Origin of the sequence: Sphingopyxis soli, assembly GCF_018682675.1 — a bacterium.
GTDB lineage: Bacteria > Pseudomonadota > Alphaproteobacteria > Sphingomonadales > Sphingomonadaceae > Sphingopyxis > Sphingopyxis soli.
In genome coordinates, this window is record NZ_JAFMTR010000102.1 from 1 (window position 1) to 56,532 (window position 56,532).

At 67.1% G+C, this 56,532-nt stretch carries 56 protein-coding genes and 1 tRNA gene (1 of these 57 only partly in view); 31 read left to right on the forward strand and 26 right to left on the reverse strand.

Features of this window, described 5'->3' with window-relative positions; all coding sequences use genetic code 11:
- Positions 1–166: 166 nt before the first annotated feature.
- The 3 genes from J1N50_RS15230 to J1N50_RS15240 all read right to left on the reverse strand — a co-directional run bounded on the left by J1N50_RS15230 (position 167) and on the right by J1N50_RS15240 (position 1,603).
- Positions 167–376 (reverse strand): helix-turn-helix domain-containing protein, encoded by a 210-nt coding sequence (locus J1N50_RS15230; protein ID WP_215355223.1) that lies wholly within the window; start codon positions 374–376, stop codon positions 167–169.
- Positions 376–900, reverse strand: coding sequence for a DUF2975 domain-containing protein (locus J1N50_RS15235; RefSeq protein WP_215355224.1), 525 nt, complete (start codon positions 898–900; stop codon positions 376–378). The genes J1N50_RS15230 and J1N50_RS15235 overlap by 1 nt, the downstream gene beginning before the upstream one ends.
- Positions 901–1,051: 151 nt before the next feature.
- On the reverse strand, positions 1,052–1,603 hold the full coding sequence (locus tag J1N50_RS15240; protein WP_215355366.1) for a PadR family transcriptional regulator: 552 nt from the start codon (positions 1,601–1,603) through the stop codon (positions 1,052–1,054).
- A gap of 453 nt (positions 1,604–2,056) precedes the next feature.
- Between J1N50_RS15240 and rplJ the strand changes: the two genes are divergently transcribed.
- Together rplJ and rplL are read left to right on the forward strand one after the other, a co-directional pair.
- Positions 2,057–2,572, forward strand: a complete 516-nt coding sequence (gene rplJ, locus J1N50_RS15245; protein WP_215355226.1) for a 50S ribosomal protein L10 — start codon at positions 2,057–2,059, stop codon at positions 2,570–2,572.
- A gap of 56 nt (positions 2,573–2,628) precedes the next feature.
- On the forward strand, positions 2,629–3,003 hold the full coding sequence (rplL, locus tag J1N50_RS15250) for a 50S ribosomal protein L7/L12 (RefSeq protein WP_215355228.1): 375 nt from the start codon (positions 2,629–2,631) through the stop codon (positions 3,001–3,003).
- A 97-nt stretch (positions 3,004–3,100) separates the two neighbouring features.
- Here rplL and J1N50_RS15255 read toward each other — a convergent pair whose 3' ends face one another.
- Both J1N50_RS15255 and J1N50_RS15260 read right to left on the reverse strand, forming a co-directional pair.
- Entirely contained in the window at positions 3,101–4,153 is a 1,053-nt protein-coding gene (locus J1N50_RS15255; protein WP_215355230.1) for a hypothetical protein, read from the reverse strand.
- Between the two features lie 130 nt (positions 4,154–4,283).
- A complete protein-coding gene (locus J1N50_RS15260; RefSeq protein WP_215355232.1) occupies positions 4,284–5,723 on the reverse strand; it encodes a hypothetical protein in 1,440 nt (479 codons plus the stop codon).
- Positions 5,724–5,929: 206 nt separating this feature from the next.
- Here J1N50_RS15260 and J1N50_RS15265 point away from each other — a divergent pair, with 206 nt between their 5' ends.
- Positions 5,930–6,958 (forward strand): D-alanine--D-alanine ligase family protein, encoded by a 1,029-nt coding sequence (locus J1N50_RS15265; protein ID WP_215355234.1) that lies wholly within the window; start codon positions 5,930–5,932, stop codon positions 6,956–6,958.
- A complete protein-coding gene (locus J1N50_RS15270; RefSeq protein WP_215355236.1) occupies positions 6,955–7,815 on the forward strand; it encodes an NTP transferase domain-containing protein in 861 nt (286 codons plus the stop codon). Before J1N50_RS15265 ends, J1N50_RS15270 begins: the two co-directional genes overlap by 4 nt.
- Here the strand turns inward: J1N50_RS15270 and J1N50_RS15275 are convergent.
- Entirely contained in the window at positions 7,736–9,178 is a 1,443-nt protein-coding gene (locus tag J1N50_RS15275; RefSeq protein ID WP_215355238.1) for an 8'-apo-carotenoid 13,14-cleaving dioxygenase, read from the reverse strand. The genes J1N50_RS15270 and J1N50_RS15275 overlap by 80 nt on opposite strands.
- 85 nt (positions 9,179–9,263) lie before the next feature.
- Between J1N50_RS15275 and J1N50_RS15280 the strand changes: the two genes are divergently transcribed.
- Positions 9,264–9,878, forward strand: coding sequence for a TetR/AcrR family transcriptional regulator (locus J1N50_RS15280; RefSeq protein ID WP_215355240.1), 615 nt, complete (start codon positions 9,264–9,266; stop codon positions 9,876–9,878).
- A gap of 101 nt (positions 9,879–9,979) precedes the next feature.
- On the forward strand, positions 9,980–11,776 hold the full coding sequence (locus J1N50_RS15285; RefSeq protein WP_215355242.1) for a sensor domain-containing diguanylate cyclase: 1,797 nt from the start codon (positions 9,980–9,982) through the stop codon (positions 11,774–11,776).
- 2 nt (positions 11,777–11,778) lie between these two features.
- Here the strand turns inward: J1N50_RS15285 and J1N50_RS15290 are convergent, their stop codons facing one another.
- Positions 11,779–12,699: a LysR substrate-binding domain-containing protein gene (locus tag J1N50_RS15290; protein ID WP_215355244.1), complete on the reverse strand. Its 921-nt coding sequence runs from the start codon at positions 12,697–12,699 to the stop codon at positions 11,779–11,781.
- Positions 12,700–12,801: 102 nt separating this feature from the next.
- Between J1N50_RS15290 and J1N50_RS15295 the strand changes: the two genes are divergently transcribed.
- From J1N50_RS15295 to J1N50_RS15310, 4 genes are all read left to right on the forward strand, one after another.
- Entirely contained in the window at positions 12,802–13,566 is a 765-nt protein-coding gene (locus J1N50_RS15295; protein WP_215355246.1) for a phytanoyl-CoA dioxygenase family protein, read from the forward strand.
- A gap of 11 nt (positions 13,567–13,577) precedes the next feature.
- Positions 13,578–14,207, forward strand: a complete 630-nt coding sequence (locus tag J1N50_RS15300; RefSeq protein ID WP_215355248.1) for an NADPH-dependent FMN reductase — start codon at positions 13,578–13,580, stop codon at positions 14,205–14,207.
- A gap of 286 nt (positions 14,208–14,493) precedes the next feature.
- Positions 14,494–15,633, forward strand: coding sequence for an acyl-CoA dehydrogenase family protein (locus tag J1N50_RS15305; protein WP_246553599.1), 1,140 nt, complete (start codon positions 14,494–14,496; stop codon positions 15,631–15,633).
- Positions 15,633–16,616, forward strand: a complete 984-nt coding sequence (locus J1N50_RS15310) for an acyl-CoA dehydrogenase family protein (RefSeq protein ID WP_215355250.1) — start codon at positions 15,633–15,635, stop codon at positions 16,614–16,616. The genes J1N50_RS15305 and J1N50_RS15310 overlap by 1 nt, the downstream gene beginning before the upstream one ends.
- Before the next feature lie 393 nt (positions 16,617–17,009).
- On the opposite strand, the gene J1N50_RS15315 is transcribed toward J1N50_RS15310, so the two are convergent.
- Positions 17,010–17,096 (reverse strand) — tRNA-Leu (locus J1N50_RS15315).
- Positions 17,097–17,402: 306 nt separating this feature from the next.
- On the opposite strand from J1N50_RS15315, the gene J1N50_RS15320 reads away from it, so the two are divergent.
- The 15 genes from J1N50_RS15320 to J1N50_RS15390 all read left to right on the forward strand — a co-directional run bounded on the left by J1N50_RS15320 (position 17,403) and on the right by J1N50_RS15390 (position 33,969).
- Positions 17,403–19,031, forward strand: coding sequence for a hypothetical protein (locus tag J1N50_RS15320; protein WP_215355252.1), 1,629 nt, complete (start codon positions 17,403–17,405; stop codon positions 19,029–19,031).
- 89 nt (positions 19,032–19,120) lie between these two features.
- Positions 19,121–21,889: a TonB-dependent receptor domain-containing protein gene (locus tag J1N50_RS15325; RefSeq protein WP_215355254.1), complete on the forward strand. Its 2,769-nt coding sequence runs from the start codon at positions 19,121–19,123 to the stop codon at positions 21,887–21,889.
- A 174-nt stretch (positions 21,890–22,063) separates the two neighbouring features.
- Complete coding sequence (locus J1N50_RS15330; RefSeq protein ID WP_215355256.1) at positions 22,064–22,945, forward strand: type II secretion system protein N; 882 nt, start codon at positions 22,064–22,066, stop codon at positions 22,943–22,945.
- Between the two features lie 8 nt (positions 22,946–22,953).
- Positions 22,954–25,167 carry a type II secretion system secretin GspD gene (gspD, locus tag J1N50_RS15335; protein ID WP_215355258.1) on the forward strand — a complete coding sequence of 738 codons (2,214 nt, stop codon included), beginning with the start codon at positions 22,954–22,956 and terminating at the stop codon, positions 25,165–25,167.
- A complete protein-coding gene (gene gspE, locus J1N50_RS15340; RefSeq protein WP_215355260.1) occupies positions 25,164–26,657 on the forward strand; it encodes a type II secretion system ATPase GspE in 1,494 nt (497 codons plus the stop codon). Before gspD ends, gspE begins: the two co-directional genes overlap by 4 nt.
- Positions 26,650–27,867, forward strand: a complete 1,218-nt coding sequence (gene gspF / locus J1N50_RS15345; protein WP_215355263.1) for a type II secretion system inner membrane protein GspF — start codon at positions 26,650–26,652, stop codon at positions 27,865–27,867. Before gspE ends, gspF begins: the two co-directional genes overlap by 8 nt.
- Before the next feature lie 12 nt (positions 27,868–27,879).
- Positions 27,880–28,359 (forward strand): type II secretion system major pseudopilin GspG, encoded by a 480-nt coding sequence (gene gspG / locus J1N50_RS15350; RefSeq protein WP_281414847.1) that lies wholly within the window; start codon positions 27,880–27,882, stop codon positions 28,357–28,359.
- Positions 28,334–28,876: a type II secretion system minor pseudopilin GspH gene (gspH, locus tag J1N50_RS15355; protein WP_246553601.1), complete on the forward strand. Its 543-nt coding sequence runs from the start codon at positions 28,334–28,336 to the stop codon at positions 28,874–28,876. The genes gspG and gspH overlap by 26 nt, the downstream gene beginning before the upstream one ends.
- Positions 28,866–29,243: a type II secretion system minor pseudopilin GspI gene (gspI, locus tag J1N50_RS15360; RefSeq protein WP_343227897.1), complete on the forward strand. Its 378-nt coding sequence runs from the start codon at positions 28,866–28,868 to the stop codon at positions 29,241–29,243. The genes gspH and gspI overlap by 11 nt, the downstream gene beginning before the upstream one ends.
- Positions 29,240–29,854, forward strand: a complete 615-nt coding sequence (gene gspJ, locus J1N50_RS15365; RefSeq protein ID WP_215355265.1) for a type II secretion system minor pseudopilin GspJ — start codon at positions 29,240–29,242, stop codon at positions 29,852–29,854. Before gspI ends, gspJ begins: the two co-directional genes overlap by 4 nt.
- Positions 29,851–30,858 (forward strand): type II secretion system minor pseudopilin GspK, encoded by a 1,008-nt coding sequence (gspK, locus tag J1N50_RS15370; RefSeq protein WP_215355267.1) that lies wholly within the window; start codon positions 29,851–29,853, stop codon positions 30,856–30,858. Before gspJ ends, gspK begins: the two co-directional genes overlap by 4 nt.
- Position 30,859: 1 nt before the next feature.
- The gene (gene gspL, locus J1N50_RS15375; protein ID WP_215355269.1) at positions 30,860–32,005 is read left to right on the forward strand and encodes a type II secretion system protein GspL; all 1,146 of its coding nucleotides are present in this window, start codon (positions 30,860–30,862) and stop codon (positions 32,003–32,005) included.
- Positions 32,006–32,013: 8 nt separating this feature from the next.
- The gene (gspM, locus tag J1N50_RS15380; RefSeq protein ID WP_246553603.1) at positions 32,014–32,484 is read left to right on the forward strand and encodes a type II secretion system protein GspM; all 471 of its coding nucleotides are present in this window, start codon (positions 32,014–32,016) and stop codon (positions 32,482–32,484) included.
- Positions 32,481–33,197: a type II secretion system protein N gene (gene gspN, locus J1N50_RS15385; protein ID WP_215355274.1), complete on the forward strand. Its 717-nt coding sequence runs from the start codon at positions 32,481–32,483 to the stop codon at positions 33,195–33,197. The genes gspM and gspN overlap by 4 nt, the downstream gene beginning before the upstream one ends.
- 1 nt (position 33,198) lies before the next feature.
- Entirely contained in the window at positions 33,199–33,969 is a 771-nt protein-coding gene (locus J1N50_RS15390; protein ID WP_215355276.1) for a prepilin peptidase, read from the forward strand.
- Here the strand turns inward: J1N50_RS15390 and pal are convergent.
- The 14 genes from pal to J1N50_RS15460 all read right to left on the reverse strand — a co-directional run bounded on the left by pal (position 33,956) and on the right by J1N50_RS15460 (position 43,719).
- A complete protein-coding gene (pal, locus tag J1N50_RS15395) occupies positions 33,956–34,474 on the reverse strand; it encodes a peptidoglycan-associated lipoprotein Pal (RefSeq protein WP_215355278.1) in 519 nt (172 codons plus the stop codon). The two genes, J1N50_RS15390 and pal, sit on opposite strands and share 14 nt — an antisense overlap.
- 94 nt (positions 34,475–34,568) lie before the next feature.
- A complete protein-coding gene (tolB, locus tag J1N50_RS15400) occupies positions 34,569–35,942 on the reverse strand; it encodes a Tol-Pal system beta propeller repeat protein TolB (protein ID WP_215355281.1) in 1,374 nt (457 codons plus the stop codon).
- Positions 35,942–36,775 (reverse strand): hypothetical protein, encoded by an 834-nt coding sequence (locus J1N50_RS15405; protein ID WP_215355282.1) that lies wholly within the window; start codon positions 36,773–36,775, stop codon positions 35,942–35,944. The genes tolB and J1N50_RS15405 overlap by 1 nt, the downstream gene beginning before the upstream one ends.
- A gap of 9 nt (positions 36,776–36,784) precedes the next feature.
- The gene (gene tolR, locus J1N50_RS15410) at positions 36,785–37,285 is read right to left on the reverse strand and encodes a protein TolR (RefSeq protein ID WP_215355284.1); all 501 of its coding nucleotides are present in this window, start codon (positions 37,283–37,285) and stop codon (positions 36,785–36,787) included.
- The gene (gene tolQ / locus J1N50_RS15415; RefSeq protein ID WP_215355287.1) at positions 37,285–37,983 is read right to left on the reverse strand and encodes a protein TolQ; all 699 of its coding nucleotides are present in this window, start codon (positions 37,981–37,983) and stop codon (positions 37,285–37,287) included. The genes tolR and tolQ overlap by 1 nt, the downstream gene beginning before the upstream one ends.
- Positions 37,977–38,456 carry a YbgC/FadM family acyl-CoA thioesterase gene (locus J1N50_RS15420; RefSeq protein WP_215355289.1) on the reverse strand — a complete coding sequence of 160 codons (480 nt, stop codon included), beginning with the start codon at positions 38,454–38,456 and terminating at the stop codon, positions 37,977–37,979. Before J1N50_RS15420 ends, tolQ begins: the two co-directional genes overlap by 7 nt.
- 102 nt (positions 38,457–38,558) lie before the next feature.
- Positions 38,559–39,581 (reverse strand): Holliday junction branch migration DNA helicase RuvB, encoded by a 1,023-nt coding sequence (ruvB, locus tag J1N50_RS15425; RefSeq protein WP_215355291.1) that lies wholly within the window; start codon positions 39,579–39,581, stop codon positions 38,559–38,561.
- A gap of 453 nt (positions 39,582–40,034) precedes the next feature.
- Entirely contained in the window at positions 40,035–40,445 is a 411-nt protein-coding gene (locus tag J1N50_RS15430) for a GFA family protein (protein ID WP_215355293.1), read from the reverse strand.
- Positions 40,442–41,041 (reverse strand): Holliday junction branch migration protein RuvA, encoded by a 600-nt coding sequence (ruvA, locus tag J1N50_RS15435; protein ID WP_215355295.1) that lies wholly within the window; start codon positions 41,039–41,041, stop codon positions 40,442–40,444. Before ruvA ends, J1N50_RS15430 begins: the two co-directional genes overlap by 4 nt.
- Positions 41,042–41,167: 126 nt before the next feature.
- A complete protein-coding gene (gene ruvC / locus J1N50_RS15440) occupies positions 41,168–41,641 on the reverse strand; it encodes a crossover junction endodeoxyribonuclease RuvC (protein ID WP_215355297.1) in 474 nt (157 codons plus the stop codon).
- Between the two features lie 208 nt (positions 41,642–41,849).
- On the reverse strand, positions 41,850–42,596 hold the full coding sequence (locus J1N50_RS15445) for a YebC/PmpR family DNA-binding transcriptional regulator (protein WP_058457344.1): 747 nt from the start codon (positions 42,594–42,596) through the stop codon (positions 41,850–41,852).
- Positions 42,597–42,651: 55 nt separating this feature from the next.
- The gene (locus tag J1N50_RS15450; RefSeq protein WP_215355299.1) at positions 42,652–42,969 is read right to left on the reverse strand and encodes a YbjQ family protein; all 318 of its coding nucleotides are present in this window, start codon (positions 42,967–42,969) and stop codon (positions 42,652–42,654) included.
- Positions 42,970–43,092: 123 nt separating this feature from the next.
- Positions 43,093–43,335, reverse strand: coding sequence for a DUF2312 domain-containing protein (locus J1N50_RS15455; protein ID WP_215355302.1), 243 nt, complete (start codon positions 43,333–43,335; stop codon positions 43,093–43,095).
- Between the two features lie 63 nt (positions 43,336–43,398).
- Positions 43,399–43,719 (reverse strand): DUF1244 domain-containing protein, encoded by a 321-nt coding sequence (locus J1N50_RS15460; RefSeq protein ID WP_215355304.1) that lies wholly within the window; start codon positions 43,717–43,719, stop codon positions 43,399–43,401.
- Between the two features lie 108 nt (positions 43,720–43,827).
- On the opposite strand from J1N50_RS15460, the gene pyk reads away from it, so the two are divergent.
- The 6 genes from pyk to J1N50_RS15490 all read left to right on the forward strand — a co-directional run bounded on the left by pyk (position 43,828) and on the right by J1N50_RS15490 (position 52,717).
- Positions 43,828–45,282: a pyruvate kinase gene (gene pyk / locus J1N50_RS15465; RefSeq protein WP_215355306.1), complete on the forward strand. Its 1,455-nt coding sequence runs from the start codon at positions 43,828–43,830 to the stop codon at positions 45,280–45,282.
- A 284-nt stretch (positions 45,283–45,566) separates the two neighbouring features.
- Positions 45,567–46,340, forward strand: coding sequence for an arginyltransferase (locus J1N50_RS15470; protein WP_215355308.1), 774 nt, complete (start codon positions 45,567–45,569; stop codon positions 46,338–46,340).
- Positions 46,341–46,563: 223 nt separating this feature from the next.
- Complete coding sequence (locus J1N50_RS15475; protein WP_215355310.1) at positions 46,564–48,999, forward strand: cyclic nucleotide-binding domain-containing protein; 2,436 nt, start codon at positions 46,564–46,566, stop codon at positions 48,997–48,999.
- The gene (locus J1N50_RS15480) at positions 48,999–49,880 is read left to right on the forward strand and encodes a hypothetical protein (RefSeq protein WP_215355312.1); all 882 of its coding nucleotides are present in this window, start codon (positions 48,999–49,001) and stop codon (positions 49,878–49,880) included. The genes J1N50_RS15475 and J1N50_RS15480 overlap by 1 nt, the downstream gene beginning before the upstream one ends.
- Positions 49,881–49,890: 10 nt before the next feature.
- Positions 49,891–51,828 (forward strand): cytochrome c3 family protein, encoded by a 1,938-nt coding sequence (locus J1N50_RS15485; RefSeq protein ID WP_215355314.1) that lies wholly within the window; start codon positions 49,891–49,893, stop codon positions 51,826–51,828.
- A gap of 40 nt (positions 51,829–51,868) precedes the next feature.
- A complete protein-coding gene (locus J1N50_RS15490; RefSeq protein ID WP_215355316.1) occupies positions 51,869–52,717 on the forward strand; it encodes a phosphodiesterase in 849 nt (282 codons plus the stop codon).
- On the opposite strand, the gene J1N50_RS15495 is transcribed toward J1N50_RS15490, so the two are convergent.
- The 4 genes from J1N50_RS15495 to cysS form a co-directional block, all read right to left on the reverse strand.
- Entirely contained in the window at positions 52,714–53,472 is a 759-nt protein-coding gene (locus tag J1N50_RS15495; protein WP_215355318.1) for a haloacid dehalogenase type II, read from the reverse strand. The two genes, J1N50_RS15490 and J1N50_RS15495, sit on opposite strands and share 4 nt — an antisense overlap.
- 76 nt (positions 53,473–53,548) lie before the next feature.
- The gene (locus tag J1N50_RS15500; RefSeq protein ID WP_215355320.1) at positions 53,549–54,493 is read right to left on the reverse strand and encodes a D-2-hydroxyacid dehydrogenase; all 945 of its coding nucleotides are present in this window, start codon (positions 54,491–54,493) and stop codon (positions 53,549–53,551) included.
- Positions 54,490–54,936 (reverse strand): endonuclease domain-containing protein, encoded by a 447-nt coding sequence (locus J1N50_RS15505; protein ID WP_215355322.1) that lies wholly within the window; start codon positions 54,934–54,936, stop codon positions 54,490–54,492. Before J1N50_RS15505 ends, J1N50_RS15500 begins: the two co-directional genes overlap by 4 nt.
- Positions 54,937–55,073: 137 nt before the next feature.
- Positions 55,074–56,532: the 3' portion of a cysteine--tRNA ligase gene (gene cysS, locus J1N50_RS15510; protein WP_215355324.1), read on the reverse strand. 35 nt of this gene lie beyond the right edge of the window; the window shows 1,459 of its 1,494 coding nt (coding positions 36–1,494); its start codon lies off the right edge, out of view — the gene reads right to left on this strand; its stop codon occupies positions 55,074–55,076.

Here is a 56,532-nt window from a genome sequence, read left to right on the forward strand (position 1 = left end):
ACGTTACGCCATTTGCCCCTCCGTCAGCGCTTCGCGCTGCCACCTCCCCATGGCTACGCCACATGAAGGAATTCCGTGGCCGCAACCGGCCGCAACCCGGCCAAAGGAAAAGCCCCGCCGCCGCCCGGGGAAGCGGCGGCGGGGCCAGTGGGGCGCCCCGCTGTTTTCAGCTGTCGGCTTCGAACGCCAGCAAGTCGCCGGGCTGGCACGCGAGTTCGGTGCAGATCGCCTCTAGGGTCGAAAAGCGTATCGCCTTCGCCTTGCCGGTCTTGAGGATCGACAGGTTGGCAAGCGTAATGCCGATACGGTCGGACAGGTCGGTCAGCGTCATCCGCTTCGCGTGGAGCAGGTCGTCGAGTTTCACCACGATCGCCATCACACGGTCCCTTCCAGCTCGTCGCGCATCGCGGCGCCGCGTTCGAAGACCGCGGCGAGCACGAACGCGAGCAGGATCGCCAATATGCCCTGCAGGTTGATCCCGCCCATATCGGCGAACTGGCTCGTGGGTACCGCGATGCTCCGCGCGATCGATCCCAGCGGGATCGCCAGAATTTGAACGCCGACTAGCGCCCAGCCGATGTGGCGCAGCCGCGCGGCGTTGGCCGGGACGAAGGGGTCGCTCGACGCGGTGGAGATCAGCGCCTGCAGCTTGCGCAGGATAAAGACCGCGATGCCAAGCACGAGGAAGAGAATGCCGAGCAGTGCGAACAGCTGCGGCCGCATCGCGTCGGGTTCGACGAATATCCGGCTGTTCTTCGCCTCGACGACGATGTCGGGCCACATGGCAACCAGCGCCGCGCCCGAGGCGATGACGAACAGGAACGCCGCCGCGACCAGCGCCAGCATCAGCCACAACAGGCCGCGGGTCGCGCCCAGCAGGGTGGAATGATCCGTACTCATATCGTTCTCCGATAGTTTGCTTATCGAAGAACGATATATTCTGGCATTTCCTTATCGTCAATCAATAATATTGAAAAACGATAATTCGTCTTCCGACATCGTCATCGCGGGTTGGATCCGGTGGCGACGCGGCCAGCTGGCGTCGGCGCCATCACAGCCGCTCGATCTTTTGCGCGGCTTCGTCGATCAGCGCGACGACGGCGTGCAGCGTCGCCTCGTCGAGGTCGCGGTCGCCCAGCCGGTTCATCAGCACGGCGCGCAGATTGCCCATCGCGCGGCGGACCGAGGCGCTGTCGGTGCGCTGGCGCTCTTCGCCGACTTCGGTCAGGCGCTCGATCAGCGCCTCGACCGCGTCCTGGTTCGCGTCGAGTTCGGCCTGGCCGGCATCGGTGATCGCGAACAGCTTTTTGGCGCCGCCGCTGTCGGCCGCCTCGATCAGCCCCATGTCGCCCAAGAGGGTGAGGGTGGGGTAGATGACGCCGGGGCTCGGCGCATAGGCGCCGCCGGTCAGTTCCTCGATCCGGCGGATCAGGTCGTATCCGTGGCGCGGCTCGTCGGCGATCAGCTTCAGCAGCACGAGCCGCAGTTCGCCGCTGTCGAACATCCGCCGGCGCCGGCCGCGGCCGTCGTCGTCGCCGCGCCCGTGGCGCCCGCCGAAGCCATATCCGAAACCGCGGCCGCCCCTCCCCATTCCGTGCCGCATCGCCTCGCGCATCATCCGCTGCATGGCGTGGCGCTCGCCGCAGCCATGCCGGCTCGTTCCGTGTCGCATCTTGAACTCCTTCATGTGATTCGATGCATCTAAGATATATCTTGAATCAAACTTTGCAAGGGCGATGTGCGGGAAGATCGTCAACTTCCGCGGCGATCCTTGACTTCCCCCCGATTCCGGCTATGAGCGCCCCCGTGTTGCCGCGGGTTCGCCTGCGGCAATTCCGTCCGAGACAGTTGGTGAAGGGAATTGGCCCTTCTTAATTTCCAACCGAGACGGGGACAGTCTTTTCTCGGTCGCCCGCCTGGCATTCCCAGGCGCCAGCGGCTTGACCGACCCCATCGGACATCGTTGCGTGAAGGACAGGCGGGATTCGTCCCGCACGGCTTTTGCGTGTGTTAGCGGCTCGGTTGCGTGCAGCCGGGCATGAGTGGAGAAACAGGCATGGATCGTGCTGAAAAGGCCGAAGCCGTATCCTCGCTGAACGCTACGCTGTCGAATGCAGCCGCGGTTGTGATTGTTCGCAACCTCGGCCTCACCGTCGCCCAGTCGACGGTGCTTCGCGAGCAGATGCGGAACGCGGGTGCAAGCTTCAAGGTCACGAAGAACCGTCTTGCCAAAATCGCGCTCGATGGCACTTCCTACACCGGCATCAGCGATCTGCTGACCGGGCCCACCGCAATCGCAACCTCGACCGATCCGGTCGCGGCTGCGAAGATCGCGGTGGAATTTGCCAAGACCAACGACAAGCTTGAAATCGTTGGCGGCGGCATGGGGGATGTGGTCCTCGACGTGGATGGCGTGAAGGCGCTTGCATCGCTGCCGTCGCTTGACGAACTGCGCGGCAAGCTTGTCGGCCTGCTCCAGGCTCCGGCCACCAAGGTTGCGCAGATTGCGGCAGCCCCGGCTGGCCAGCTGGCGCGGGTCTTTGGTGCCTATGGCGCCAAGGAAGCGGCATAAACTTTTACCTACCGTAACAATTCACCGGGCTTTCCCGGTTCTGATGGAGAATGAAAATGGCTGATCTCGCAAAGATCGTTGACGACCTCTCGGCGCTGACCGTTCTGGAAGCTGCTGAACTCTCGAAGCTGCTCGAAGAAAAGTGGGGCGTTTCGGCCGCCGCTGCCGTCGCCGTTGCTGGCCCGGCCGCTGGCGCCGCTGCTCCGGCTGCTGAAGAGCAGACCGAATTCGACGTCATCCTGACGGGTGACGGCGGCAACAAGATCAACGTGATCAAGGAAGTCCGTGCGATCACCGGCCTGGGCCTGGGCGAAGCCAAGGCGCTCGTCGAAGGCGCGCCGAAGGCCGTCAAGGAAGGCGTGAACAAGGCCGAAGCCGAAGAGCTGAAGGCCAAGCTGATCGCCGCCGGCGCGACCGTCGAACTGAAGTAATTCGGTTCGGGTCCGGCGGGTTCGCCCGCCGTGCTTGCAATGAAAAAGGGCGGTGCCTCACGGCGCCGCCCTTTTTCATTGTCGGCGAGAGAGCCGCTCAGTTGTGCGTCCAGCCGGGCTTCAGATCCTTGCGGATTGCACCGGGCTGCAGGCGGCGCACCTCCTGCTCGGCGGGGGCCGCAGCGGTCTGACGCTGCGAGATTTCCCACGCGCTGACCGGCTTGCGCACCGGGGCTTGTTCGGTCTGCGGCTGGCTGGTCGCCAGCGCCGCGTCATAGGCGGCCCGTTCCTGGCGATCGAGGAACCGCGCTCGGGCGAGGCGCTTGCGCAGCGTCTTAAAAGGATTGTCCGGCGTCGGCCCGGCCATGGCGAGCGCCTCGTGACGGCCCATGCTGCCGCTCGGCACCGGGGTGAAGCCGGGCGCGGCGGCGACGACGGGCGGGGCGGGCACAGGCTCGGCGACGGAGGCAGCAGCGCTGTCCTCACGAGCAAGGTCCTCGCGAGCAAAGGCCGGGTCGGCCAATGGCACCCATTCGGCGCTTCGGCGGCTCTCGTCGAATTCCCGGACTTCGCTCCCGGCGCGGCGGCCGCGCATCAGCGCGAAACCTGCCGCGCCCGCAACCAGCAACGCGGCAGCGCCACCGGCGATTTCCCAAGGGAAGCTGTCCCCGCCGTTCGTCGCCTTCTGGACCGGCGCCGACGCAGATTCGGCGATCGGCTGGACGGGCTCGGCGGTCGGTGCCGCGAGCGGGGCGACCTCCTCGGTCATCACCGGGGCAGCGGGTCCGGCCGACGCGGCGGCGCGGTCGCGGACCGGAGCAGGCGCCTCAGTGCGCTGGCGCGGCGCCGGTCGCGCTTCGCGGACGGGAGCGGCGGCCGCGCGCGGTTCGGCGGCCTTCGGCGCCGATGGCGTTTCGATCACCGTCGGGACACGGATCACCGGCGGCGCCACCGCGGGCTCGGCGGCAGGCGCGGCGGTCGGCGCCGTGGTACTCGGCGGCTGAATGGTCGGCGGCGCCGCCGGTTCGGCGACCGGCGGCGTCATCGGGACGACCGGCGCTTCCTGCGCGAAGGCGATAGGGGTGGACAGGGCCAGGAACGCGGCAATCGCACTCGTGGCGGAGCGGGAGAGGGTAAGAGATTTCGTCATAGCGAAAGGCAAACGAGCCGCAGCCGGAAAGCGCTGCAAAAATGGCGAGGATTCCACGATGAGCCGTGTCGGCCGGGCGGCGCGGTGAGGATTTCGCACCCGCTCGCGTGTTCCGAAGGCACTTTCCCGCTCAATCGACAGGGGCTGAGCGCGGCGCCGCGAAGTGGACCGCCCCTGCGGCCGAGATCGCCGCGCCGATGAGCGACATGTCGCGGTCGAGACGCGCATCAAGCGCGGCGTCAGGCAGCCCGGCCATCTCGGCGAGTAGCGGCATCGACAGCGACAAGCGGAACGTGCCCGCGACCCGACCATCGGCAAGCGGGTGGGTCTTCACCGGCTGGCCGAGCCGGATTTCCTGCCCCAGCCACCGCCGCGTCTCGCGCGCGATCAGCCCGTGCATGTCTTTCGCTGCGTCGAAATCGCATTGCGGCCAACGCGCCGACAGATCGAGCGTGCGAAGCGTTTCGGTTGCGAGGCAATTCGTTCCGGCGCCGGGCACCTCGGCGAGTTCGAGTCGTTTAACGAGGCGCATCACATGGTGGCCAAACCGCGCGGCGACATGGGTAACGCGGTCCTCGGGTAGCACGGCAAAGCGCTCCATTTCGAAGAGCGCTGCCTGCAGACGGAGCAGAAGTCCGAAGTTGGCCGTCGCGTGCAGGCGATCGGCGCCGGGCCAATCCTCGGGCCACTCGGCGCGATTTGAAAGGCGCCGAAATCCCGTCGGCAAAGGGTGCGCACGATCCCGCGCTGAGGCCGGAACCAGCGCAAAGCCGCTGAACGGCGGACCGCCGGCGAATTTCGATCCGGTCATCAATACCACACAGCCGAGCGCGATATAGCGGCGGACCACAGCCGGGGTAATGCGGAGCTGGCAGGCGTCGACGACGATCGTCATCGCATCGCCATGCGCCGCGACGAGCCGCTCGACATCGTTGAGCGCGGGAAGGGTCAGCCCCGACTTCGATCCGTGCACGACGTGCACGACGGCGCGCCGCCGGTGCGCCGCCGCACGCTCGATATGGAGCGACAGTTCGGCGGTCACGGCCGCCGACGATCGCGGGTTGCCCGTGGCGTCGCGCACCGCGATGTCGATCAGTTCGGTTCCGGCGAATGCCGGGTCGATCGCCGCTTGCGCGGCGACGCGCGCGCCGGTTGCGGTTTCGCCTGCGAAGAAGCGGCCGGCGGCGCTATGGACGCAGCCGCTACCGACTTCGTCACGGCCAAGCAGCACCGCAGTCAAGGGACGACCGTCATAAGCGGCGGCGAGACCGACATATTCCAGATCGGTCCCCGACGCTGCGAAGACGATCGCGGCCTCGCCCGCGAGGCCGAAATAATCGCCGACCTGTTCGCGGATCGCGCCCAGCCCCTCGAAATAGTCGGCGCTCGCCACCGGCTGGTCGAGCCGGTCGCGCCAGTGACCGATCAGCATATCGAATGCGTGGGCCGAAATGCTGTTAATGGTCGACGAGCCATAGGCGAGCGCGTCGCTCGGCACGGCGCTCGCATGATATTGATTGCGCCCCTGCGCATCGAGCCGGATGCGCCCGTCGCCTCCACTGGCCAGCACGGAGGCGAGGCGTGCCGCGCATCGGGTGCGCGAGCGTGGGGTGTCGTAGTCGAAACTTTGGGAATTCAGGAGCATCGCCAGCTATCCGGAACGGAGAAGATTGCCTGCAAACTACCGGTGCAGGATGACACTGATTTGGCGGTTTGGTGTCAGCCCGGTCATTGAAAAGTCATCGCGGTGCAATCTCGCCATGGTGAACCCATCCCATGCGAACCACCGACCTCGCGCCGACCCGGCTCCCCGAACGCCTGCGCGACACGCAGCGGCTCCTTTTCGTCGCCAAACATGCGCGCTGGACCGGAGGATTGCATCCCGACGACGGCAATCATGCGCTTTATCATCGCGAGACGCGCGAGATACTCGAGGCGCTGGGGATGCCGCTCGTCATCGCGGATGACTATTCCGACCTATTCGCGAGGCCCGACGCCGATTTCGTCTTCCCGCTGCTCAACCGCGGCGGCTTCTTCAACTCGGAGATGCTCCTGCCGCTCCTCTGCAATCGGCTGGGGATGCCCTATGTCGGGGCATCGCCAATCATCCGCGGGCTCTCCGACGACAAGCATCTGACCAAGCTGGAAGCGGCTGCGCGCGGCATTCCGACCGCGCCCTGGTCGATTTTTCGCCGTGGCGCGCCGGTCGACGTTGCACGCTGCCCGCCCGCGCGGCGGTGGGTCATCAAGCCGAACAACAGCTCGGCTTCGTGGGGTATTCGCGACGCCCAAGACCGGAGCGAACTCGCGCAGGCGGTCGCCGAAATTCATGCGCTGGATCATGACGTAATCGTGGAACCCTTTATCGAAGGGAGCGACGTAGAGGTGCCCGTCATCACGATCGACGGTGTGCCCGCAATGTTGCCGATGATGATATTTGAACAGTCCGACCCGAGCCACCTGCGTACGTATCAGGAAAAGCGCGACCTCGTCGACCGCAGCCAGAAATACAGGCTCGAACTGTTCGACGACGCCGAGGTCGGTGCGCGGCTCGTTCGCTATACGGCAGAGATGGCGGAGGTTTTCCGGCCCTTCGACTATGGCCGCTTCGAATTTCGCGTCGATTTCACGACCGGCGAAATCCGGCTTCTCGAAGTCAATCTCAACTGCAATCTCTGGTCGGAGAAGGTGTTCGGCCGCGCGGCGATCGCTGCGGGCTTCACCCAGGCCGACCTGATCGAGACGATCGTGGCCGAGAGCATGATCCGCCAGCTTGCAGGCTTGGTGCAGAGGAATGCGGCATGAGCGGCTCGATCCTGATCCTCGCCGGGCGCCGGCCGGGCGCGGTCGACGCGCTGGCCGAGGCGCATGGCGTTCGCGACAAATGCCTCGTTCCGGTCGCGGGCCGCCCGATGATCGCGCATGTGCTCGACAGCGCGGCGCAGACCAATGCCGCGCATATTTTCGTCTCGACGCATCATCAGACATTGCTGGATGAGCTTGCCGACGAGGTGGTCGAGCGACTGGGAGACCGGCTGACGATCGTGCCTGCGGCCGGCAATCTGGCGGCGTCGGTGCTGGCGGTTGCCGAGTTGGCCAAGTTTCCACTGTTCATCACCACAGCCGACAATTGCCTGCTGACCCCCGCGACGATCGCCGAGATCGGTGCCGAGGCAGCGCGGCTCGGCGTCGGCGCGGGGGTTGCGCTCGCACGGCGCGAGGATGTGCTCGCGGTTCATCCGGAGGGGCAGCGGCGCTTCTATGAATTTTCCGACGTCGCGGTGTCGAATTGCAACGCCTATTGGATCGGCGACCGGCCGGCACTGCGGGCGGTGGAAGCATTTCGCGGCGGCGGGCAGTTCGTGAAGAAGCCGATGCGCATCATCCGCGCGTTCGGCCTTGTCAACCTGCTGCGCTTTCGCTTTGGGCTCGGGCCGATCCACCATATCTTCCAGCGCATCTCGCGCCACCTGCAAGTCGACATCGCCCCGCTGCTGGTGAGCAACGGGGCGACGGCGATCGATGTCGACAACGAGCGGTCGCTGCGCGTGACCGAGGCGCTGATGAAGCGCCCCGATATGGTCAATCCGCGACCCAGTTGCCGTGAAACCCCGGCGGAACGCGGTGCGGCAGGTGAACCACAGCTTGCGGTGACCCGGTAAAATCGTCGGCGTTCAGGATGACGAGATCGGTGGTCTCGTCGTTCATATCGACGACGAGGCCAATCAGCCAGCCGTCATCCTCAGCGCCCTGTTCGCTGCGCGGGACGAAGACGAATTCGCCGGGATGCCGACCGGGACCGAAGTCGTGCGCGTCGGTGGTGCCCGTGCCGAGATCGTGGCGGAACAACCGTGTATCGGCGAGCTGCCATTCCGACTTGGCCGCCTCGGGAATCGCGACCGTATAGATATAGCGATAGGGCTTGGTGGTCAGCCGTTCGTCGTAACGCGGGAATTCCTGCGCATGGTCATGGATGACGGCGCGGACCGAGGTGCGGGCGGCGGGGTCGAGCGTCCAGCGCTCCATCCGCGCCTTCCGGCTGTCGGGGCCGCGCGTCGATTCGGCGAACATCGTCTCGTGTGCGACGACGTCTACGATCACCTTGCCGTCGGCGGTCTCGAACGCGTTGGCGGGGTGGAAGACATAGCAGGGCTCGACCGCGATCCAGACGATGTCGTCCGCGCTGCCTTTCCTGGGGAGAAGGCCGACGCGCGCGGGATGCTTCTCGTTCCATGCGTAGGGGAAGCTATGGCCCGCGAGCAGGCGCTTCATCGAAAAGGTGACGGGCAGGTCGAGGACGAGCACGTAATTTTCGGTGATCGCGCAGTCGTGGATCGACGGGCCGTCGCTGACCGGGATCGGAAGCTCGCGGATCACCTGTGCCTCGGTGTCGACGACGACGTGCCAGACGGTGTTGAAGTCGTCGCCCTTGTAGGTGATCGAGTGCATCTCGCCAGTGAAGGGGTCGAGGTGCGGGTGCGCGGTGTAGGGGCCCTTCAACGTGCCGTCGAACGGGTTGTGCGCGATCGTGTCGAGCTCATAGCCGAGTTCGACCGGCTTGCCCCCGGCCTCGACGATCGCAAAGGTGCGGCCATCGATGCCGATGACATTGGTGTTCGGCGCGTCGTTGCGTTCGGCGCGGGGGCCGGGGGGAATGTCTTCGCCAAGCAGTTCGCACGCCTCGGCGCCGCGGACCCAGCGGTTGCGATACCAGTCGGCCTTGCCGCCTTCGATGCGGATGCCGTGAACCATGCCCGCGCCGGTGAACCAGTGATAGCTGGCGGGGTCTGGGGCGAGCGCCGGGTTCGGGCCGTTGCGGAGGTAGCGGCCGGCGAGGGCGGCGGGGATCTCGCCGTCGACGCGCAGTTCCTCGAGCGTGAACTCCTCGGTCATCGGGGTGTGGATGCCGGTGAGATAGGGGTGGGCGTCGGCAGGGGTGGGGAGGCGCTTGCGGTTGAAGTCGGCGACGGCGCCGATGCCCTTCTTCACGGCGCCGCGGATCAGGCTTTCTACGTTGCTCGCCATATCGATGCTCCTTAAGTGGAAGGTGACGAAAGTGCCGCGCGGCGTGGGGGTTGTGCGGGCGACTCGGAATGTTTACGGTGGCAACATGACCGAACAAGATAACAGTGTCAACATGGAAAATGCCGGCGGGAAATCTTCGGGCGCCTATCATCATGGCGACTTGCGCGCGGCGGTGATCGCGGCGGGGCTGAAGCGGCTGGAGGAAGGCGACGGCGCCGAACTCAGCCTGCGCGCGCTGGCGCGCGACGTCGGGGTGAGCGCGACTGCGCTCTACCGCCATTTTCCCGACAAGGAGGCGCTGCTCGACGCGCTGGCCGACGAGGGGCTGCGCCGGCTCGGCGCGCTGCAGGCGCAGGCGTGGCTGCGCGTCGGCGGCGGCCGCACCGGCTTCCTGGCGATCGGCGTCGCCTATGTCCGCTTCGCGCACGACGAGCCCGCGGTGTTCCGCCTGAGCTTCACGCGCCAGATGCCCGAACGCCATCAGCAAAAGGGAAGCGACGGCGGCGATGTCGCCTATGGCCTGCTCCGCGCCGGCGTCCAGCAATCGCTGCCCCATCTGGAAGAAAAGGTCGATGTCGCGGCGCTGCACGCCTGGTCGCTGGTCCACGGCCTGGCGATGCTGGTGCTTGACCGCCGCATCGAATGGGACGAGGCGATGGTCGAGCAGGTGGTCGGAATGACCTTTGGCGGGGTCGACTGACGCCGCGATCCAGCCTGCCGGGGGGAGCTATGGCGGCGAAATGCTACAAATCGGGGAAAATCTTAGCGCTTTATTTGCCAGCGTCGACCTAGGGTAATCGCATGACGCGGTCGCACTCCCCCCGAGTCGAAGCGGCGGTTTGGTCGCTGGCCACGGCGTTCGGCTATTTCGTGCTGGCCGCCGTGTCGCTCCATGCCACCAAGGGGGCCGACAACATCGCCGCGGTCTGGCCGCCGAGCGGCTACATGCTGGCGCTGCTGTTGCTGATGCCCGCCCATGCCCGCCTCGCGTCGCTCGTCGGCATGGCGGCGGCAAGCGTGGCCGCGAACATGCTGGGCGGATCGAGCCTTGCCCTGTCGGCCGCCTTCACCGTCGCCAACGGCTGCGAGGCCTGTACCGCGCTCTGGCTGATCCGCCGCCGCGAAGCCGGCGAACTGTCGTTCATGGTCCCGCGCTCCTTCGCCAATTTCTGCGTCGCCGCGCTGTCGGCAAGCGCGCTCAGCGCCTCGATCGCCACGGCGCTCGTCGGCGCCGCTCTGGGCGGGCGCAGCCTCGACTTCTTCCTGTCGTGGCTGACGACGGTCGCGCTCGGCATCCTGATCGTGACGCCGCCGATCGTGACGCTGGCGCGGCTGATCGGCTCGAAGGCGCTGGAGCACGCCCCCGCGCGGATGAAGGGCGAGGCGGTGCTGATCCTGACCGCCACCGCCGCGGTCACCGCAGCCGCCTTTTCGCAGGCGCATTTCCCCTCGACCTTCCTGCCGTGTATCGCGGTGGTCGCCGCCGCCTATCGCCTTGGCCCGTTCGGCGCCGCGACCGCGATGCTGATCGTGACGATCATCACCTCGCTGTTGACCGGCCAGGGGATGGGACCGGTGGCCGCGATCGAGGCCGACCGGACGACGCGCGTCCTGTTCCTGCAATTCTACCTGCTCGCGATGCTGTTCACGACGCTGCCGCTCGCCGCGCTGCTCGTCGCCCAGCGGCGGCTGGCTAGGCGGCTCGAACAGAGCAATCGGTCCTTGTTGCAGGCCGAAGCCGCGGCGCTCGTCGGCCATTGGCGCGTCGACCTGGTGCGCTGGACGATCGAATGGTCCGACCAGACCTATCGCATCCACGGGCTCGCCCCCGGCACGCCGGTCGACGTCGAATACAGCATGGAGCAATATCTGCCCGAGGACCGGGAAATCGCGCAAGGCATCTTGCGCGAGGCGGTGAAAACCGGTCAGCCCTTCGAATATCAGGGAAGGCTGCGGCGCGCCGACGGCGAGGTCAGGCACGTCAAGTCGCACGGGCTGATCGAGACGGGGCGGGGCGGCAAGCCCGTCGGCATCTTCGGAACGCTGCAGGACGTCACCGAGACGGTCGAGAATGCCCGCATCCTCGAAGCCGCGCGGAACGCGGCCGAGCGTGTCGCCAACACCGACATGATGACCGGCCTGCCGAACCGGCGCCACACGCTGGCCTTCCTGGAAAAAGCGATGGTTGGCGCGCGCGACCATGGCGCGCCGCTGGCGGTCGCGATCTTCGACATCGACCATTTCAAGCGCATCAATGACGAGTTCGGCCACGCGGTCGGCGACGAAGTGATCCGCCGCGTCGCACGCCGCGCCAAGGCGTCGCTGCGCGACGAGGACATGGTCGGGCGCTTCGGCGGCGAGGAGTTCGTCTGCGTCCTCCAGCGGTCGAGCGCGCAGGCGGCCGAACTGGTCGCCGAACGGCTGCGCAAGGCCATCGAGGCCGACGACAGCAGCGACGACCTGCCGCCCGCGACGGTCAGCATCGGGCTGGCGGTCTATGACGGCGAGCTGGACGCCGAGGAATTGCTCCACCGCGCCGACCAGGCGCTCTATACGGCGAAGCGCGAGGGACGGAACCGGCTGCGCTTGGCGGCCTGATCCTAATTGGAAGACACAACCTTTCGCACATGCGCGAGGCACGCTGCCGTCTCGCGCGCCACATCGGCGTTCAGCCACGCGACGATCTCGGGCGTTGGCCCTATGTCGGGCTCGAGCAGCGCGAAATCGAGATAGACGGGCGGCGCGATCGGGCGCACCGCGACGTTCAGCCGGTGGAACAGCGGAGCGCTGAACGGTTCGGCGATCGACACGCCCAGTCCCGCCTCGACGAAGGCATATAATATCTGCGAATGTTGCGTCTCCAACCGCCGCGACACCGGGATGCCTGAATCGTCGAGCGCGGCGTCGATCCCGTTCCACAGCGCGTCGGCCTCGTGCATCGGGCCGATGAACTCCTCGCCCGCCAGATCCGCCACCGCGAGTTGCGGCCGCGCCGCAAGCGGGTGGTTCGCGGGCAGGATGCAGACATATTCGGCGCGCGCGAGCAGCGTCGACCTGATGCCTTCGCGCCCCTGCACATCGACGCCGATGCCGAGGTCCGCCTGTCCCAGGAACACGCGCTCCTCGATCGCGCGCTGGCCCAGCGATTCGACCGTGATCTTGATCTCGGGATAGAGGATGCGAAAGCGCGCGATCACCGCGGGCAGCACCGACATCGCGATGGCGGCCAGCGCCGCGATGCGCACCGTGCCGACCGGGTGCGCGCGGATGCGCCGTGCCGCCTGGTCGAGCAGGTCGAGCCCCGCGTAGCTTCGCCGCACCGCTTCGTACAGCGCCTGCGCCTGGGCGGTCGGATGGACGCGCGCGCCGCGGCGGTCGAAGAGGCGGAACCCCACCGCCCGCTCCATGTCGGCGATCAGCCGGCTCACCGACGGCTGGCTGATGTTGAGCATCGTCGCGGCGGCGGTGATGCCCCCGCTTATCATCACGGCGCGAAACGCCTCGACCTGTCTCATTCGCATGAGCCATAGTATAGACGTATGGTTGATGGATGCAATTCGATTGGATGCGATGGCTGGTTGGGCGTATCGAGTCGCTATCGAATAAATCCGGGAGAGACGGAAATGGATTATGCGGCCCAGCGCGAACAGTTTGCGACCGAAGGCTACGCGGTGTTCGAACGCATTCTCGAAGGCCCGCTGCTCGACCTGCTGCGCGAGGAATGCGGCCGCGTCATCGCGCGCGAGGACGCGCGGCTCGACGCTTTGGGGGTCGAGGTCGACGGCATCAGCCACAAGGGCAAGCGCTATTTCGCCGGCGAATGCCAGCGCAAGCAGCCCGACCTGAGGACGATGCTGTTCAGCGAAACGATGGCCGACATCTGCCGCGCGACCCTGGGCGACAACGCCTATTTCTTCTACGACCAATATGTCGTGAAGGGCGCCAGCGAAGGCATGCCGTTCAGCTGGCACCAGGATTCGGGCTATGTCGTCGGCAACGGCGGCCCCGCCGATCACAAGCCGTACCTCACCTGTTGGTGCACGCTCGACGATACCACGGTGGCGAACGGCACCGTGCGCATCATGCCCTTTTCGCAAGCGCCCGAAACGCGCCACGGCATCGTCCCGCACGTCCGCCAACCGGGCAGCAATGACCTTGTCGGCTACACCGGCGACAAGGAGGGCGTCACGATCGAGGTTCCGGCGGGCAGCGTCGTCGCCTTCTCCAGCCTTGCGCTCCACGCGACCGGATCGAATTCGACCCCGAACATGCGCCGCGTCTATCTGGCGCAATATTCGCCCGAACCGATCCTGAACCCCGGCACCAACCACCTTCGCCGCAACGCCATCGCCTTTCTGCGCGGCGGCAGCCAGGTGACCTTCAACTGAGCGAGAGCATCATGATCGATCGTCCCGTTTCGACCCGCCGTCCGCGCATCGTCGCGCTGGGGGGCAATGCCACGACCGGCGGTTCGGCAGAGCGGCTGCTCCGCCACGCGCTTGCGCGCTGCGAGGCGCAGGGTGCCGATACGATGCTGTTCGCGGGCGAAGCGATCGACCTGCCGCTCTATGCCCCGCACCATAGCGAGCGGTGCGCGAGGGCCAAGGCGCTGACCGGCGCGCTGCGCGATGCCGAGGGGATCATCGTCGCCTCGCCCGCCTATCACGGCACCGTGTCGGGCGTGGTCAAGAATGCGCTCGACTATGCGCAGGATCTTGTCTCCGACGCGCAGCCCTATTTCGATGGCCGTGCCGTCGGGCTGGTCGCGGTCGCGGGGGGTTGGCAGGCAGCGGGAAGCACGCTCGCGACCTTGCGTTCGATCACCCATGCGCTGCGCGGCTGGCCGACCCCGATGGCGGTCACCGCGAACAGCAGCCAGCCGCTGTTCGATCCCGACGGGCTGCTCACCGACCGGGGCATCGCGGCGCAGATCGACATCATGACGAGCCAGGTGATGACGTTCGCGCGGATGAAGGCGGCTTACGATGCGGCCGGGACGGAGCGACAGCCGCAGGTTCAGCCGGCTTAGGCGGTATCGACATTCAGCCCATGGCGGCCTGCGACTGGCGATGTGCCGCGCGTCCGGTGCTCATGTACAGGGGGCAGGGCGTATCGCTTGCCCGTTCGCGGCGCCGCGACGAAGCCGTTCCGGCGGTCCTCGGCGTCCCGGCCCTGACGAAGCGGTCGCCCGCCCTCTGCACGGTCGGGAGCGATTGACGGACGAAATCGGTTGATCCCGAGGTGCGCGGCTGCAATGTGCCGCCAGCCGGGCGTACCGGCGGGACGATGCGGGAGGCGGGACGCTGTTCGACACATTGACCCTGGCGGCGTTGCCGCCCGAAGACGAAGCGATCCGTCCCGCGATCCGCGCGCTCGTCGCCGAGGCGGTCGCGGCGCTGCCCGACGATCGCCGCGCCCGGTCGTGGGCTGGGTTCGATGCCGCGTTCAGCCGGCGGCTGGGCGAGGCCGGCTTTCTGGGGCTGACCCTCCCCAAGCGCTATGGCGGGCACGAGCGCGGACCCTTCGCGCGCTTTGTGGTCGTCGAGGAGCTTTTGTCGGCAGGGGCGCCGGTCGCGGCGCACTGGATCGCCGACCGGCAGAGCGCGCCGCTGATCCTCAATTTCGGGACCGAGGAGCAGCGGCAATCCTATATCCCGCGCATCTGCCGCGGCGAGCTGTTCTTCTGCATCGGGATGAGCGAGCCGGGGTCGGGATCCGACCTCGCCAGCGTCCGCACCCGCGCGACGCGGACCGAGACCGGCTGGCGCGTGAACGGGCAGAAAATCTGGACCACCAACGCGATGCACAGCGACTATATGATCGCGCTGCTCCGCACCTCGGGCAGCAGCGACGACCGGCACATCGGGCTGTCGCAGCTGATCATCGACCTGAAGGCGCCCGGCGTCACCGTGCGGCCGATCGTCGATCTGGCCGGCGACGCGCATTTTGCCGAGGTGTTCTTTGAGGATGTCGACCTTCCCGCCGAGGCGCTGATCGGCCAGGAGGGCGAGGGCTGGAAGCAGGTGACCGCCGAACTGGCGTTCGAACGCAGCGGGCCCGAGCGCATCTATTCGAGCGTCGTGCTGCTCGATGCGTGGATCCGCCACCTGCGCGGCGTCGGACGCGGCGACACCGCGACGCTCGATCTGGTCGGCGATTTCACCGCGCGGCTTGGCGTGCTGCGCGCGATGTCGATCGCCTGCACCGCCCGCCTCGCCGCGGGAGAGAGCCCGGTCGTCGAGGCATCGCTGGTGAAGGACCTGGGCACCAGTTTCGAACAGGAGCTGCCGGTGGCGATCGGCGCCGACCTTGCCGCGTGGCCGGACGAGGCCGTCGATGCCGAGCTCTACCGGACGCTGCTCTACGTCACCCACCTCGCGCCCAGCTTTTCGCTGCGCGGCGGGACGCGGGAAATCCTGCGCGGCATCGTCGCGCGCGGCATGGGGCTACGCTGATGGACGCTGCGGATCTGATCGAACCCTTCGTGCGGATGCTCGATACGATCGCGGCGCCCGCCGCGGTCCGCGCCGTCGAGCGCGGCGGCAGCGCCGATGCGATGTGGGCCGAGGTTGCGGCGTCGGGCTTTCTCGACGCGCTGGTCGGCGAGGATGCGGGCGGCGCCGGCCTACCGCTCGCGGTCGCCAATGCGCTGTGGCAGGAACTCGGGCGGCGCGCCGTGCCGCTGCCGGTCGGCGAGACGATGATCGCGCGCGCGCTGCTCGCCGCGGCCGGACGGCCGATCCCCGACGGACCGGTCGCGCTCGCCGTTGCCGGCCAGGATCGGCGCACCGTCGTGCCGTTCGGGCGGGTCGCGCACCATGTGTTGGTCGAGAGCGAGGGGAGGCTGCATCTGGTCGCGGCTGCCTCGGGCGACCCCGAAGCAACCGGCGTGACCGGCGACCTCTCGGCGGTGATGCGCTGGGACGCGTTGCCGGGCGCCGACGCCTTCGCCGCGCCCGAAACCGGACTGCGCGCCCTGGCAGCGGTGCTGCGCGCCGCCTTGATCGCGGGGGCGGCCGACCGGCTCGTCGAAATGACCGCAGCCTATGCCAACGAGCGCATCCAGTTCGGCAAGCCGATCGGGCGCCAGCAGGCGCTGCAGCAGACGATGGCGGTCATGGCCGAGGACGCGGTCGCGGCGCGCATCGCGTCGCAGCTCGGCTGCGGCGGCGCCTTCCCGCCGTCGCTCGCGGCCGCCGCCACCGCGAAGTCGGTCGCCGGCAAGGCCGCGGCGCGGATCGCGGCGAGCGCGCACGCCGTTCATGGCGCGATCGGGATCAGCGAGGAACACGACCTCCAGCTTTTCACCCGCCGCCTGCACGCGTGGCGGCTGGCCGACGGGTCGGAAAGCTATTGGAACCGGCGGCTGGGAAGGCTGCGTCTCGCCAGCGACACGGGATCGGTCGATTTCGCCCGCGCCGAGCTGTTTCCGGCATAGGTGGCCTCCGGGGCGGTCTCCGGGGCGACCTCTGGGGCGCCATCGCGGCCCTGCCGAAGGTCTCTCGCAAGAGTGTGATATCAGTGGACGATTTGGCGCTTTCGTCCAATCGGAACCCGGTCGCGGCGTGTAATTGCGCCCTCGCGACCCAGAAGAGTTCTTCCTCGTTCGAGGATGGAAATCTTCATCTGGCGCCCGCCGGTTCCAATCCGGCGGGCGCTTTTTTTGTCCGGAATCGCCGCCGCGCCGGAAGGCTGTGCGAAAAGGCGCCGGAGCGATAGCCGAAGATCGTGCGTCGCGTCGATCGCGGAGACCGGCGCTCCCCGTCGGCTAAGCGCGCCCTTGCGGGGCGATCATGGATCACGGCTGCTTTTTGAAGTCCACTGGACTCTATGGTGCGGTCGAGAAGACTCGAACTTCCACGGCCTTTCGGCCACAACGACCTCAACGTTGCGCGTCTACCAGTTCCGCCACGACCGCACATCATGATGGTCCGGATCGCGTCCGGCACCAGGTAGGAGCGGGCGCCTAGCAAAGCTTTTCGGGCGATGCAAGCGAGCTGGGGCGCTTTTATTTTTTTGCAGGTGCGAAGGCAGAAATCCGCGGCTGGGGCGGATGTCACCAAATCGACTCCAAAGCGTCACCCAATTGTCATCGCTCTGGCGTCAGACCGTCATCGAATCACCCTAGTGGCGGCGGCACCGGGGGCGAGGCGGCACTCATCCTTCGTTCGCCGGTGGTTTTTCACAGCGCCCGACGCGGCGCACACCGGGAACGGAGAATTTCATGGCGGCTTTCGCACGCGTTCGTTTGATCATGCTTACCAGCGTGGCCTGTTCCACCCTTGCCGCGTGCGGCGCCGACGACATCGCGTCGCCGGGCGAAGGCGGCACGATCATCATCAATCCGACCCCGACGCCGACCCCGACGCCGACCCCCACGCCGACCCCGACCCCGCCGTCGGTGACCCCGGCTGCGGGCTGTCCGACCATCGCCGGCGGCGCGCTGACCGACAGTGGCACGATCAACAATCCGTCGATCGGCAGCTTCCGCGTCTGCACCCTGCCGTCCGTCATCACCGGCAGCACGACGCTGCCGAAGATCGCCGGCCTGGTCTATCGCATCAACGGCCGCGTCGATGTCGGTTCGGACCAGGGACCGACCGAGGAATCGACCGATCCGGCCGACGTCGTGCTGACGATCGAACCGGGCGTCATCCTGTACGGCGAATCGGGTCCGTCGTGGCTGAACGTCAACCGCGGCAACCGGATCTCGGCCGTCGGCACGCCGACGCGCCCGATCATCTTCACCAGCCGCGACAACATGCAGGGGCTGAACACCGAAAATTCGTCCGGCCAGTGGGGCGGTGTGGTGCTGAGCGGCCGCGCGCAGATCACCGACTGCGCTTCGGGCACCGCGACGCCGGGCACCAACGCCTGCGAACGCCAGACCGAAGGCGCGGTCGATCCCGCGCTCTATGGCGGCGTGCTCAACAACGACAACAGCGGCCGGATGAGCTACGTCCAGATCCGCTTCTCGGGCTATATCCTGTCGGGCAACAGCGAGCTTCAGTCGCTGACGCTGCAGGGCGTCGGCTCGGCGACGCAGATCGACCATATCATGTCGTACAACAGTTCGGACGACGCGCTCGAAGTGTTCGGCGGCCACGCCCATGTGAAGCATCTCATCGGCGTCGGCGCCGAGGACGATAACCTCGACACCGACGTCGGCACGAAGGCCAACTTCCAGTACGGCATCATCGTCCAGCGTCCGAACATCGGCGACGCGATGATCGAGGCCGATACCGACAACTCGCTCGACGGCAACACGCCGCGCCAGAACACGCGCGTCGCCAACTTCGTCTTCTACCAGAATTCGCAGAACGCCTCGGCGGACCAGGCGTCGATCCTGCTCCGCGGCGGCACCGACTATGGCCTGTACAACTCGGTGCTGGTCAGCCCGAACAACCCCTGCCTGCGCATCAGCCGCGCGCAGACCGCCTCGGGCACCCAGGACGCGGCGATCGACGAGTTCGGCGCCCCGATCTTCCGTTCGGTGCTGATGCAGTGTTCGTCGACGAAATATATCGACAGCGGCATCACCGCCGGCGCGACGGCGGCGATCTTCGGCACCGGCACGAACGGCAACAACGACGCCTATACGCCGACGCTGACCAGCCTCTACATCAACGGGGCGACCGAAACGGCGGTCACGCCCTTCAACGTCTCGACGCTGAACGGTTCGACCTTCGCCGGCATCGAGCAGACCCGCGCCGGCTTCTTCGACCAGACGACCTATATCGGCGCGGTCAAGGATGCGACCGACACCTGGTTCCAGAGCTGGACCTGCAACAGCGCCACCGCCAACTTCGGTACGGGCAACACCGGTCTGTGCACCTCGCTGCCGACCTACTGAGGCTTTTTGCTTCGACCGGGAGGGAGCGGCGCGCGCCGCTCCCTCTCGCATATCTTCCAGATTTACAAGGATCCCAAGGGGTGATCGCCATGTCCAAGCCGCTCCCGCTCGCCAGCCTGTTGTTGATTTCCACGGCGCTCGTCGCGCCCGCCACGGCCATGGCGCAGTCCGAGCCGGGTGCGGAAACCCCCGCGCCGTCCGCGGTTGACCCCGCCGCCGAAACCCCGGCCGACGCGGTCGAGATGGCCGCCGACGAGGCGGCAGAAGACGAAACCGACGTGTCGATCCCGGGGGCCGAGATCGTCGTCACCGGCCGCCGCAACGCCAATATCGAGCGCACCGCGCCGCAGGTCGTCTCGGTGCTCGGCGCCGCCGATATCGCGCGGACGGGCGAGGGCAATATCGCCGGCGCGCTGGGCCGCGTCACCGGCCTCAGCGTCGTCGGCAACGGCTTCGTCTATGTCCGCGGCCTTGGCGATCGCTATTCGCTCGCGCTGCTCAACGGTTCGCCACTGCCGAGCCCCGAGCCGCTGAAGCGCGTCGTGCCGCTCGATATTTTCCCGAGCGGCATCATTGCCTCGTCGCTGGTGCAGAAAAGCTATTCGGCGAATTACCCCGGCGAGTTCGGCGGCGGCGTGATCAACCTCACGACCAAGGCAGTCCCCCGCGATCCCTTCCTGACGATCGGCGGCAGCATCGGCGGCAATTCGGAAACCACCGGCCAGCTCGGCTACACCTATTACGGCACCGGCAGCGACTGGACCGGCTTCGGCGATGGCGGCCGCAACCTGCCGCCCGCCTATCGCGCGTGGCGCGCTTCGGGCCTTCGCATCAACGATCCCGGCGTCAACCAGCAGGCGATCGCGGGGCAGTTCGTGACCGCGCGCAACGCGCTCGTCCAGACGAACAACGACATGCCCGTCAACTGGGGCGCGAACATCACCGGCGGCAAGTCGTGGACGATCGGCGGGACCGAGATCGGCCTGATCGCGACAGCGGGCTATAGCAGCAAGTGGCGCACGCGCGACGTGACGCAGCAGACCGCAAACGCGCTCGACCTGTCGTCGCTCAACACCGACGTCAACCGCGTGATCACCGACAATCGCGTCGTCGTGAACGGCTTGGTCGGTCTCAGCGCCGAATTCGGCGAAAACAAGGTTCGCTGGACCAACCTGTATATTCGCGACACGATCAAGCAGGCGCGCCTCGGCGCCGAAGACCGTCCCGATACCTCCGACTCCAACCCCGGCGTCAGCTTCATGTACCAGGACACCGCCTGGTATGCGCGCCAGTTGTTCGACACCCAGTTCGTCGGCGAATTCCAGCCCTTCGACAATCTCGATGTCGACGTCCGCGCGGGCTATGCCAATTCGCAGCGCGAAGCGCCGTTCGAGCTGAGCTTCCTCTACAGCCGGTCGAACAGCGCGAGCGATCCCTATGGCCAGTTCTTCACCAACACGCTGAGCACCGGCCAGCGTCCGGGCAGCGCGTCGATCGCCTTTTCGGACCTCAACGAGAATCTCTATTCGGCGGGGATCGACTTCACCTACGAGATCGCGCCGGGCATCAAGGCGGTCTATGGCTACGCCTATAGCGACACGAACCGCGTCACCGAGCGGCGCGATTTCCTGTTCCAGGGCAACAACGATATTCCGCTGGCCGTGTCGTTGCTGCGTCCCGACCTGCTGCTGTCGCAGGCGGTGATCTGTTTCCCGCCGCTCAATCCGCCGACCGACCCTAATTGCCCGGCGAATCCCAGCCCGACCGGGATCAGCCTGGTCGACAGCACGGGTTCGAACCCGACGTTCCGCGCGATCCTGCGCAACCATGCGGCCTATTTCCAGCTGCAGGCCGACCTTCTCGACGGGTTGAACGTCAACGTCGGCGCGCGCTACGAAACCGCGGTCGAGCGCGTGAGCGCGGTGCAGGTCTATGCCGTCAACCCGACGCTGCCGCCCGACACCAACCTCAGTCGCGACTATCTGCTCCCCGCCGCGACGATCACCTACGAGATCCAGCCGCAGATGCAGGTTCGCCTCAGCGCCTCGAAGACGATCGCGCGGCCGCAGTTCCGCGAGCTGGTGTTCCAGTCCTATTACGACCCCGACACCAACCGGAGCTTCCAGGGCAACCCGCAGCTTGTCGACAGCCAGCTCTACAATGCCGAAGGCCGCCTCGAATGGTATTTCGCGCCCGAACAGCGCGTGTCGATCGGCGGTTTCTGGAAGAAGATCAAGAATCCGATCGAAACCTATGCCAGCTTCGACGGCAACAGCGTGACGACGCGCTTTGCCAATGCGCCCGAAGCGACGCTCTATGGCGCCGAGCTGGAAGTGCAGAAATATTTCGACCTCAGCGGTTGGGGCGACGGCTTTTTCGCGACGCGCCGCGGCGTGTTCATCGGCAACTATACCTGGTCGAATTCGAAGCTGAAGGTCGGCGCCGACGATCCGGTCAAGGCCTTCCCCTTCACCGGCGCGACCCTGGCCAGCCAGTTCTTCCGCGACGGGGCGCCGTTGACCGGCCAGTCGGACCATCTGGTGAACGTCGAATTCGGGCTCGAGGATACCGAAAAGCTGTCGCAGCAGACGATCCTGATTTCCTATGCGTCGGACCGCATCACGCGCCGCGGCCCGTCGGGCCAGCCCGATATCTTCGAAAAGCCCGGCATCCAGGTCGATTTCGTCGCGCGGCAGGGCTTCCCGCTGTTCGGCAAGGAGCTGGAGATCAAGTTCGAGGCCCGCAATATTTTCGGGACCAAGTACAAGGAACTGCAGCAGAATGGCGACAACACCATCTATTACAACCTGTACAAGACCGGCACGACCTTCTCGCTCGGCGGGTCGCTGAAATTCTGAGGCAGTCGCCGTACGCCATCCCGGTTGCGGCCGGGATGGCGCTTGCGACGAGCAGGGCAGGGCGGACTCGCCCGGCTGACAAAAAACTGTAATCTTCCCGTCAACTGATTGTCACCGATCGCCCCTAGGCGATTCGCGAGACCGCTTTTCAGTCTGGGGGACAGGGACAAGTTCATGGCGACGCTGATGCCCGGATCGGCCGTTCGGTTGCCCCGCGCGCTGCCTGCCTGGCTTCGCGCGGGCAAAAGGTCGCCGCGCGCGATCCTTCCGCTGTTCGTCATCGTACTGCTCGGCGCGCTGCTCGTCTGGCAGAGCGTCCGGCTCTTATGGACGCTCGTCGTGCCGCTGTCGCCGCTCGGCGCATGGCAGCCGCAGACCGCGATGATCGCATCGCCCGCCGAACGCCGCGCGCTCTTCGCCGGCTTCGATCCTTTCTTCCGCAATGCGGCGCAGGGGCCCGCGAGCGCCACCGTCACCGCGGCGGGGCTGACGCTGTTCGGGGTCAATATCAACGAAGCGACCGGCGGCGGCTCGGCGATCATCGCGGGCGAGGACGGAATCCAGACCAGCTATGCGGTCGGCGACGAAATCGCGCCGGGGCTGAAGCTGGTCGGCGTCGCCTTCGACCATGTGCTGCTCGACCGCGGCGGCGCGCGCGAAAGCCTGTTCCTCGACCAGAGCGGCGCGGCGCCGGTCGCCACCCCGGGCACGGCGCTTCCGGCGCCGACCCCCGAGCCCGGGCCGGCGGGCGCGAACGGCGTCTCGCCGAGCGGCGAGATTTCGCCCGAAGCGTTGAAGGCGGGGGTCGCCTTCGCGCCGCGGGCCGAGAATGGCAAGGTCACCGGTCTGCTCGTCCAGCCGCAGGGCGACGGCGCCGTCTTCCGCGCCGCCGGGCTGCGCCCCGGCGACGTCATCCGCTCGGTCGGCGGCCGCCCGATCGGCTCGGCCAGCGACGCGGCCTCGCTCGCGAACCAGCTTTCGCCCGGTGCGCGGATCTCGGTCGAGGTCGAACGCGGCGCCAGCGTCGTCCCCATCGCTCTCATCCTCTCGAAATAACGGATATCATGCGCCTCAAATTATCCCTTATGCTTGCCGCAGCGCTGGTTTCCGCGACGCCGGCCCCCGCGCTCGCGCAATATACGTTGAACGTGCGCGACGCCGACATCCGCGCCTTCATCCAGGACGCGGCGCGGATCACCGGGCGCACGTTCGTGATCGACGGCCGCGTCAATGGCAAGGTGTCGGTCGTCACCGACCGGCCGCTGTCGCGCAGCGAATATTTCGAGATTTTCCTCTCGACCCTGCGCTCGAACGGCCTTGTCGCGGTGCCGGGGCCGAACGGCGCTTATCGTATCCAGCCGATCGATGGCGCTGCGGCGCAGCCGGGCCGCATCGGCAGCGGCGGCGCGGCGCAGAACCAGTTCGTGACCGAGATCATCCGCCTCAAGCATATCGATGCAGTCGCGGCGGTCGAGACGCTGCGCCCGCTGGTCAGCGCGCAGGGATCGCTGACCGCGAACCGCAACGCGAACAGCCTGGTCGTCGCCGATTTCGCCGACAATATCCGCCGCATCCGCGCGCTCGCGGCGAGTATCGACCGCGACAGCTCGACCAGTCAGATCGTGACGCTGAAAAACGCCGGCGCGCGCGAGATCGCCGCGGCGCTCGCCGCGCTCGTCCCCGCGGCGGGCGAGGGGGCGAAGGCGCCGATCGCGATCGTGCCGGTCGACAGCAGCAACGCGATCGCGCTGCGCGGCGACCAGGCGCTCGTCGCGCGCTTCGTCTCGATGGCGCACGACCTCGACGCGAAGGCGGCGGGCGGCACCGAACTGCGCGTCTATTGGCTCGAACATGCCAATGCCGAGACGCTGCTGCCGACCCTGCAACAGCTCGTCGGCGGCGGCAGCGACCCCGCGCAGAAGGCCGGCTTGCCTCCGGCCTCCTCGTCGTCATCGTCCTCGACCGGCGGCAGCACGCCCGCGCCGACCGCTACGCCCACCGGCTCCACGCCGACCTTGGTGAGCGGCTCGGGCGGCAGCATCGCGACGCGCGGCCCTGCGATCGTAACGCGCTATGAGGGCGCCAACGCGATCATCGTCGCGGCGAACAGCGAGGTGCAGCGGATGCTCGGCGAGCTGATCCGCCAGCTCGACAGCCGCCGCGAGCAGGTGCTGGTCGAGGCGATCGTCGTCGAGATCGGCGACGACGCCGCGAAGCGCCTCGGCGTCCAGTTCCTGCTCGGCGGCAAGAATATCCCGTTCGTCGCGACCAATTACAGCAATGCGCAGCCGAACATCTTCACCCTCGGCGGCGCCTATGCCGCGACCAAGCTCACCGAGGACAAGACGACGGTCGACGGCACCACGGTCGTCACCCAGACGTCGAGCGCGCTCGGCAGCAGCCTGCAGGAAGCCGCCGCGGCTTCGCTGCTTTCGGCGACCGGCGGCTTCGCGGGGTTCGCGGGCGATATCGGCAAGAACACGATCTTCGGCGCGATCATCAATGCGGTAAAGTCCGACACGACGTCGAACCTGCTCGCGACCCCGCATATCGTCACGCTCGACAACCAGGCCGCCAAATTCCTGGTCGGGCAGGAAGTGCCGATCACGACCGGCGAGGCGCTGAGCGACAATTTCGACAATGCCTTCCGCACCGTGCAGCGCGAAGAGGTCGGGATCAAGCTGGAGGTCACGCCGCAGGTCAATGGCGCGGGCGAGGTCAAGCTGTTCCTGCGGCAGGAAGTGTCGAGCGTGGCGGGACCGGTCTCGTCGCGCAACAGCGACCTGATCCTCAACAAGCGCTCGTTCGAAACCGTGCTGACCGTCGACGACGGCGAGATCCTGGCGATCGGCGGCCTGCTCAACGACGACGAGCGCAAGACGATCGAGCGCATCCCGCTTTTGAGCGACATCCCGCTGCTCGGCGAACTGTTCAAATCGCGCAGCCGGAGCCGGTCGAAGACGAACCTGATGGTGTTCATCCGCCCGACGGTGCTGCGCAATCGCGAGGACAATGCCGCGCTGACCGCGCGCCGCTACGGCTATATCCGCGACTTCCAGCTCCAGCGGAATCCGGGCGAGGAGCCCGCTATCGACACGCTGGTGCGCGACTATATGGGCACGGTGCCGCCGGTTCCGAGCGCGGCGACCCCCGCCGATGTCACCGTCGGTCCCGTCAACCTGCAGGAACTGCGCGGCCCCGACGGGAGCGTTTCGACCACCGACGTGCCGCCCTCGATTTCGCAGGCGCCCGCGCCCCCCGCCGGAGACTATCCGTGACCGACATCGAACCGGCGGCGCCTCCCCCGGCGCCGGTTGATATTCCCTATGGCTTCGCGCGAAGCCATGGCGTCGTGATCGCGCAGGAAGAGGGCGGGCGCTGGCTCGCCACGCTGCGCGAAGGCAGCGACCCCGCGGTGCTGATCGAGGTGAAACGCTTCCTCGCGCAGCCGATCCGCGTTGCGACCGCGAACGCGGCGGATTTCGACCGGCTGCTTTCGGACCATTATGCGGTCGACGCCTCCGCAGCGGCGATGGCGGGGACGCTCGATGGCAGCGACCTCGAACTCGGCATTCCGAGCGCCGAGGATCTGCTCGACAGCGCCGACGACGCCCCGGCGATCCGGCTGATCAACGCGATCATCGCCGAAGCGGTGCGACAGGGCGTCAGCGACATCCACATCGAACCCTATGAAAGCGGGCTCGTCGTGCGGATGCGCACCGACGGCGTGCTGCGCGAGCATCTGCGGATGCCGCCGCACGTCGCCCCCGTCGTCGTCAGCCGCATCAAGGTGATGGCGCGCCTCGACATCGCCGAGCGCCGCGTGCCGCAGGACGGACGCATCGCGCTGACCTTGGCGGGCAAGGCGGTCGACGTCCGCGTCTCGACCCTGCCGAGCCGGGCGGGCGAGCGCGTCGTGATGCGTATCCTCGACAAGGACACGGCCGGGATCGACTTCGACGTTCTTGGCCTGTCGGGGGAGGCGGACCGGATCTTGCGCGAGGCGCTGGCCGAACCCAACGGGATCATCCTCGTCACCGGCCCGACGGGTTCGGGCAAGACGACGACGCTCTATGCGGCGCTGAAGCAGCTCAATGACGGCCAGCGCAACATCCTGACGGTCGAGGATCCGGTCGAATATGCCGTCGACGGCATCGGCCAGACGCAGGTGAATGCGAAGGTCGGGCTCGATTTCGCCGCGGGGCTGCGCGCGATCCTGCGCCAGGATCCCGACGTCGTGATGGTCGGCGAAATCCGCGACCGCGAGACCGCCGATATCGCGGTGCAGGCGTCGCTCACGGGGCATCTTGTGCTCTCGACGGTCCACACCAACGATGCGGTCGGAGCGATCACGCGCCTGAAAGACCTGAAGGTCGAGCCCTTCCTGCTCGCCTCGACCCTGCGCGCGGTGCTGGCGCAGCGGCTTGTCCGCAAGCTGTGCGACCATTGCCGCGAGCCGGTGCAGGCCGACAACAGCGTCGCGGCGATGCTCGGGCTCGACATCGGCACCGTGATCTGGCGCCCGAAGGGCTGCGACCAGTGCGGCCACACCGGCTTCAAGGGGCGGATCGGGGTGTTCGAGGCGATCAAGGTCGACGAGACCGTGCGCCGCTATATCTATGCCGGCGGCGATGAATCGATGATCGCGAAGCACGCTTTCCTGAAAGCGCCGACGCTGGCGTCGGCGGCACGCGCGATGGTCGCCAAGGGGCTGACCACGCCCGAGGAGGCGATCCGCATCGCGCGGCGCGAGGATATCGATGCCTGATTATCGCTATGTGGCGATCGACAGCCACGGTCGCGAGCGCAAGGGGCGGCTGACCGCCGCGAACGACGATGCCGCCCGCGCCGATCTGGTCCGCCGCAAGCTCCATATCGTCGCGGTCGAGGAGGCGGGGACGAAGCCCGCGACCGGCCGCTCGCTGCTCGCCTTTCGCCGGGGCAAGCTTTCTTCCAAGGAGCTCGCGCTGTTCACGCGTCAGCTCGCCACGCTTGTCGAGGTCGCGCCGCTCGAAGAGGCGCTGCGCACGCTGACGCGGCAGAGCGAGGCCGAAAGCGCGCGTGCGGTGATCGGCGATGTCCATGCCGGCCTGCTCGAAGGGCGCCGTCTTGCCGACGCGATGGCGCGCCAGCCGGGCAGCTTTCCACCGCTCTATCGTGCGATGGTCGCGGCGGGGGAGACGACGGGCAGCCTGACGACGATCCTCGCGCGGCTTGCCGACCTGCTCGAACGTCAGGCCGAGGTGCGCGGCAAGTTGATAGCCGCGCTCGCCTATCCGGTCGTGCTCGCGGTGGTTGCGATCGGCGTCGTCGCCGCGCTGATGATCTTCGTCGTGCCGCGCGTCGTCGAACAGTTCAACGACGTCGGTCAGCAGCTGCCCTTTCTGACCCGCGCCGTGATCGCGATCTCGAGCTTCGCCGCGAACTGGTGGTGGCTGATCGCATTGCTGATCGCCGCCGCCACCTTCGGCTGGGTCAGCGCGATGCGCCGCCCGGCGTTCAAGGCGGCCGTCGATGCCCGGTTGCTACGCCTGCCGCTTTTCGGGCGCCTGCTGCGCGACCTTTACGCCGCACGCTTTGCGCGCACGCTGTCGACGATGGTGTCGAGCCGCCTGCCGCTGGTCGAGGGCTTGCGGCTCACCGTCCCGACGATCCGCAACGCCGCGCTCGCCGGCGCCACCGCCAGCATCGTCGACCAGGTGCGCGCGGGCGGCAGTCTGTCGGCCGCGCTCCGCGACGCCGGAGTCTTTCCGCCCTTGCTCGTCTATATGACCGCGAGCGGCGAAAGCGCCGGGCGGCTCGAGCAGATGCTCGAGCGCGCCGCCGACTATCTCGAACGCGAGTTCGACCGTTTCACCGCCGCGTCCATGGCCCTTCTCGAACCTGTCATAATTGTCGTTATGGGGTCGTGCGTCGCACTCATCATCCTCGCCATCCTGCTTCCGATCCTCCAGTTGCAGAACCTTGCAGGGCTATAATACATGTCGCTGATGCAGCTTTTCCTTCGCCTCATGATCGATCCCGCGCGTCCCGACAGCCGTCGGCGCAAGAAGGACGAGCGCGGCTTTACCCTGACCGAGCTGATGGTCGTCATCTTCATCATCGGCCTGCTCGCGACGGTGGTGCTGATCAATGTCCTGCCCAGTCAGGACAAGGCGATGGTCACCAAGGCGAAGGCCGATATCGCCACGCTGGAAAGCGCGCTCGAACAATATCGTCTCGACAATCTGACCTATCCGGCATCGACCGACGGGCTGAACGCGCTCGTCGCCGCGCCGCCGGCGCTCGCGCAGCCCGAGCGCTATCGTCGCGGCGGTTACATCAAGAAGCTGCCGCAGGATCCCTGGGGCCGCCCCTATAATTATCAGGCGCCCGGCGCGAACGGAAAGGCGTTCGACGTTTGGTCGATGGGCGCCGACGGCGCGCCCGGCGGGACCGACGAAAATGCGGATATTCGCAGCGAAGAATAGGACGCCGATGGTCGACCGGGCCGTGTCCGCAGTCACGCGCCTGCGGACACCCCCCGCGGGGGCGCGTTCGCCGGCAAGCGAACGCGGCTTCACGCTCGTCGAACTGATGGTCGTGCTGGCGATCATGGCGCTCGCAGCGACCGCGGTCGTGCTGACCATTCCCGGCGAAGAGCGCAATGTGCGCAGCGAGGCCGACCGGCTCGCCGCGCGCCTTGCCGCCGCGCGCGACGTCGCGGTGATCGAGGGGCGCAGCGTGTCGGTCAATCTCGCGCCCTCGGGCTATGGCTTCGAGCGGCGGGTCGAGGGGGCGTGGCAGCCGCTGCCCGGTCGCGCGTTCGAACAGCGGAGCTGGCCGTCCGACGTCCGCTTCGTCGCGGGCGACGGGCAGGGCGCGGCGCGCATCCTGTTCGACCGCGTCGGCACCAGCCCGACGCCGCAGGCGGTCGTGCTGTCGGGCGGCGACGCGCGCGAGATCGTCCGCGTTTCCGCGACGGGGGACGTCAGTCGTGGCGAATAGCCGTCCGTCGGCCGACCAACGAGGCTTCACCCTGCTGGAAATGCTGGTGGCGCTCAGCATCATCAGCATCGCCGCGCTGACGCTCGTTCGGCTCGATGCCTATGCGGTGCGCACCGCCGGCGATCTCGACGAAAGCACGATGGCGGGCATCGTGGCGCAGAACCGGGCGGTCGAGCTGTGGACCGACCCGTCGCCGCCGACGATCGGTGCGAGCGTGGGCAGCGTCGCCAATGCGGGGCGCAACTGGCGCATCGAACAGCGCGTCGCGAAGACCGCCGACGACAGCCTGCTGCGCATCGACCTGATCGTCCGGCCCGAAAGCGGGCGCGGGCAAGCGACGCTGACGATCATCAGGCCGTCGCGATGAAGGGCGAACGCGGCTTCACCCTCGTCGAAATGCTCGTCGCCTTGTCGATCTTCGCGGTGATCGCGGCGATGGGGGTCGGCCTGCTGCGCAGCAGCGTCGACACGCAGGATGCCGTGCAGGCGCGGCTTCAGGGCATGAGCGGGATCAACCGCGTGCGCGCGGTGATGGCGAACGACCTTGCGCAGGCGTTGCAGCGGCCGACGCGCGGGCAGGCGGGCGAGCCCGTCCCGGCCTTTGTCGGGTCGCCTACTGGCTTTGCCTTCGTCCACGCGGGCGCCGGATCGCTGGACGGCAGCCCGCGCCCGAGCGTCGAGCGCGTCGGCTATGCGCTGACCGGCGGCGAATGGCGCCGCGCGACCCAGCCGATGCTCGACGGCACCGCGCTGTCGGACGGCGACCGGCTGATCGGCGACGTCACCGCGGCTGCGGTGCGCTATCGCGATGGGCAGGGGAACTGGAGCGAAAGCTGGAGCAGCGATCCCGGCGACCGCCTGCCGCGCGCGGTCGAGGTGCGGCTGACGCGGACCGGCCGCGCGCCGCTGACGATGCTGTTCCTGACCGGGCCGACGCTGCCGACGCCGCCCGTTGCTGCGGGAGCGCCCCCGGCATGACCGGCCATCCGAAAGGCGAACGCGGCGCGGCGCTGCTCACGGTGTTGCTGCTCGTCGCGGTGATGGCGGTGATCGCCGCGACCGCGCTCGACCGCCTGACGCTCGCGACGCGGATCGCAGGCAGCACATCGACGGTCGATCAGGGGCGCGCCTATGCCTTCGCCGCCGAGCAGATTGCGCTGCGCCGGGTTTCCAGCCTCGTGTCGCGCGATCCGACGCGGCTGACGCTCGACGGGGGGTGGCTCGGGCGCGATTTCACCTTGCCGCTGCCGGGCGGGCAGGGGCGCGCGCGGCTGACCGACGCGAACAATTGCTTCAACCTCAACAGCCTTGCCGCCGAGACCGCGCCGGGAAGGCTGAGCCAGCGGTCGGGATCGGTGCGCCAATTCGCCGAATTGATGAAACTGATCGGGATCGGTGACGGGCAGGCGCAGCAGATCGCGGGCGCGGCGGCGGACTGGATCGACAGCGACAGCAACGAAGGGCCGCTCGGCGCCGAGGACAATGTCTATCGCGGGATGCAGACGGGCTATCTCGCGGCGAACCGCAAGATGGCCGACGTCAGCGAATTGCGCGCGGTGCGCGGGGTGACGCCGAAAATCTATGCGCAGCTCAAACCCTGGGTCTGCGTGCTGCCGGTGACCGATGCAGTGAAGCTCAACGTCAACACGCTGACCCCCGAACAGGCGCCGCTGATCGCGATGCTGCTGCCCGGCCAGATCAGCGTCGCCGACGCGCGGGCAGCGCTGGCGGCCCGGCCTGCGGGCGGCTATGGCAGCAGCGTGCGATTCTGGGAGGGGCGGGCCTTTGCGGGCCGCGAACCGCCGCAGGATGTCGCCGAACAGGCCGGGGTGAACAGCCGCTGGCTCGCGCTGACGACGAATGTGACAATAGGGGACGGGGTTTTGACGGCAAGATCGCTCATCGACGCGAACGGCGGGGCGGCCAGCGCCGGCCAGGCCGCGCCGACCATCGTCCGCCGCGACTGGGGCGAGACCGACTGAGGTGAGCCGCACGCTTGTTCTCTGGCTGCCCCCGCAGGCGGCGTTGTCGGGCGAGGATGCCTTCCGCCCCGCATGGCTGCGCGTCGATGACGGCGTCATCGTCGATTCGGGGCAGGACGACGGCTGGGTCGACGCGTGGGAGAGGCCGGCGGACGGCGACGCCGAGGACCGGCTGGTCGCGCTGGCCCCTGCCGCCGATATTCCGGTTCGCTGGTATCATTATCCCGACGCCGCGCCCGCGCAGGCCGCTGCCGCGGCGCGGATCGATGCGCTGCGCGGCAGTCTGGGCGACGCGGCGGCGCTCCACGTCGTTGCCGGACAGCCGACGGGGGACGGGCAGGCGATTCCGGTGGCGGTGACCACCCATGCGGCGATGGCGGCCTGGCGCGACTGGCTCGCGGCACGGGGGCTGTCGGCGGCAGCGATCGTTCCGTCGGCCGCGACCGTCCCGCCGCCCGAGCCCGATGCGCTGTGGACCGCCGATGTCGGCGGCGAGGCGATCGTGCGCACCGCCGACCGCGCCTTCCTGTCCGATCCCGCGCTCGATCCGCTGATCGCGGGCGAGCGGGTGATTGCGCCGCTGGCGGCCGAGCCGATGCGCGAGGCGCTGCTGCTGTCGCTTGCCACGCCGCCGATCGACCTGCTGACCGGCGCGTGGAAGCCGAAGCGGAGCTGGTCGCTCGATCCCGCGCTGGTGCGGACCGGCAAGCGGCTGGCGATCGCGCTCGTCGCGGTGAGCCTGCTCATCCCGATCGTCCATGCGGTGCGGTTGACGAGCGATACCGGCCGCGCCGACGAAGCGGTTGTCGATCTTGCACAAAAGGCCGGCATCGAAGCCCGGGATGCCGGCGCGGCCGAGGCCGAACTCGACCGGCGCCTCGCCGCGGCGGGCGGCGGACCGCTCGCTTTCTCGGTACCCGCATCGGCGCTCTACGACGCGATGCGCGATACGCCGGGGGTGGCGCTGAAGACGCTGTCGCACCGCACCGACGGCACGCTGTCGACAACGCTTGCAGCGCCGCGCGTCGAAGACATCAACACGGTGCTGCTGGCGCTGCAGGCGCGCGGCTATCGCATTACCGCGCAGCCGATGGCGGGCACCGACGGCCAGCAGATGGCCAATGTGACGATCCGGGCGGTACCATGATGGAAGCGATGAAAAACTGGTGGGGCGGGCTGTCGACACGCGAACGCTGGCTGGTCGGCGTCGCGGACCTGCTGGCGGTCGCGGTGCTCGGCTGGGCGCTCGGGCGTCCGGCGGTCGCGGCGTTCCTCGACCTCGAAAGCCGCCATCGCGCCGCGATCGAGCGCGAGGGGCGCGTCGCGGCCAAGATCGGGCTGCTTTCCCGGCGCCCGGCGAAGTCGGTCGCGGCGGCGGTCGATGCGGTGGCGATCGACCAGTATCTCGCGCAGTCGGCGGCAGAGATCGGTCTGACGCTCGACCGCAACGAGGCGCGGGGGCAGCGGCAGGTGACGATCGCGATCGCGACGGCGAAGGCGCCGGTGCTGACCGACTGGCTCGCCGGCCTGGAAGCGCAGGGTTTCGTCGTCGACCAACTGACGATCACGCCGGCCGCGGACGGCACGGTCGGGATGACCGCCGAACTCAGAAAGGGCGGGCAATGAGCGCACGGCGACGCTGGGCGATCGCGGCCGCGCTGTTTGCGCTGCTGCTGATCGCCGCGACCTTTCCGATGCGGCTCGCGCTGTCGCTGGCCGGCGCCGCCGACGCGGGGGTGTCGGCGCGCGAAATTCGCGGATCGATCTGGTCGGGCGCGCTGATCGACGCGCGGCTTGGCGCGCTGCCGCTCGGCACGGTGCGCGCGAGCCTGTCGCCGATCGCCCTCTTGGGCGGCAGCACCGAACTGACCTTCGAACGCGCCGACGACCGGCTCGGCGCGCTGTCGGGGCGTCTTCATGGCAGCGACCCGCGCGGCATGTCGGACGTCAACGGCACCACCCCGCTTGCGGGGGGCCTGGGCCTGATCCCCGCCGACACGATCCGCTTCGAGGGTGCGACGGTGCGTTTCGACGATGCCGGGACATGCGCCGAGGCGGCGGGACGCATCCAGCTGTCGGTCGCCGCGCCGATCGCCGGGCTCGACCTGTCGCAAGGGCTGTCGGGGCCGCTTCGCTGCGCAGGCGGGCGGGCGCAGGCGGCGCTGGCGAGCCAGTCGGGGATGGAGCGGCTGACGCTCGCCTTCGACGGCAAGGGCGCCTATCGCGCCGAATTCGCGATCACCGTCGACCGCGACCCGGCGATGGCGGCCGCGCTGGCGGTGCTCGGCTTCAAGGCCGGAGCGAACGGGTTCGTGCTGGCGACTTCGGGCCGCTTCTGACGTGACCATCCTCGACGCCTTGCCCATCGGCGCGGGCGTTGTTCTGGCAGGGCTGATCGGGCTTGTCCTCGGCAGCTTCATCGCGACGCTGGTGTTGCGCTGGCCGGCAGGCCGGTCCGTCCTCGGGCGGTCGCAATGCGACGGCTGCGGGCGCCAGCTAGGTGCGCTCGATCTCGTGCCGCTGCTGTCGGCGATCGCATCGCGCGGGCGATGCCGCGAATGCGGCGGGGCCATCGATCGCTTTCACGGGCGCGTCGAGCTGGGATCGGCGTTGCTCGGTGTCGCGGCGCTGGCGATCATGCCCGGCACGGCGGGATGGCTCTGGGCGCTGTTCGGCTGGCTGCTCTTGCCATTGGCTTTGCTCGACGCGCGGCATTTCTGGCTTCCCGACGGCCTGAGCGCGCTGCTTGGCGTTGCCGGGCTGCTCGTCGCGGGACCGTTGCTGCAGACCACGCTCGTCGACCGTTGGATCGGAGCCGTCGTGTGCGGGCTGACGCTCGCGGCGATTGCAGCTCTCTATCGCAAGCTGCGCCTGAAGGACGGGATGGGCGGCGGCGATCCGAAGCTTGTCGCCGCGATCGGCGCTTGGCTCGGCTGGCAGGCGTTGCCGCTCATGCTGCTGCTGGCGAGCCTCGGAGGGATTGTTTTTGCGGTCCTCGGCAAGAGAAAAGGGGACCGGCCGCTTGGTGAGCAGCCGATCCCCTTCGGTCTTTTCGCGTGCACCGCGGCGTGGGTCGCGGTGCCGCTGTGGCCTGTCCTTATCGCCCGATGACGACGGTCACCGCGCGGCGGTTCTGCGCCCAGGCTTCCTCGGTCGAGCCGAGCGCCGCTGGGCGTTCCTTGCCATAGCTGATGACGTCGATGCGCGACGGATCGACGCCGATCGAGGCGAGATAGTTTTTCGCGGCATTGGCGCGGCGTTCGCCGAGCGCGATATTATAGTCGCGAGTGCCGCGTTCGTCGGCATGACCCTCGAGCGTCACGCGCACCGCGGGGTTGCGGGCGAGCCACTGCGCCTGGCTTTGCAGCGTCGCCTGATCCTGCGCATCGACATTATACTGGTCGAGATCGAAGAAGATGCGGTCGCCCATGGCGCCGACGCTGGCGAGGAAGTCTTCCTGCGATCCCGGAACGACGCCGGTGCCGGTTCCGGCACCCGCGTCGGTGCCGCTGCCATCGGGCGCGGGCGGAAGCGTATCGGGTGCTTTTTTCGCGCAAGCCCCGACAGTCAACATGGTGATCGCGGCGATCATCGCGGTGGTTTTGCGTATCGTCATGGGTTCTGTCCTCTTGTTGCTCGGTCTTCAGTCGTGCGGATCGGGGATGAACTCAAGTTGAACCCCGCGGGTTTCCTCTGGTTCCGCCGCTCGGTCAAGGCAGGATCGGGCCCCAGCTCGGGTCCGATCCGTCCTGCGGAGTGGGCAGGCGGCGCAGGTTCACGCCGGTCAGGTCGACCTGCCAAAGCGTCGATTTGCCCTCGCGGCCCGGCGAAGTGCGGAAGAACTGGATGACGCGGCCGTTCGGCGACCAGGTCGGCGCCTCGTCCTGCCAGCTGTTGGTCAACAGCCGTTCGCCGCCGCCCGTCGGCGTCATGACGCCGACGCGGAACTCGCCGCCGCCCATCTTGGTGAAGGCGATCAGGTCGCCGCGCGGCGACCATTCGGGGGTCGCATAGCGCCCGCCGCCGAAGCTGATCCGCTGCTGGTTCGAACCGTCGATATTCATCGTATAGATTTGCTGGCTGCCCGAGCGGTCGCTTTCGAACACGATTTTCCTGCCGTCGGGCGAAAAGCTGCCGCCGACGTCGATACCCGGCGTGCTCGTCAGCCGAACCGGGGTGCCGCCGTCGGCCGAGACGCGATAGATGTCGGTGTTGCCGCCGACTGCCATCGAATAGAGGATCTGCCGCCCGTCGGGCGACCAGCGCGGCGCGAAGGTCGCGTTGCTGCTTTCGGTGACGAGCTTCTGCGTTCCCGCGTTGATGTCGTAGATGAACACGCGAACGCGGTTGTTCAGATAGGAGACGTAGACGATCTTCTTGTAATCGGGCGAGAAACGCGGGCTGATCGCCAGCGCCTGGCCATTGGTGATGAAGCGGTGGTTGCCGCCGTCCGAATCCATGATCGCGAGGCGTTTGATGCGGTTCCCCTTGGGTCCACTCTCGGCGATATAGGCGACGCGGCTGTCGAAGAAGGGCGATTCCCCCGACAGGCGCGAATAGATGGCGTCGGCGCATTTGTGCGCGGCGCGGCGCCAGTCGCCGGGCTGGATCTCGTAACCCTGGCGCACCAGCTCGGTCCCGAGCGCGGTGTCGTAGAGATAGCAGCCGACGACGAGTCCGCCGGTTCCGCTCGCCTGGACGAAGCCATGAACGACATTGTCGGCATTGCGCGCCTGCCAGTCGGCGAACTGCGGCGCGCGCACTTCGCCCATCGTGATCGCGCGGACGCTGCCGGGGCCAAGCGGCGCATAGAGCCCGCTGCGTTCAAGGTCGGCGGCGATGACGTCGGCGATCTGGCGGCCAAGGGTGCCGGTGCTGAGGCCCGCGACATTGACGACGGCGGGGGTCGCAAAGGCGGGGACCGCGATGACGGTGCGCTCGGTCGAGACTTCGGCGACGACCTCGGCGGTGCGCGGCGTGTCGCCGGTGGTCGCGGGCGGCGTCTGGGCCGCCGCGGGAAGCGCTGCGAACGCGCCCATCGCGGTGGCGACAAGGGTGAGCCGGGTGGCCAGCGAGCGTTTCATCACATTCCTTTCGCTCGGAAGGTCACGTCCCAGACCTTCCACTGATCATAATATTCGTCGGGCAGATCGAACGGCGAGGCCTGCCGGATCGACCGCTCGGCGCGCTCGACGAACAATTTCTGCTGCGGCGCGTTGCTGTCGGTCTTGCCGGTGAGTTCGCCGACCTGGGCGATGTTCGTGATCCGTCCGTCGCGGCTGAGCTGGATGCGCAGCACGACGCGGAGCTGGTCGATATCGACGCCCGAAGGCACGTTGCGGCGCCAGAAGGGCAGGATCTTGCCGTCGATCGCGACGTCGATCGATCGCTTCACCTCGGCCGCGGTGGCGGCCGCGGGCGCACCCCTGGTTTGCGTCGATTTGCTCGGCGCCCTGCTCAGCCCTTCGGCGATGCCGTCGAGGCGGCCGGTCGGGCGCGTCGGAGTTTTCGTGGGCGGCGGTGCGGCCTTGGGCGCGGGTTTGGGCTGCGCCTTCTGCGCGGGAGGTTGCGTCTTCGCGGGCGCCGGGGTCGGGCGCTGCACCAGCCTGGGCGCGGGCGCCGGGGTCGGACGGACGATCGGTTCGGGGACCGGGGGAGCGGGGACGGGTTCGGGCGCGGCGATGTCGGTCGCGTCATCTTCGCCCAGGCGGGTGGCCGGAGCCTCCTCGCTGATCACCGGTGCGGTCGATTGCGGCGCGGTCTCGGCGACCAGATCGACCTCCATCGGCGGATTGTCGAAACGCCGGTCGCCGCGCGTCCACTGCACCGAGAGCAGACCGATCACGACGACATGCAGCAGCACCGCCACCGCGATGCCGATCCGCTGATTTGCCCCTGGCGCCGTGTCCGCAACCATGACGTAACCCTATTGGCCGCTATCTGAACCGGCGGTGACCGCCGCCGGCGCATCCTCCGATCCCGTGGTAACGAGCGCGATGCGCGTCAGCCCGGCGCGGTTGAGTTCGCCCATGATCCGCATCACGCGGCCGTAGTCGAGGGTCTTGTCGGCGCGCAGCATGATCTGGCGCGGCTTGTCCCTGCCCTCATTCGCGCGCGCGATCGCATCGAGGCGCGCGGGAAGCTCGGCCTCGGGCACGACCTGGTCGCCGATGTAGATCGTGTCGTCGCCATTGATCGACAGTTGGACCGGTTCCTGCTCCTCGGTCTCGACCGGCTTTGCGCGGCTTTCGGGCAGGTCGATCGGAACGGCGGAGGCGAGCAGGGGCGCGGTGATCATGAAGATGATCAGCAGCACCAGCATGACGTCGACGAGCGGAGTGACGTTGATGTCGGCCATCGGCGCGCGGCGTCCGCCGCGCCCGCGCCGCCGTCCGCCCGGACCGCCGGAAGGGCCGGACATCGCCATCAGGCGTCCGCCTCCAGCTCGCGGCTAAAGGTCGCGTGCAGCCCGTCGGCGAAGCGGCCGAGGCGCGATTCGAGGCGGTTCAGCCGCTGCGAGAAGGCGTTGTAGGCGATGACCGCCGGGATCGCCGCGAACAGGCCGATCGCGGTCGCGAACAGCGCCTCGGCAATGCCCGGCGCGACGACCGCGAGGCTGCTGTTATTCTCCGCCGCGATCGCGGTGAAGCTGCGCATGATGCCCCAGACGGTGCCGAACAGGCCGACGAAGGGTGCGACCGCGCCGATGGTCGCGAGCGTGCCGATCTTTTCGGCCAGGCGGTCGACCTCGCCCGCGACCGCCGAATTCATCGCGACGCCCAGCCGCTCGCGCGTTCCGTCGCGATCGATCACCTTGCCCTTGGTCGAGCGGCGCCATTCGCTGATCCCGGCGCCCAGCACCTTCGCGCTCGGCAGCTCCTCGCCGCCATTCTTGTCGAAAAAGGCGTCGATATTCTCGGCGCGCCAGAAATCGCGCTCGAACTGTTCCGACGCGCGCATCAGCTTGCCGACGCTGCGGCCGTGGGTGAAGATCACCGCCCAGACATAGATGGAGGCGAGCAACAGCCCGATCATCACCGCCTTCACGACGATGTCGGCCTGGATGAACAGCGCGACGGGGGACAGCGTCGCCGCGTCGGCGGCCAGCTTGATATTGTCTAGCAAGGGTTCGTCTCTCCATTCATGATCGCGGTAAAGCGTTCGGCCCAGCCCGCGGGCTGACGGCGCGGCCGGCCTTCGGGCGACAGAAAGGCCGCGGTAACACGTCCGCCTGTCAGCACTTCCGGCGTTAACTCATCCTGACCGCGAAGGATGCGCTGCGCGATGATGACGCTCGCGCCGCGCACCGCCTCGACGGTGCTGACGACGGTCAGGTCGTCGTCGAGCTTCGCGGGCCTCAGATATTTGATGGCAAGGTCGGTAACCGCCCAGGCGCCTTCGCCCGCTTCCATCGCGGCGCGCTGGTCGATGCCCGCGAGGCGCAGCATGTCCGAGCGGGCGCGCTCCATATAGCGCAGATAATTGGCGTGATAGACGATGCCGCTGAGATCGGTGTCTTCGAAATAGACGCGCAACCGGTAAAAATGCGCCGCCCCGACGAAGACGCCGGGGACGAAGGGGGGAGGGCCGCTGACCATGGTCAAGACCGATAGCGGGTGGGCGAGTCGGCGGGAACCCCTCTTCAACGGTTCGTCGCACCCAAAAGCCGGTTGGTGGAATGAAAGGCGCAGGAATCGGCGCTATTTTCCCTCGTCGAATAGCCCGTCCTGTGTGCCTTGGGGCGGATTGAGCCCGAGGTGCTTCCACGCGCTGGCGTTGAGCATCCGGCCGCGCGCGGTGCGGGCGATCAGCCCGGCCTGCAGCAGATAGGGCTCGATCACATCCTCGATCGTGTCGCGCGGCTCGCTGAGCCCGGCGGCAAGGGTTTCGACGCCGACGGGTCCGCCGCGATAGATGTCGGCGATCATCGTCAGGTAGCGCCTGTCCATCGCGTCGAGACCCAGCGCGTCGACCTCCAGCCGGTTGAGCGCCGCATCGGCCGCCTTCGCATCGACGATCGCGTGCCCCGCGACGGTCGCAAAATCGCGGACACGCCGGAGCAGGCGGCCGGCGATGCGCGGCGTCCCGCGCGAGCGCTTCGCGATCTCCAGCGCGCCGTCGGGCGCGATCGGCAGCGCGAGCAGGCGCGCGGCGCGCGAAATGACCTGTTCGAGCTCGCCATGCGTGTAGAAATTGAGCCGCACCGGAATGCCGAAGCGGTCGCGCAGCGGCGTCGTCAGCAGGCCTTGCCGCGTCGTCGCGCCGACGAGCGTGAATTTGGGGAGGTCGATCCGGACGCTGCGCGCCGACGGCCCTTCGCCGATCATGATGTCGAGCGCGCGGTCCTCCATCGCGGGATAGAGGATTTCCTCGACCGCGGGCGACAGGCGGTGGATTTCGTCGATGAACAGGACGTCGCCGTCTTCGAGGTTGGTGAGCAGCGCGGCAAGGTCGCCCGCCTTGGCGATCACCGGGCCGGAGGTCGAACGGAAACCGACGCCGAGCTCCTTGGCGACGATCTGCGCCAGCGTCGTCTTGCCGAGCCCCGGCGGCCCATAGAAGAGCACATGGTCGAGCGCGTCCGACCGCGCCTTTGCCGCCTCGATGAAGACCCGCAAATTCTCGCGCGCCGCCGCCTGGCCGACGAATTCGGCGAGCGACTTCGGCCGCAGCGCGGCGTCGGCATCCTCGGGGGTGCGCAGGGGGGTAGTGAGGTCGGTCACGGTGCCGCGATACCCCTAAACTTCGTCATGCTGAACTTGTTTCAGCATCCATGGCGTGGCACGCGATATTTCGACGTATCGCTGCCACAGCCACAACAAATTCGGTTTGGCCAGAAGGAATGCCGGGCGGCCTCCAATTCGAAGCCCCTTGGGGGCATGCTGTCAAAGACCGATTGGCCGCATTCGGGACAGCCCTTTGATGCTAGGCGCAAACCCAGGCTTTCGCAAAATGGCGAAGCATCTGCGTCCGGCCGCCACCGTCCCCCAGCGATCACCCCGCCCACGACAAAAATCCAGACCGGCAAAAGCTCGCCGTCGATCCCGGCGACGGCATCCATCAAGACCGACATTGCATGCAGGAACCACCCCAATATCATCAGAATGCCCAATAGCCCGAGCAGGCGCATTGAAAGCCAAACATAATAGGGCGGTCGACCTGATCGAGTTGGCTGCTCACTCATAATGCTCGATTCCATCGCCCGCGATCGAAACCCAAGGCTCCATGCGCTCTTCATAGACCGAATAGTCGGGGACGAAGCCGTGGCCGGGCTCGAAATTGCCGAGCGGGATCGCATAGGCGTCATGATGGGGCCGCGCCCGGTACCAGACGCCCGAGCCGCAGGTGGCGCAGAAGAAGAAGTCAGCGGTGTGGCCGCTGGCGCCGGTATATTGCCACATCTTCGCGTTCGCCTCGCCCTCGACGCGGACCTGTTCGGCGGGAAAGCGCACCTGCGCGGCAAAGGCGCCGCCGCTCCGCGCCTTGCAATCGCGGCAATGGCACACCGACACGCGGATCGGCTCGCCGGTGCAGGCGATGCGGATCCGGCCGCAGCGGCAGGAGGCGTGGCGGGTGGGATCGGTCACTTGGCCGCCTTTTTGAGCGCCGTGCGCACCAGCGCGTCCAAGCTCGCACCGACGCCTAGCTCTTCGCTCGCCGCCGCAACCGCGACGCTCGCTTCGCCGGGCTTGAAGCCGAGGCCGGTCAGCGCGGCGACGGCGTCGCCGAGTGGGCCGGAGGTGGTGCCCCTGGCCGGACTCGAACCGGCGATGCCGCCCAGCGCCCCCGCCTTGTCCTTCAGTTCATGCGCGATCCGCTGCGCCAGTTTCGGGCCGACGCCGTTCGCCCGCGCGATCATCGCGCTGTCGCCGCTGGCGAGCGCGCGTTGCAGGTCGCCGATCTCAAGCGCCGACAGGATCGCGAGCGCGACCTTCGCGCCGACGCCCTGCACGCTGGTGAGCAGGCGGAACCAGTCGCGTTCCTCGGCCTTGGCAAAGCCGAGCAGGCGCAGGAAATCCTCGCCGACCAGCATTTCGGTGTGGATGGTGACATCGCCGCCGACCGGGCCGAGCGCGTCGAGCGTGCGCGCCGAGGCCTCGACCAGATAACCGACGCCGCCGACGTCGATCACCGCATGGCCTGCGCCGCTTGAATCGAGCCGTCCCGTCAGTTTTGCGATCATGCGTCCGTGCTAGCGCGGGGAGAACGAAAAGGGAATCAATTTCCCGTCTTCGTCATGCCGGACTTGATCCGGCATCCATCGCGGCGCTGGGTATGGACCCCGGATCAAGTCCGGGGTGACGAATGTCTAGACGCGCGGCCGGTGGTTCGCATGGCAGATCGCCACCGCCAGAGCATCGGCGGCATCGGCGCCCGCGACCTTTGCGCCCGGCAGCAACACGCGCAGCATCGCCTGCACCTGCTCCTTCGCGGCGCCGCCGGTGCCGACGATCGCCTTCTTGACCAGACGCGGCGCATATTCGCCCACCGGCAAGCCGCCGCGTGCGCAGGCGAGCAGCGCGACGCCGCGGGCGTGCGCGAGCTTCAGCGTCGATTGCGGATTGTCGTTGACGAACACTTCCTCGACCGCCGCGCATTCTGGCGCATGATCGGCGATCACCGCGGCGAGTACCGTGTCGAGATGCGCGAGCCGGTCGGGCAGGGGCGCCTTGGCGTCGGTCTTGATCTGGCCGTTGGCGATGTGGCTGATCCGGCTGCCCTCGACGCGGATGACGCCCCAGCCGGTGCAGCTGAGCGAGGGGTCGAGACCGAGGATGATCATATTTTCAATCCTCCCTGTGCCATAGGCATGGGGAGGTGGCAGCGCGAAGCGCTGACGGAGGGGCTTTGGCGCGAACGTCGCCGCCCCTCCACCACTCGCTTCGCGAGAGTGCTCGGTCGCCCAGTCCCCCGGACTGGGCTTGGATTGCCGGGGGCAATCCAACCACGCACTCCCCCTCCCCATGGCTTCGCCACAGGGAGGAAATTCATCAACCCAGCTTCTCCATCACCGCGTCGGGGATTTCGTAATTGCCCCACACGGTCTGGACGTCGTCGTCGTCGTCGAGCGTGTCGATCAGCTTGAACAGCGTCTGTGCGATGCTCTCGTCGGCCACTTCGCTCTTCAGCGTCGGGCGCCAGGCGAGCTTCACGCCCTCGGCTTCGCCGAGCTTGGCTTCGAGCGCCTTGGCGACTTCGTGCAGGCTGTCGACGCTGGTCCAGATGTCGTGGCCTTCGTCGGACGATTCGACGTCGTCGGCGCCCGCGTCGAGCGCGGCTTCGAACACCGTGTCGGCGTCGCCCGCCTTGGCGGGATAGTTGATCAGGCCGAGGCGGTCGAAGCCGTGGCTGACGCTGCCCGAGGTGCCGAGGTTGCCGCCATTTTTGCTGAAGGCGGTGCGGACGTTGGTCGCGGTGCGGTTGCGGTTGTCGGTCAGCGCCTCGACGATCAGCGAGACGCCGCCGGGGCCATAGCCCTCGTAGCGGATTTCCTCGTAATTCTCGCCCTCGCCGCCCGACGCCTTGTCGATCGCGCGCTGGATATTGTCTTTCGGCATCGACTGCGCCTTCGCCGCGTTCACCGCGGCGCGCAGGCGTGCGTTCGCATCGGGATCGGGCAGACCCATCTTCGCCGCGACGGTGATTTCACGCGCAAGCTTCGAAAAAAGGGCGCTGCGCTTTTTGTCCTGCGCGCCCTTGCGGTGCATGATGTTCTTGAATTTACTATGGCCGGCCACGGCCTACCTCCATCGAAACGGGAAATGTGGCGCCGCCCTAGCGTGCCGACGCCGATCAGACAACCACAGCGGTTCCCGACGCGCTGACCATCAGCATCGAACCATTCTGGCCGAGCACTTCATAGTCGAGGTCGACGCCGACCACCGCATTGCCGCCGAGGCGCGCGGCTTCGCTTTCCATCTCGGCGATGGCTTCCTTGCGCGCGCGGGCGAGGACGTCCTCATATTTGCCCGATCGGCCGCCGACGATGTCGGTGATGCTGGCGAAGAGGTCGCGGAACAGATTGGCGCCGACGATCACTTCGCCGGTGACGATGCCCAGATATTCGCGGACCGGATGGCCTTCGACGGTATTGGTCGTTGTGCTGAACATGGTGCTGGCTCCCTCTATTCCGTTCGGGCCGGGCTTCGTGGAAGCCCAGTCCCCGGTTTCCACGTCTACAAACAAGAAGGGTCCTTCGACAAGCTCGGGACGAACGGAACGGGAGGTCGAAACTCAGACGATGCCGAGCGCCGATTTGTAAACGTCGAGGATCGCTTCCATTTCCCTGCGGTCGTGGACGGGCATTTTGCGCAGGCGGACGATCTGGCGCATGATCTTGGGATCATAGCCCTGCGACTTCGATTCCAGATAGACGTCGCGGATATCGTCGGCGATGCCCTTTTTCTCTTCTTCCAGCCGCTCGATGCGCTCGATGAAAAGGCGCAGTTGTTCGTCGGACGGGGTGGCTTCGCTCATTTTGGACTCCGGTGGATTGGATGGTCGGGGGCGAGAATCGCCCGGGGCGCCCGATTAGCGGGGTCAGGGATTCTTGGCCATGCTTTCTTCCATCCGCTTGAGCTGTTGGGGGGTCGCGGCGACATGAAAGCGCGCTTTCCATTCGGCGGTCGGCATACCGTGGACGATCGCGCGGCCGGCTTCCATGTCGATGCCGCCGGCTTCGGCGATCCAGTCGCCGAGGCAGTTGCGGCAGAAGCCGGCAAGCCCCATCAGGTCGATGTTCGCCGCGTCGCTGCGGTGCTGGAGCAGGCGGACGAGACGGCGAAAGGCCGCGGCGGCGACGGCGTCGTCGAGCGTATCGAGAGCGTCGGTCGGGGCGGGCGTATCGTCGCTGCAGGACATGGCGGCTTTCCTTCTGGTCGGCGGATGAATAGCTATACGCGGCTTGCCTTGGCCGGGGCAACGCGACTAGGCAAGCGGTCTGAATTCCCCCACGTCATCGGAGCATTTGTGGCCCAGAGTTTCACCCCCCGCCAGCGCAAGGTGCGCATCCTGGCGACCCTTGGCCCCGCCAGCGCGAATCCCGAAATGATCGCGGCGCTGCATCGCGCCGGGGCCGACGCCTTCCGGGTGAACATGAGCCATGGCGACCATGAGGGCCACGCACAGGTCATCGCCGCGATCCGCGCGCTGGAGAAGGAAACCGGCCGCCCGACGACGATCCTCGTCGACCTGCAGGGGCCGAAGCTGCGCGTCGGGACGTTCAGGGACGGTCCCGCCGAGCTGGTGAAGGGCCAGCCGTTCGCGCTCGACACCGACAAGGCGCCGGGCGACGCGAACCGGGTCCACCTGCCGCATCCCGAGCTGTTCGCGGCGCTCGAGCCCGACACGCGCCTCCTGATCGACGACGGCAAGCTGGTGCTGCGCGTGAAGCGCGTGACGAAGGATTGCATCGAGACGATCGTCGAGGTCGGCGGCAAGATCTCCGACCGCAAGGGCGTCAACGTCCCCGACGTCGTCGTGCCGCTGGCCGCGCTGACCGAAAAGGACCGCAAGGACTTGGCCTTCGCGCTCGAACAGCATGTCGACTGGATCGCGCTGTCCTTTGTCCAGCGCCCTGAAGACGTCGCCGAGGCGCGGCGGCTGATCGGCGGCAAGGCGGCGCTGCTCGTCAAGTTCGAAAAGCCGTCGGGCGTTCAGCGCATGGACGAGATATTGGAGATCGCCGATGCGGCGATGGTCGCGCGCGGCGACCTGGGCGTCGAACTGCCGCCCGAGGCGGTGCCGCCGCTGCAGAAGCGCATTGTCGCAACCGCGCGGCGGATGGGCAAGCCCGTGGTCGTCGCCACGCAGATGCTGGAGTCGATGATCGTCTCGCCGACGCCGACGCGCGCCGAAGTGTCCGACGTCGCGACCGCCATCTATGACGGCGCCGATGCGATCATGCTGTCGGCCGAGACCGCGGCGGGCGCCTGGCCGGTCGAAGCCGTCACGATGATGGATTCGATCGCGCGTTCGGTCGAAGGCGATCCCGACTATTTCCGCCGCCTGCATTTCACCGAGACGCAGCCCGACGCGACGACCGCCGACGCGCTCGCCGAGGCGGCGGGCGACATCAGCGCGACGGTGGGCGCCGATGCGATCATCTGCTTCACCTTTTCGGGATCGACCGCGCGCCGCGTTGCGCGCGAGCGCCCGGGCGCGCCCTTGCTCGTCCTGACCCCGAAGAAGGAGGCGGCGCGGCGCATGGGGCTGCTGTGGGGCGCCCATGCGGTGCCGACGAAGGATATCGGCAGCTTCGAGGAGATGATCGCCAAGGGCAAGCGCATGGCGCTGCGCCATGGCGTCGCGTCGGCGGGGTCGAAGCTGGTGATGATGGCGGGCGTTCCCTTCGGTACGCCGGGGTCGACCAACGTGCTGCACGTGGCGACGCTGACCGGCGAGGAACTGCGCGGATATAGCTGACCGGGGGCTCGCTTCATCCCGCCGTCCCGCCTTCGGCGGGGTGACGATTTGCGAAACATGGTCCGGACCGGCGATGCGGGTGACCGTCCCCTGTGCCTTTTTGATTCAGTCCGGCACAAAAGTTACCGCGCGATTCAGAAAATTCCGGGACTGATTCAGTTCGGCACGAACAAAAATGGTAAATAGACTTTGCACCATTGACCGGGCGCGGCATATTCGCTGCATGTCGTGCATCGGACCCGCATCGGGGGGATCCGCATCATCAGCTGGGAGGTCCAATCCGCGTGTCCGCACCGTTCCGTTTCCCACGCTTTTTCGTCACGAGTCCCGCGCCGTGCCCCTATCTTGAGGGCAAGACCGAGCGGAAGGTTTTCACCGAACTCAGCGGAAACAATGCGAGCGAGCTCAACGATGCGCTCGGCCGCATCGGCTTTCGCCGCAGCCAGTCGGTCGCCTATCGTCCGAGCTGCGCCGATTGTTCGGCGTGCGTTTCGGTGCGCGTGTGCGCGAGCGAGTTCGTCCCCAGCAACTCGCAGAAGCGGACGATCCGCCGCAATCGCGATCTCGTCGCCACCGCGTGCAAGCCGTGGGCGACCGAGGAGCAATATGTGCTGCTCCGCGCCTATCTCGGCTCGCGCCACCCCAATGGCGGCATGGCCGACATGGACGAGCAGGATTTCGCCGACATGGTCGAGCAGACCCCGGTCGACAGCTATATGATCGAATATCGCGAGCCGACCACCGACGGCAGCCGCGGCCGCCTCGTCGGTTGCTGTCTGACCGACCGGCAGGGCGACGGGCTGTCGATGATCTACAGCTTCTTCGATTCCATGCATCCGATGCGCGAAGGGCTCGGCACATATATCATCGCCGACCATGTCCTGCGCGCGGCGAAGGCGGGGCTGCCCTATGTCTATCTCGGCTACTGGATCGAGGGGTCGTCGCGCATGGCGTACAAGGCGCGTTTCCGCCCGCTCGAAAAGCTCGGCCCCGACGGCTGGTCGCGTTTCGAGCCGGCGACGTCGGACCGCATCGCCGCGATGTTCGAAATCGCGTAAATTCGCGCTATTGCGAACGTCTCGCAGCAGAGGAAAACTGTCCCTCGCCGGTTGACCTTTTCCCGCTTTCAAGGGCATAGCTCTTCGTCCAGGACATAGTCCGGGTCGCATCCAGTTTGGTGGTCGTCCAGGGGTGGGCGATTAGGGGGATCAGGATGCCCGTTCGCGCGTTCGTCTGCATCAGGGCCGGGACCAGCCGCAGGGGCGGCGAGGGCGCGCGCGCATGACCGAGCCCGTCAAGGTCGCGATCATCGGATCGGGCCCCGCGGGTCTCAGCGCCGCGTCGCGCGCGGGCCAGCTCGGGCTCAGCCATGTCCTCCTCGAAAAGACCGATCACCTCTCCGACACCATCTTCAAATATCAGAAGGGCAAGCGCGTCCTCGCGACGCCCGAACGCCTCGACCTCCGTTCCGACTGCCGCTTCGCGGAGGGCGCGCGCGAATATATTCTCGGCAATTGGGACGAGGATGCAGTCAACAACAAGGTGAATGTCGTCAAACATGCCGAAGTCACCGCGGTGACCGGGCAGAAGGGGGCGTTCGAGATCAAGACCGCCAAGGGCGACGTCTATCATGCCGAGACGATCGTGCTGGCGATCGGGACACAGGGCAATCCCAACCGGATGCGCTGCGAGGGGGCCGACCTGCCGCACATCATCTATCAGGTCGACGATCCCGAGGATTTCAAGGACAAGCATATCACCGTCGTCGGATCGGGCGACGCGGGGATCGAGAATGCGCTGGGCGTTGCCGAGGAAGCGCTGGAAAACACCGTCACCATCCTCAACCGCTCAAAGGATTTCGCGCGCGCCAAGGCGAAGAATGTCTCGGACATGATGGAGGCGGGCGAGAACGGCTTGATCTCGATCCGCACCGAGACTCAGCCGAAGCTGGTCGAACCCGGCTGGCTGACGCTCGAAACCCCGACCGGCGACGAGAAGATCCCGTGCGATGTCATCGTGGCGCGGCTGGGATCGGTCGCGCCGCGCGGCTTTGTCGAGTCGATGGGGATCGAATTTACCGGCCCCGACCGCGAAGCCTTTCCGAAGCTGTCGCCGACCTTCGAATCGACCGTGCCCGGCATCTTCGTCATCGGCGCGCTCGCGGGCTATCCGCTGATCAAGCATTGCATGAACCAGGGCTATGACGTCGTCGAGTTCATCAACGGCAACAAGAACCTGACCCCCGCCGACGAAAAGGATCTGGCGGCGATCTTCGCGAACCTGCCGCAGAAGAAGTCGGTCAGCGAATGGCTCGACTATCTGCGCGAGCGGGTCCGCATCTTCGCCGACGTGTCGCCGCTGCAGATGCGCGAATTCATGCTCGATTCCAAAGTGGCATATTATCGCAAGGGCGACGTCGTGTTCGAAAAGGGCGAGCCCGGATCGTCGCTGTTCGCGATCGCCGACGGCCATGCCGAGGTCGAGGTCGGTCCCGGTATCACCGTGCCGATCGAACAGGGATCGATTTTCGGCGAGGTCGGCCTGATTTCGGGCCGCAAGCGCGGCGCGACGATCCGCGCCGGCGCCGACAGCATCTTTGTCGAGGTGTCGCGCACGGCGGCGCTCAAGCTGATGGCGGCGGTGCCCGGTGCGAAGCGCGTGATCAACCGCATCTCGCTCGAGCGCCAGCTTCTGCAGATCTTCAAGGGCGGGCTGACGGTCGAGGATCTGGCGCCGGTCGTCGACGCCGCCGAGGTCGAGCGCGTGCCCGCGGGCAAGGTGGTGCTGACCGAGGGCGAGCAGGGCGACGATGTCTATGTCATCCGCTCGGGCTCGATGGTGGTCGAGAAGGATATCGGCGGCAAGCCGATCTTCCTGCGCTACCTTCCCGCCGGAAGCTTCTTCGGCGAGATGGGCGTGCTCAGCGGACAGCCCCGAAATGCAACGGTCAAGGCCGCGGTCGGCGCCGAACTGATCAAACTGACCGGCGAGAGCTTCCGCAGGATGCTCGCGGCGCGGCCGCAGGTGCGCGAGGCGACCGAGGCGGCGGTCGCCGAACGCGCGCAGATGAACAATTTCATCGAATCGCGCAAGGCGACCTATTCGAGCGCGGTCGATCTCTATTCGGACACCGCGAGCTTCATCATGAAGGAGGGGCTGGGCGAGGCGACCGACGCGCTGCTGATCGACGAAAATCTTTGCGTCGGCTGCGACAATTGCGAAAAGGCGTGCGCCGACAGCCACGAAGGCCTGTCGCGGCTGGATCGCGAGGCGGGCAAGACCTTCGCGCACCTGCATGTGCCGACGAGCTGCCGCCACTGCGAACATCCGCACTGCATGGCCGACTGCCCGCCGAACGTCATCCATCGCGGGCCGGACGGCGAGGTGTTCATGGAGCCGGGCTGCATCGGCTGCGGCAATTGCATGCGCAACTGCCCCTATGGCGTGATCCGCATGGAGGCGGCGCCGCCGCCGAAGCCCGGCCTGCTGCGCTGGCTGCTCACCGGCTTCGGCCCCGGCCCGGGCGAGCCGTCGCCCAAATGGACGAAGAAGCAATTGGGTGACGAGAAGCCCAAGAAGATCGCGGTCAAATGCGACATGTGCAAGGGGATTGCGGGCGGCCCGGCCTGCGTGCGCGCTTGCCCGACCGGCGCCGCGATCCGTGTCTCGCCCGAGGAATTCCTGTCGATCGCGCGCCTGCAGGAGGATGCAGGCTGATGGCGTCGCTTTTCCAGCGCCGCCGCAGCAAGGCGACCCAGACCGAGCGTGTCCGCGAGCGGCGGCACGAGGGGTTCCTGCGCTATGCCAATTTCCGCTGGGCGAAGATTTCGGGCGGGCTCTGCCTGCTCATCATCGTCTCCTATGCGCTGATCGACGTCACGCCGCGGCCCAATGGCGGGAGCTGGTACGGCTATACGCTCGGGACGATCGGCGCGGGGCTGATCCTGTGGCTGACCGCGCTCGGCTATCGCAAGCGCAAGATGACCAGCGATCACTGGTCTTTGAAGGCCTGGACCTCGGCGCATGTCTATCTCGGGCTCAGCCTGATCGTTATCGGGACGTGGCACACCGGCTTCCAGCTCGGCTGGAATGTCCACACGCTGGCGTGGGTGCTGATGATGCTCGTCATCCTGTCGGGGCTCTATGGCGTCGTCGTCTATTCGACCTTGCCCGCCGCGCTGTCGAACAACCGCGACGAGATGACGCAGATGCAGATGCTCGAGGCGATCCGCGCCTTCGACCGCCAGCTTCACGCCGCCGCACAGCCGCTGACGCCGCAGGATACCGCCCCGGTGCTCGCCGCGCTCGACGAGGATCCCTTCGCGGGCGGCATCATGGCGCGGCTGTCGGGCCGCTATCCCGATTGCGCGACCGCCGCGGCGCTGCGGGCGCTCGGGGCGTCGCGGAGCAGCGATGCCGGCGCGCGCGAGAAGGTGGTCGGGCTGCTCTCGCAAAAGGAGGTCGCGCTCGCGCGGCTGCGCCAGCATCTCCGCATCCGCGCGCTGCTCGAAATCTGGCTCTACGTGCATGTGCCGCTGACCTTCGCGCTGATCGCGGCGCTGTCGGCGCACATCGTCAGCGTCTTCTTCTACTGGTGAGGCGGGGACGATGAGCTTCATCCTGCGCCGGATCTCGACGACCAAGACGGGCAAGCAGATCGTCCGCGACCAACCGTTGCCGGGCGATGCCATCACTCTCGGCCGCGAGGGCAGCAATGTCATCCACATCGCCGATCTGGCAGTGAACCCGCATCATGCGACGATCACCAGCGCCGACGGCCGCCATGTTCGCGTGCAGGCGAGCGAAGGGCTGGGGTTCGACTTCAACGGCCGCACGGTCGACGCCGCCGACATCGACAGCGCCGCGGGCGCCGAGCTGCGCTTCGGCGGACACCGGCTGACGATCGCGCGCGAGGATGAGAAGATCATCCTGCTCGTCGAGCGCATCGACGAACTGTCGCAATCGTCGAAGGATGTCGACGAGGCAAAGGCCTTCTCGCTTGCGGGCGTGATGCCCGGCAAGCGCATGGGCGCGTGGGTGTTCGGCGTCCTTGTTCTGCTGGCTTTCCTGATCGGCCCGATCTGGGCATGGAGCAGCTTCAGGAATGTCGACGAGCGCCCGCAGGGCTATCATGCCGACCAGGCTTGGCTCTCGGGGCCGCTGTCGAGCGCGCACAAGAGCCTTAAGAACGACTGCCAGTCGTGCCACGTCGAGCCCTTCGTCGCGGTGACCGACAAGGCGTGCGTCGGCTGCCACACCGGCGAGCACAAGGCGATGAGCATGGCGCATGCCAATGCGCCGACCGCGATGCTGCTGGCGGCGCGCCACCCGCCGGGGGTTGGCGAGCGTATCCTTGCGGGCTTTGCGAAAACCTTCAACAAGCCGCAGGGGCGCTGTGTCGGTTGCCATACCGAACATGAAGGGGCGGGGCCGATGCCCGCGACGCCGCAGAAATTCTGCGCCGATTGCCACGACGGCATGTCGGCGCGGCTGATCGATGCGGGCTTCAAGCCGACGGTCGCCGATGCCGCCGATTTCGGCACCATCCATCCCGAATTCCGCCCGCTCGTGCGGCCGTCGCCGGGCGCGAAGCCGATGCGCGCGATGCCGGGCAAGGGCGCGCTCGTCGATTATGACGGCCTCAAATTCCCGCACGACCTGCATTTGCAGGCGACCGGCGGCGTCGCGCGGATGGCGGCGAGTTTCCGCGGCCGGTACGACTTCGGCAACAAGCTCGAATGCGAAAATTGCCACCGCGTCGAATCCGACGGCGTACGGGTCAAGCCGGTCGAGATGGAGCGCGACTGTGCGATGTGCCATAGCCTCGCGTTCGAGACCGTCGGGGGCGTGACGCGCACGCTGCGTCACGGCGAGCCCGATCAGGTCGTCGCCGACCTGATGGCCTATTATCGCTCGACACCGCCGACGCGGCCGCTCCAGCTTGGCGGGATGGAGCGCCGACGCCCCGGAAACTATGCCGAAGGGCAGGTCTATAACATCTATTTCCGCGAGGTTGCGGTGCGTCCGAACCGCGCCGAGGATGCGGTGCGGGCGGTCTTTTCGAAGGGTGGGGCCTGTTACGACTGCCACACCATCTTCGCGCCGCAGGCCGGGACCGGCTGGCGCGTGATGGCGGTCGACCAGACGCCGCGTTTCCTGTCCAAGGGCTGGTTCGACCATGATGCGCACAAGGAGACCGATTGCGCCGACTGCCATACGGCGGCGCGGGGATCGAAGGCGTCGACCGACTTGCTCATACCCGGCCTGCGCCAGTGCCGCGACTGCCATGTCGGCGAGGGCGGCGCGCGGCTGGTGAAGGTCGAAACGGCGACCGAATCGCCTTGCGCGATGTGCCACGAATATCACTCGGACGGCGGCAAACCGTGGATGCCGGCGCGTCAGCGGAAGGTAAACAGCGCGGCAATCACAAATAAACCTCTTCGCGCTACCTATGGTGTGAGCATGGTCACAGGCTCGGCGGAGCGGGGGCTCTATGATGTGACGTGGCGCACACCCGCCCTGCACGGGGCAAGGCGGGGCGGCTAGGATTGGGTCCGGGGACGACCGGTGGGAGCAGGGGGCGGATATGCTGATCGCGCAGATCACCGATATCCATATCGGGTTCGATCCCGACAATCCGGCGGAATATAACCGCAAGCGGCTCGACGACGTGCTCGACGTGCTGATCGAGGGGCCGAATCGTCCCGACCTGTTGCTGGCGACGGGCGACATCACCGACCGCGGCGATTCCGACAGCTACCGCCGGCTCGCCACCGCCTTTTCGCGCTGCCCGTTCCCGGTCTGGCCGAGCGTCGGCAATCATGACCTGCGCGACAATTTTCATGCCCAGTTCCCCGGTTTCGGCGACGGCAACGGCTTCGTCCAATATGTGATCGACCTGCCCGAACTGCGCCTCGTCACCGTCGACACGCTCGAGGAAGGGCGCCACGGCGGCGCCTTCTGCGAAGCGCGTGCGGCGTGGCTCGATGCCGAACTGGCGAAGGATCGCGGCAAGCCGACCTATATCGTCATGCACCACCCGCCGGTCGAAAGCGGGATCGAGTGGATGAACACGCACCCTGACGAGCCGTGGGTCGCGGTCTTCACCGAAGTTGTCCAGCGCCACCCGCAGGTGCGCGGGCTGATTTGCGGCCATCTCCACCGCAGCGTCACGGTGGCGTGGGCGGGGCGCACCGTCGCGATCTGTTCGTCGACCGCGCCGCAAGTGTCGCTCGATCTCCGGCCGATCGACGAGAATCATCCCGACGACCGCCCGATGATCGTCGCCGAGGATCCCGCCTATGCGCTGCATCGCTGGAACGGGCGCGAACTCGTCAGTTTCTACGACCATGCCGGGGCGCACACGATGCTCGCCAAATATGACGAGCGGCTGCAGCCGCTGGTGCGCGAGCTCAAGGCCGAACGGCCGGGTTAGGCGACCCCGGCGAGGGCAAGGACACCGTCGATCCCGCGTGAGGTGATGGCCGGGGCGACATCCAGCGTTTCGGCCGGCACGTCCAGGCGGTTGACCCATGCGGTGCGATATCCGAACCACGTCGCGCCGACCGCGTCCCAGCCCCCGAACGCCGCGAAGCCGATCTCGGCGCGGGGCAATCCCCATGCATCGACCGCCATCGCATAGGCTTTGGGCGACGGTTTGAAAGCGCGGACCCGGTCGGTGCTGAGCGGGGGGTCGAAATAATGCGCAATGTCGTTGCGCCGCATATTCGCGGTGAGCGTATCGGCGCCCAGGTTCGAAACGAACGCCAGACGGATGCCGGCGGTGCGAAGTTTTTCGAGGGCGGGGCGCACGTCGGGCCAGATCTCGAGCTCGCCATAGGCTGCGACAAGGGCGGCGCGCTGGGTCTCGCCCAGCGGAATCCGGAGCGCTGCCGCGACATGGCGCAACGATGCGTCGGCGAGGGCGCCGAAGTCCTGATATCGGCCCGCCGCGGTTTCGAGCCAGCTGTAGCCGAATAATTTCGTCGCCCATTGCGCCGCCAGCATTTCGCCCTTGTCGCCGACGATCGCCCTGGCGCGTGCGGCGACGCTGCGGGGATCGAAGATCGGGAAGCCGTCGAAGCCGATGGCGCGGATCGGGGCCGGTGCGGCGCGCGCGGGGAGGGGGGCGATCAGCGAAGAGGCCGCAGCGCCGACCAGGAGCCAGCGGCGATCGATCGAATTATCCATGAATATCCTCTGCAAAGCGGGAAGCGCTCTGCTTCCCGTTCGCAGTCGGGATCGGAAAGGTGACAGGTGATCGCGATCAGTAGCCCAGCGCCAGGTCGACGCGCGGTTCGACGGCCTCGCCCCGTTTCCAGCGATCGAGATTCTCGAGGAAGCGCTGCGCCGAGCGCATGAACATCTTGTCCTGTGCGCGGCCCGACAGATGCATGGTGATATGGGCGTTGTCGAGGCTCCACAGCGGATCGCTGTCGGGCAAAGGTTCGGGCGTGGTGACGTCGAGGAAGGCGGCGGCGATCTGCTGCGTGTCGAGCGCCGCGACCAGCGCGTCCTGATCGACCACGCTGCCGCGTGCGATGTTGACGAGGGTCGCGGTGGGCTTCATCGCCGCAAGCTCGGCGCTGCCGATCATGCCATCGGTCTCCGGCGTGGCGGGGACGGCGAGAATGACCCAGTCGAAATCGCCGAGCCGCGCGCGCCACTGGTCCGGCCCCAGCGTGTTCGGGCCGGGCGAGCGGCGCACGACGGTCACGTCGACGGCAAAGGCTTTCAAGCGCTCCTCGACCAGTTTGCCGATCGCGCCATAGCCGAGCAGCAGCGCTTTCGACCCGAACAGTTCGACCTTGCCGGGCGAGTCCATCAGCCATTCGCGCCGGTCCTGCGCACGGACGACCTCGCGATATCCCTTGGCGACCGTCAGCATCCCCATGACGACATATTCGGCGATGGTGATGGCGTTGATCCCGGCGCCGTTGGTGACCACGGTGCCGCGTTCGCGGAGCAGGTCGAGCGGCATCCCGTCGACCCCGGCATAAATCGAGTTCAGCCATTTGAGGTTCGTCGCGGCGCCGATGACCGCGGCCATGTCCTTCTTGTCGTACATGTCGAACCAGCCGATTTCGGCCTCGGGCGCGAGGCTCATCGCTTCGTCTTTCGACATGAAGAAGCGCGGCTCGACCCAGTCGGGGAGGTGGCTTTCGACGAGGGGGCGGATGAGGCCGGACAGGACGGTGACGGTTTTGGTCATAAACGATCCTTCTGATCCTCCCCATCGACTTGCGATGGGGAGGTGGCATCGCGAAGCGATGACGGAGGGGCTTTGCCGAATGCCTTCAGACGGCTTTCGACGATGTCGACAACAGATTGAGCGACTGTTTCGGCGCTGTCCAGCGCGTCGCGCGCGCTGATGCGGAGCGCGTCGATGCGATTTGCACAAAGCCATGCGTCGCGTTGTTCGTCGTGCGAGGGATTGTCGCCCATATCGTGCGCAATGCCGTCAATTTCGACCGCGAGATTGGCGCGGGCGCAAAAGAAATCGAGGATGTAGGGGCCGGCGGGATGTTGCTTGCGGAATTTATGGCCGTTCGGCGAGGTGCGGAGGAGCTGCCAAAGCATTGCTTCCGGAAGTGTCAGAATATGCCGCAAGCGTCTGGCGCGGCGCGCCGATCTTGCCGGTTTATCAGGACGCATCGTTGTTGCCCCTCCACCACCCGCTTCGCGGGCGGTCCCCCTCCCCATCGCAAGTCGATGGGGAGGATTGGCTATTAACGATCCTTCCTAACAACTTGCAATGTGCGGCAGCGGTGAAGCGCTGACCGAGGGGCGGGCTACGTCTCCAGCCGCCAGTCCCAGCCGAGCGGGTCGCCGTCCATTACCTCGACGCCCGCCGCGATGAGTTCGTCGCGGAGCTTGTCGGACGTTGCGAAGTCCTTGGCGGCGCGCGCCTCTTTGCGGCGGGTGAGGATGGTTTCGATTTCGGCTTCGGTGATGACGGCAGTTTTAGGGCGGATACGAAGGACCCGCTGAGCCGAACCCCAGAAGAGTTCCAGGCCAAGCACTTCGTCCATCTTGTGGGCAGCACGAACAACCTGGCGAGGATCGAGTTTCTTGTTGCCGAGAAGTTCTTCGAGAGAAACGAGCGCAGTCGCTGTGTTCAAGTCATTGCTGATCGCTGCATCGAAGCGGGCAAGAAACTGCTGGACGTGGGAGTCAATCATCACTTGCTCATCCGGCATCGGACCCCCATCGGGCGCTTGAACGTGCATCCTCATTTGCGCGTTTCCAACGGCCAAACTTAATCGTTTCAACCGCGTCAGCGCCGCACCCAGCCCCTCCCACGAAAACTCCAGCTCGCTGCGGTAATGCGCCTGCAGGCACATCAGGCGGTAGGCGAGGGGGTGGTAGCCCTTGTCGATCAGCAGTTGCAGGCGCAGGAATTCGCCGCTCGACTTCGACATCTTGCCGGAGCGCTCGATCAGGAAATTATTGTGCATCCAGATGCGCGCGCCGCTCGCGTCGGTGCAGCTATGCGCCTGGTTCTGCGCGATCTCGTTCGGGTGGTGGATTTCGCGGTGGTCGATGCCGCCGGTGTGGATGTCGAAGGGAAAGCCGAGCAGCGCCTCCGACATCACCGAACATTCGAGGTGCCAGCCGGGAGCGCCGCGCCCCCACGGCGAATCCCATTCCATCTGGCGCGTCTCGCCGGGCGGCGTCTTGCGCCAGATCGCGAAGTCGGCGGGGTGGCGTTTGCCTTCGACCGGGTCGATACGGCTTTCGCCCTCATCGGTGCCGTGGCGCGCGAGGCGGCCGTAATTGCTGACGGTTGTCGTATCGAAATAGAGGCCGCTCTCCAGCTCGTAGCAATGCTTGCCCGCGATCGCTTTGGCGAACTCGATCATTTGCGGCACATAGTCGGTGGCGATCGACCAGTGCGCCGGCTGGCGGATATTGAGCGCCTTCACATCGGCCCAATAGGCCTCGGTATAGTGGCGCGCGATGTCCCAGATCGACTGTGCGCGTTCGGCCGCGGCCTTTTCCAGCTTGTCCTCGCCCGCATCGGCGTCGTCGGTCAGGTGCCCGACGTCGGTGATGTTGATGACGTGGGTCAGCTTGTATCCCTTGTACGACAGGGTCCGCCCCAGCGTGTCGGCGAAGACATAGGCGCGCATGTTGCCGATATGCGGGTAATTATAGACCGTCGGGCCGCACGAATAGACGCGCGCCTCACCCGGGTGGACGGGCTGGAATTCTTCCAGTTGGCGCGTCAGGCTGTTGAACAGCTTGAGC

Bases quoted from the DNA above. Each gene is read 5' to 3' on its own strand.
- J1N50_RS15230 (WP_215355223.1), bottom strand. From the start codon at position 376: ATGGCGATCGTGGTGAAACTCGACGACCTGCTCCACGCGAAGCGGATG.
- J1N50_RS15235 (WP_215355224.1), bottom strand. From the start codon at position 900: ATGAGTACGGATCATTCCACCCTGCTGGGCGCGACCCGCGGCCTGTTG.
- J1N50_RS15240 (WP_215355366.1), bottom strand. From the start codon at position 1,603: ATGCGGCACGGAATGGGGAGGGGCGGCCGCGGTTTCGGATATGGCTTC.
- rplJ (WP_215355226.1), top strand. From the start codon at position 2,057: ATGGATCGTGCTGAAAAGGCCGAAGCCGTATCCTCGCTGAACGCTACG.
- rplL (WP_215355228.1), top strand. From the start codon at position 2,629: ATGGCTGATCTCGCAAAGATCGTTGACGACCTCTCGGCGCTGACCGTT.
- J1N50_RS15255 (WP_215355230.1), bottom strand. From the start codon at position 4,153: ATGACGAAATCTCTTACCCTCTCCCGCTCCGCCACGAGTGCGATTGCC.
- J1N50_RS15265 (WP_215355234.1), top strand. From the start codon at position 5,930: ATGCGAACCACCGACCTCGCGCCGACCCGGCTCCCCGAACGCCTGCGC.
- J1N50_RS15270 (WP_215355236.1), top strand. From the start codon at position 6,955: ATGAGCGGCTCGATCCTGATCCTCGCCGGGCGCCGGCCGGGCGCGGTC.
- J1N50_RS15275 (WP_215355238.1), bottom strand. From the start codon at position 9,178: ATGGCGAGCAACGTAGAAAGCCTGATCCGCGGCGCCGTGAAGAAGGGC.
- J1N50_RS15280 (WP_215355240.1), top strand. From the start codon at position 9,264: ATGACCGAACAAGATAACAGTGTCAACATGGAAAATGCCGGCGGGAAA.
- J1N50_RS15285 (WP_215355242.1), top strand. From the start codon at position 9,980: ATGACGCGGTCGCACTCCCCCCGAGTCGAAGCGGCGGTTTGGTCGCTG.
- J1N50_RS15290 (WP_215355244.1), bottom strand. From the start codon at position 12,699: ATGCGAATGAGACAGGTCGAGGCGTTTCGCGCCGTGATGATAAGCGGG.
- J1N50_RS15295 (WP_215355246.1), top strand. From the start codon at position 12,802: ATGGATTATGCGGCCCAGCGCGAACAGTTTGCGACCGAAGGCTACGCG.
- J1N50_RS15300 (WP_215355248.1), top strand. From the start codon at position 13,578: ATGATCGATCGTCCCGTTTCGACCCGCCGTCCGCGCATCGTCGCGCTG.
- J1N50_RS15310 (WP_215355250.1), top strand. From the start codon at position 15,633: ATGGACGCTGCGGATCTGATCGAACCCTTCGTGCGGATGCTCGATACG.
- J1N50_RS15320 (WP_215355252.1), top strand. From the start codon at position 17,403: ATGGCGGCTTTCGCACGCGTTCGTTTGATCATGCTTACCAGCGTGGCC.
- J1N50_RS15325 (WP_215355254.1), top strand. From the start codon at position 19,121: ATGTCCAAGCCGCTCCCGCTCGCCAGCCTGTTGTTGATTTCCACGGCG.
- J1N50_RS15330 (WP_215355256.1), top strand. From the start codon at position 22,064: ATGGCGACGCTGATGCCCGGATCGGCCGTTCGGTTGCCCCGCGCGCTG.
- gspD (WP_215355258.1), top strand. From the start codon at position 22,954: ATGCGCCTCAAATTATCCCTTATGCTTGCCGCAGCGCTGGTTTCCGCG.
- gspF (WP_215355263.1), top strand. From the start codon at position 26,650: ATGCCTGATTATCGCTATGTGGCGATCGACAGCCACGGTCGCGAGCGC.
- gspG (WP_281414847.1), top strand. From the start codon at position 27,880: ATGCAGCTTTTCCTTCGCCTCATGATCGATCCCGCGCGTCCCGACAGC.
- gspH (WP_246553601.1), top strand. From the start codon at position 28,334: ATGCGGATATTCGCAGCGAAGAATAGGACGCCGATGGTCGACCGGGCC.
- gspJ (WP_215355265.1), top strand. From the start codon at position 29,240: ATGAAGGGCGAACGCGGCTTCACCCTCGTCGAAATGCTCGTCGCCTTG.
- gspK (WP_215355267.1), top strand. From the start codon at position 29,851: ATGACCGGCCATCCGAAAGGCGAACGCGGCGCGGCGCTGCTCACGGTG.
- gspM (WP_246553603.1), top strand. From the start codon at position 32,014: ATGAAAAACTGGTGGGGCGGGCTGTCGACACGCGAACGCTGGCTGGTC.
- gspN (WP_215355274.1), top strand. From the start codon at position 32,481: ATGAGCGCACGGCGACGCTGGGCGATCGCGGCCGCGCTGTTTGCGCTG.
- pal (WP_215355278.1), bottom strand. From the start codon at position 34,474: ATGACGATACGCAAAACCACCGCGATGATCGCCGCGATCACCATGTTG.
- tolB (WP_215355281.1), bottom strand. From the start codon at position 35,942: ATGAAACGCTCGCTGGCCACCCGGCTCACCCTTGTCGCCACCGCGATG.
- J1N50_RS15405 (WP_215355282.1), bottom strand. From the start codon at position 36,775: ATGGTTGCGGACACGGCGCCAGGGGCAAATCAGCGGATCGGCATCGCG.
- tolR (WP_215355284.1), bottom strand. From the start codon at position 37,285: ATGGCGATGTCCGGCCCTTCCGGCGGTCCGGGCGGACGGCGGCGCGGG.
- J1N50_RS15420 (WP_215355289.1), bottom strand. From the start codon at position 38,456: ATGGTCAGCGGCCCTCCCCCCTTCGTCCCCGGCGTCTTCGTCGGGGCG.
- ruvA (WP_215355295.1), bottom strand. From the start codon at position 41,041: ATGATCGCAAAACTGACGGGACGGCTCGATTCAAGCGGCGCAGGCCAT.
- ruvC (WP_215355297.1), bottom strand. From the start codon at position 41,641: ATGATCATCCTCGGTCTCGACCCCTCGCTCAGCTGCACCGGCTGGGGC.
- J1N50_RS15450 (WP_215355299.1), bottom strand. From the start codon at position 42,969: ATGTTCAGCACAACGACCAATACCGTCGAAGGCCATCCGGTCCGCGAA.
- J1N50_RS15455 (WP_215355302.1), bottom strand. From the start codon at position 43,335: ATGAGCGAAGCCACCCCGTCCGACGAACAACTGCGCCTTTTCATCGAG.
- J1N50_RS15460 (WP_215355304.1), bottom strand. From the start codon at position 43,719: ATGTCCTGCAGCGACGATACGCCCGCCCCGACCGACGCTCTCGATACG.
- J1N50_RS15475 (WP_215355310.1), top strand. From the start codon at position 46,564: ATGACCGAGCCCGTCAAGGTCGCGATCATCGGATCGGGCCCCGCGGGT.
- J1N50_RS15480 (WP_215355312.1), top strand. From the start codon at position 48,999: ATGGCGTCGCTTTTCCAGCGCCGCCGCAGCAAGGCGACCCAGACCGAG.
- J1N50_RS15485 (WP_215355314.1), top strand. From the start codon at position 49,891: ATGAGCTTCATCCTGCGCCGGATCTCGACGACCAAGACGGGCAAGCAG.
- J1N50_RS15490 (WP_215355316.1), top strand. From the start codon at position 51,869: ATGCTGATCGCGCAGATCACCGATATCCATATCGGGTTCGATCCCGAC.
- J1N50_RS15495 (WP_215355318.1), bottom strand. From the start codon at position 53,472: ATGGATAATTCGATCGATCGCCGCTGGCTCCTGGTCGGCGCTGCGGCC.
- J1N50_RS15500 (WP_215355320.1), bottom strand. From the start codon at position 54,493: ATGACCAAAACCGTCACCGTCCTGTCCGGCCTCATCCGCCCCCTCGTC.
- J1N50_RS15505 (WP_215355322.1), bottom strand. From the start codon at position 54,936: ATGCGTCCTGATAAACCGGCAAGATCGGCGCGCCGCGCCAGACGCTTG.